Consider the following 56,306-nt stretch of genomic DNA (forward strand, 5'->3'; position numbering starts at 1 on the left):
GGCCCTCGTCGAGACCGCCTGGTGGGACCTGCCGCACGCGGCCGTCACCGGGCTGGTGCCGCTGCTGCAGAGCGGGCGCACGGCCGAGCTGGTGGCGGCGGTGCGGGCCCTCCGGGCCAGCGGCGTTGCAGGCGGGCCTTGAATCCCGTACCGGATTGCCGCGAAAACCTTTCCATCTCAAGGCCGAATGCGATGTCCGACACGCCTCCCGACCGTCTCGCGGTGAACCCCGACAGCCCGTTCTACGACGAGAAGACCCTGGAACGCGGCATCGGCATCCGCTTCAAGGGCGTCGAGAAGACCAATGTCGAGGAATACTGCGTTAGCGAAGGCTGGGTCCGCCTCTCGGCGGGCAAGACCCTCGACCGCGCCGGCAACCCGATGACGGTGAAGCTCAAGGGCGCGGTAGAGCCGTATTTTCGCGATGAGCCGGTGGCGGGCTGAGGCGGCTCAGATCGGCGCCCGTTCCAGCGGGACTGGCGTCGATGTCCAGTCGGGCTCGATCGCCGCGGATCGTGCCGGGGCTGAACGCCAGCCGATCGGTCGGCCCGATCTCCCGATCACGACAGGCCCACTGGAGCGGCTTGCGCCTCCCGGACCCGCCGTTCGCCCGCGAAATTCCGCACCGCCACTGTCACCAGTGCCGCCACGCCCGCCTCCGTCCTGCGGTCGCGGATCACCAGGCTGGCGATCGCATCCGGGTGGTTCTTGCGCTGTTTCGGGGTGCGATCGTGGTTCGAGATCCGGAGCGCGAAGGCGCAGCCTTCCGGCTTGAGGTAGATGCTGTCGCCCCGCGTGTTGCGGGCGACCACCGCGAAGCCCTCCGCCTCGAGCAGCGCCACCGCGTGCGCCAGGGCCTCCGGCACGGTGAGCATCACGCCAGTCCTTCGCGGGCCAGGGCGGTTTGGCCGCGCAGGGCCGCCAGCGCGCCCGCGGCAGAGCCGCCGTAACGCTCCGATTGGCGCGACTGGAAGGCGAGGCGCGCCAGCGCGGCCTTGGGCGCATTGATCGCCAGCGTGACGAGGCTCGGATCGGCGAGGCCGTATTTTCGCGAGACGTAGGCGCGCGACCACGCCTGGTGCCAGCGGGTGCGAAACACCCGGCCGGGCTCCGGCGCCGAGGAGCGGCCCCGCCCGTGCAGCGCCTGCGCGCCGTGGACGTGGACCAGGGCGTGCCCGGCCTGGGCCACGCGGCGGCACAGGTCGTCATCCTCGTAGAACAGGAAGATGTTCGGATCGAAGCCGCCGAGTTCCAGGAACAAGTCGCGCCGGATCATCAGGCAGGCCCCGGACAGGAACGGCGCACAGGCGTCGCCCTCGGGCAGGCTGCGCTTGCCTTTCGGGTTGGTGAGGTAGGGGGCGAGCAGCGAGCGCGGCTGGTAGAAGAAGCGCCCGTCCGGCTCCACGAGGCGCGGGGCCAGCAGCCCCGCATCCGGATAGGCGCGGGCGGCGGCCAGAAGTGCGTCGACGGCGCCGGGCTGCAGGATCAGGTCGGGGTTGAGGATCAGCACCCGCTCGGCCTGGCTTGCGGCGTCTATTCCGAAATTGTTGGCCCGGCCGTAGCCCTCGTTACGGACGTTGCGCAGCACCTCGGCGCCCGCCGCCTCGGCCACCGCCACCGATGCGTCCCGGCTCGCATTGTCGACGACGATGGCGGCCACGTGCTCGGCGGCGAGCGCCGCGAGGCATTCGGGCAGGGCGTGGGCGCTGTCATGGGCGACGACGATGGCGACGAGGCTCGACACGGCTCGCAACGTCTCCCAGGTTCGGTCGCGACCTGCCCCTTCTCGCTAACGCGAGAGGGGGGAGGTCGCGGGTCAGTGCGGAGAGGGCCTCAGGCGCTCTTTTCGGGCAGGTTCAGGCGGATATGGAGTTCGCGCAGCTGCTTCGGGGTCGCCTCGGCGGGCGCGCCCATCATCAGGTCCTCGGCGCGCTGGTTCATCGGGAACAGCACCACCTCGCGCAGGTTCTGCTCGTTGCAGAGCAGCATGACGATGCGATCGATTCCCGGAGCGATGCCGCCGTGCGGCGGGGCGCCGAGCTTCAGCGCGTTGAGCATGCCGCCAAACTTCTCCTCCAGCACTTCCTGGCCGTAGCCGGCGAGGCCGAACGCCTTCTGCATCACCTCGGGGCGATGGTTGCGGATGGCGCCGGACGAGAGCTCGGTGCCGTTGCAGACGATGTCGTACTGGAACGCCTTGATGCCGAGGATCTTTTCGGATTCGCTCGGGTCCAGCGCCAAAAACGCCTCCCGGTCGAAGTTCGGCATCGAGAACGGGTTGTGGGAGAAATCGATCTTCTTGTCGTCCTCGTTCCACTCGTACATCGGGAAGTCGGTGATCCAGCAGAACGCGAACTGGTCCTTGTCGGACAGGTTCAGTTCGTCGCCGATGCGGATGCGGGCCTTGCCGGCCAGAGCCGCGGCCTTGGCCTCGGTGCCGGCGGAGAAGAACACCGCGTCCCCCGCCTTTGTGCTGGTCTTCTCGGCGATCAGCGCCTGGACCTCGGCCGGGATGAACTTGGCGATCGGCCCCTTGCCGGTGAGCACGCCGTCGACATCCTCGAAGATGATGTAGCCGAGACCCGGCGCGCCCTCGGACCGGGCGAAATCGTTGAGCTTGTCGAAGAACGAGCGCGACTGGGAGGCGGCTCCCGTCGCCGGGATCGCCCGGACCTTGCCGCCTGATGCGATCACGCCCTTGAACGCCTTGAAGGCGACGTCCTCGCGGGAAAATTCCGCGGTGACGTCGGCGATGATCAGCGGGTTGCGCAGGTCGGGCTTGTCGACGCCGTATTTCAGCATCGCCTCGGCGTAGGGGATGCGCGGGAAGGTGCCGGTGACGCGCTTGCCGTCGGCGAATTCCTCGAAGACGTTGCGCAGCACGGGCTCCACCGCCTGGAACACGTCCTCCTGCGTGACGAAGCTCATCTCGATGTCGAGCTGGTAGAACTCGCCCGGGGACCGGTCGGCGCGTGCATCCTCATCGCGAAAACACGGCGCGATCTGGAAGTAGCGGTCGAAGCCCGCGATCATGGTCAGCTGCTTGAACTGCTGCGGGGCCTGCGGCAGCGCGTAGAACTTGCCCGGATGCACGCGGGACGGTACCAGATAGTCGCGCGCGCCCTCGGGGCTCGACGCCGTCAGGATCGGTGTCTGGAACTCGAAGAACCCGCCCTCGCGCATGCGGCGGCGCAGCGAATCGATGATCGCACCGCGCTTCATGATGTTGGCGTGCAGCTTCTCGCGGCGCAGGTCGAGGAAGCGGTACTTGAGCCGGGTCTCCTCCGGGTATTCCTGGTCGCCGAAGACCGGCACCGGCAACTCGCCCGCCGGGCCGAGCACTTCGAGATCGTCGATATAGACCTCGATGGTGCCGGTGGGCAGTTCCGGATTCTCGGTGCCGGCGGGCCGGGTGCGGACCCGGCCGTCGATGCGGATCACCCATTCGGAGCGGGCGATGTCGGCCGCCTTGAAGGCTTTCGAATCGGAATCGACCACGCATTGCGTCAGGCCGTAATGGTCGCGCAGATCGATGAACAGCACCCCGCCATGGTCGCGGATGCGGTGGCACCAGCCGGAAAGGCGGATGGTCTCGCCGACGTCGGACGGGCGGAGCGCCCCGCAGGTGTGGGTACGGTAACGGTGCATGACGGGCTCTTGAGAATGAGCCCGGCACCATTCACGCGAGGGGGGGGAAGTCAAGCTGAGGCGGGTGGCGCGGCCGAGCGGCAAGGCTGATTCCACCGCCCGTGCGCCCCGCGCCCTCGCCTCCGGTGTCAACCTTCGATATAGCCGATTTTCATGGACCTGATCGACACCACGGCGGCGCTCGCCGACGCCTGCACCCGCTTCGCCGCGCAATCCTTTGTCACCGTCGACACGGAGTTCATGCGCGAGACGACCTATTACCCCAAGCTCTGCCTGATCCAGATGGCGGCGCCGGACGGGTCCGGGGTCCTGGTCGATCCGCTCGCGCCCGAGCTCGACCTCGCGCCGTTCTTCGCGTTGATGGCCGACGAGGGCGTGGTCAAGGTGTTCCACTCGGCGCGCCAGGACCTCGAGATCATCTGGCTCCTCGGGGGCCTGCTGCCGCAGCCGTTCTTCGACACCCAGGTCGCCGCGATGGTGTGCGGCTACGGCGATTCGGTCTCCTACGAGCAACTCGTCAATGACGTGGCGAAGGCCAAGATCGACAAGTCCTCGCGGTTCACCGACTGGTCGCGCCGGCCGCTCTCCGACGCACAGCTGAGCTATGCGCTGTCCGACGTCACCCATCTGGTGAAGGTCTACGAGGTGCTGGCGGGCCAGCTCCTCTCCACCGATCGGGGCGAGTGGCTCGACGAGGAGATGAGCGTGCTCACCTCGCCCGAGACCTATAAGGCCGATCCGGGCCAGGCCTGGCGCCGGCTCGGGGGCCGGATGCGCAAGCCCCGCGAGATCGCCGTGCTGATGGAGATCGCCGCCTGGCGCGAGCGCGAGGCGCAGAGCCGCAACGTCCCGCGCGGCCGCATCCTCAAGGACGAGGCGGTGATCGACGTCGCGTCTTCCGCGCCGCGCAGTGTCGAGGCGCTCGGGCGGCTGCGGTCGATTCCGGCCGGCTTCGAGCGCTCGCGCACCGGCACCGACATCCTGGCCGCCGTCGAGAGGGGCTTCGCCCGCGATCTCTCCGACATCGCGCTGCCCGAGCGCAGCCGCAGCCGCGGCGGCAACGGGGCGCTGGTCGAACTGCTCAAGGTGCTGCTCAAGGCCGTGTGCGAGACCGAGGGCGTCGCCCCGAAGATCATCGCCACCGTGGACGACCTCGAAGCCATCGCCGAGGACGACCATGCCGACGTGCCGGTGCTGCACGGCTGGCGCCGGGCCCTGTTCGGCGAGAAGGCCCTCGCCCTCAAGAGCGGCCGCCTCGCCCTGTCGGCCGAGCGCGGGCGGGTGGTGGTGCGCGAACTGCCCTGACCCGACGGACGGCCTTCAATTCGCCTTGGCGTCGATGGTCAGACGGTCGAGCACGGCGGCGGGGGTCGGCGCCGCGCCGAATTCCAGCATGCCGATGCCGGTGCCGTTCTTCGGCCTGACGCTGAGCGAGAGCGTGCCGGGCTTGGTCACGAACTGGCCCATGGCCGCGCCGATCGCCTTGGCGCTGGGCGAGTTTCCGAGGATCGCCGGCACGCCGTAGACGCTGGCGGTGACGTATTCCTGCTTCAGCTCCTCGGGCTTGAGGCTGAGCACCTTCGATTGCGCCGCGATGAAGCGCTCGAACAGGCCGGTATTCTCGATGGTGAGATCGAGCGCCTTGGCGGTGGCCGACAGCATGGCGAAGCCCGAGACGCCGGCATCCGGATCGAACACCTCCGGGCCGATGCCGCCGAGCATGCCGTTGATGCGCAAGGTTCCCATGTCCTTGCCCGAGACCGAAATCTCGCTGAGCTTGAGCTCCTTGGCCGTCTCGTCCCAGGCGGTCTCCGCCACGAGGTTCAGGTCGAGGTCGCGATAGCCGTAGAGCCCGAGCGAGCCGAGGCCCGGCACCCCCGCCACCGCCGAGGCCGGCAGGGTCAGCCCCGACAGGCTGACGCGCCCGGCCACCGGCACGCCGTCGCGGGGCGGACCGAAATTCATCGTGCCGTCGCGAAGGGCGAGATGCAGCGGCGCGTTATCGGGCTTGTCCAGGCCGGGCGTGTCCAGACCGGGTTTCGCCAGCGGATCGCGCGGTGCCTCGGCACGGGCGGGCAGGTCGAGGCTCAGATCCGTCAGCGCCAGGGTGCCCAGCGTCGGGGTCAGGCGGCGCAGGTCGTCGTCGGACGGCTCGGCCGGGGCCGCGCCGAGCTTGCGCAGGGTGGCGAGGGTGGGGGCCAGCGAGAAGCCGTTGAGGGCCAGCCGCGCCATCCGGCCCTTGGCCCCATCGGCGCCGGTGAAGGTCACGTTCTCGAGGGCCGCATCGGCGCCGGCCAGACTCATCCGGGCGATCCCGAGGTTGAGGGCGCCGCCCGGCTTGGTCTCCTGAACGCTGAGGCCCGTCGCCTCCAGGCTCCCGATCGAGACCGCCTCGGCGAGGTCGGCGCCGAGGGTCATCAGCCGTGCGCGCTCGGCGGGGGCGAGATGGGCGTAGTCGACGCCCATGAACGCCTGCAGCGCCCCGGTCCAGGTCGCCGGAATCTGGCGCCCGGCCAGGTCGCGCCCCTCGATCCGGGCGATCTTCACGGCGCCGCCGCGGGCGTTCACATAGGCGATGTCGTCGAGCGAGACCGTGCCGTAGATGCGCTGCAAGGCGCCCTTGCCGTCGCCGGCCTCGCCATAGAGGCGACCGAGCACGGTGAGGTCGAGGTCGGTGGCCCGCAGGCGGCCATAGGTGCCGGTGCCCATCTGCCCGGCCCCGTCCACCACGATCGCGGCACCCGCCGCGGTCAGCTCGGCGATCCGGCCGGCGCGCACGTCCTTGGCGACCACGTCGCGATACGTCACCACCGGGGCGGCGGGCATGGCCGTGCGCTCGACCCGCAATTCGGGGATGGCGATGGAGGTCGCGTCGAGGCGGGCGAGGCGCGCCGGCCAGGGCTCGCCGGGGCCGGCCTTGAGCAGGGCGGTGAGGTCGTCCTTCGTCAGGCGGGTGCCGCTCACCGTCACCCGGGGCGCCCGCAGGGCGGTGTCGCCGAACGGAATGGTGACATCGAGCAGGGTCACGTCCTGCACCGCGGAGGCCGCCTCCTGTGCCTGTGCCGGCCCGGACAGGGTGGGTATCCCCGCACCGAGCAGGACGAGGACGCAGGCCGAGGCGCCGGCCGCCCAGGTCAGGAGGGGGCGGCCTTTCGAGCAGGTCATGGGCTTATCCGGAGCGATGACGGAAGGGCGCTTTGGCAGCGGCCAGACAAATCGATGGACGGGGAGGCCGGAGGTCGGGTCTGGCGCGACGCGCCATCCGTGCCGCAGTTTGCGCGGAGAGGCAATCATCGGCCGCCCGGCGTGCCGGCGCAGCCCTCCGGTCCACCGGCCGCCCACACCTTCAAGGCGAGAACGCCTTCAAAGCGAAAAGGACGTGCCGCAGCCACAGGAGGCGGTGGCCAGCGGGTTCTCGATCTTGAACGACTGCCCGATGAGGTCGTTCACGAAGTCGATGGTCGATCCGCTCATGTATTCGAGCGACATCGGATCGACGAGGACGGTGGCTCCGTCGCGCTCGATCGCCACGTCGTCGTCGGCACGCGCCCGCTCGATGTCGAAGGCGTAGGAGAAGCCCGAGCAGCCGCCTCCGTTCACGCTGATCCGCAGGCTCGCGCCCGGAGGCTCGGCCCCCATGATCTCGTTGATGCGCTTGGCGGCGCGGGGGGTCAGGGTGATGTCGGCCATCGTGATGTTCTCGGTCCGTCGACTTGCCTGAGACGCGGGAGCCGTGTGCGCTTGCACGCCAACGGCTCCCTGCGTTTTCGCAATGGTCGCGTTTTCTTCGCGGTGGCCGGGTCCACCCAGCGCGAAAACGCTTTATGGCACTCAAGATATGCGCCAGGGGCGCGCGCTGCAACGCGTGCAATACACGGGGGAATCACGTGCGGCAGAATGGAGAGCGCTGGAGGGCGCCATATGCCAGCGATCCGGGGGCCACGCGCGGGCGGCTGATCCCGGAGGCGGCCTCGCCGACGCGCAGCGACTTCCAGCGCGACCGCGACCGCATCATCCATTCCTCCGCCTTCCGGCGCCTCAAGCACAAGACCCAGGTCTTCGTGCACCACGAGGGCGACCATTACCGCACCCGCCTGACCCACACCCTGGAGGTGAGCCAGATCGCCCGCGCGCTTGCCCGCGCGCTCGGCCTCGACGAGGATCTCGCCGAGGCGCTCGCCCTCTCCCACGATCTCGGCCACACCTGCTTCGGCCATACCGGCGAGGATGCCCTCGATGGACTGATGCGTGCCCATGGCGGCTTCGATCACAACGCCCAGGCCCTGCGCATCGTCACCCGCCTGGAGCGGCGCTATGCCGGCTTCGACGGGCTCAACCTCGCCTGGGAGACGCTGGAGGGTCTGGTCAAGCACAACGGCCCCTTGCTGGAGGCGAACGGGGCGCCGACCCCGCGCTGGGCGGAGCGCGGCATTCCGGCGGCGATCCTCGAATACGATGCCGTGAACGCCCTCGAACTCGCGCGTTTCGCCGGGCCGGAAGCGCAGGCGGCGGCGCTGGCCGATGATATCGCGTATGACAGCCACGACCTCGACGACGGTCTGCGCGCCGGTCTGTTCGACCTCGCCGACCTCGCCGCGGTGCCGTTCCTCGCCGAGATCCTCGCCGAGATCGATGGCCTCCATCCCGACCTCGAACCATCGCGAAAGATTCACGAACTCGCCCGGCGGGTGATCACCCGCTTCGTCGAGGACGTCATCGCCGAGAGCGGGCGCCGCATCGCCGCCCTGGCGCCGCACGACGTCGCCGCCATCCGCGCGGCCTCAGGGGCCGTCGTCGCGTTCTCCCCCGCCATCGCGGCGGCGGATGCGGCGATCAAGACCTTCCTGTTCGCCCGGATGTATCGCCATCCCGGTGTGCTCGCCGTGCGCGCCAAGGCCGACATCATCGTGGCCGACCTGTTCGGGAAGTTCACCGCCGAGCCCGGCGCGATGCCGGAGGAATGGTCGGCCGGGCTCGAGGACGCGAGCGAAGGCCGCATCGCCCGGCGGGTGGCCGATTACATCGCCGGCATGACCGACACCTATGCGGTTCTGGCCCACAAGCGGCTGTTTTCGACCACGCCCGACCTGCATTGGAGCCCGGAGAGCCGGGGGCTGCCGCTCGCCGAGGCGTGAGCCGGGGAGGGGAGTAGCCGTGACACCCGTGCCCCCCCTTGCTATGCCGCCGGCTTGAGACAGCGGCCGTTCCCCGGACGGCCGCCCCCAGCGGATTCGTCAGCGACCATGAACATCTTCGCCACCTTCGAGGCGCGCGTGCGCGCTGCCGTGCAGGGTCTGATCCGGGCCGGGCAGCTGCCCGAGGGGCTCGACTTCTCGCGCGTGGTGGTGGAGCCGCCGCGCGATGCGAGCCATGGCGATCTCGCCACCAACGCCGCCCTGGTGCTGGCCAAGGAGGCCAAGACCAATCCCAAGGCGCTGGGCGAGGCGCTGGCGGCCGAATTGCGCAAGGACGCGGACGTGGTCGAGGCCAGCGTGGCCGGGCCAGGCTTCATCAACCTGCGTCTGGCCCCCGCCAGCTTCCACGCCGTGGTGCGGGCGGCGCTCACCGAGGGCGACGCCTACGGGCGCGGCGCGATGCCGGGGGGTAAGGTCAATATCGAGTACGTCTCGGCCAACCCCACCGGGCCGATGCATGTGGGCCATGGCCGCGGCGCGGTGTTCGGCGATGCCCTCGCCAACCTGCTCGTGGCCTCGGGCCGCGACGTGACGCGCGAATACTACATCAACGATGCCGGCGCGCAGGTGGACGTGCTCGCCCGCTCCGCCTTCCTGCGCTACCGCGAGGCGCTCGGTGAAGCGGTCGGACCGGTGCCCGACGGGCTCTATCCGGGCGACTACCTCGTGCCCGTGGGCAAGGCCCTCGCCGAGGCGCATGGCCGGGCCCTGTTGGATCTGCCGGAATCCGAGTGGCTTGCCCCCGTGCGGGCCTTCGCCATCGCCGCGATGATGGATCTGATCCGGGGCGACCTCGCGCGGCTCGGCATCCATCACGACGTGTTCTTCTCGGAAGCCACCCTGAAGGCGGAGGTGCCCGCCCTGCTGGCGGAACTGCGCGCGAAGGGCCTGGTCTACGAGGGGCGCCTGCCGCCGCCCAAGGGCCAGCTGCCCGAGGATTGGGAGGACCGCGAGCAGACCCTGTTCCGCACGGTGGAGTTCGGCGACGACGTCGATCGGCCCCTCCTGAAATCGGATGGGTCGTTCACATATTTCGCCTCCGATATCGCCTATCACCGGACCAAGATTCAGCGCGGGGCCACCGATCTCATCGACGTGCTCGGCGCCGACCACGGCGGCTACGTCAAGCGGATGCAGGCGGCGGTGAAGGCGGTGAGCGACGGGCACGCCACCCTCGACGTCAAGCTGTGCCAGCTCGTGCGGCTTCTGCGCGCGGGCGAGCCCGTGAAGATGTCCAAACGCTCCGGCGAGTTCATCACCCTGGCCGAGGTGGTCGACGAGGTCGGACGCGACGCGATTCGCTTCATGATGCTCTACCGCAAGAACGACGCGACCCTGGATTTCGACCTCGCCAAGGTGGTCGAGCAGTCCAAGGACAACCCGGTCTTCTACGTGCAATACGCCCATGCGCGCTGCTTCTCGGTGTTCCGCCAGGCCCGGGAGGCGATGCCGGCCGAGGACTTTTCGCGGGACGGCCTGCTCGGCGAGGCCGACCTGTCGCTGCTCACCGATTCCGGCGAGGCCGAGATCATGCGGCTTATCGCCCAGTACCCGCGGGTGATCGAGGCGGCGGCCTCGGCGCATGAACCACACCGGGTCGCCTTCTATCTCTACGAGTTGGCCAGTTCCCTGCATGGTTTCTGGAACAAGGGCAAAGACTTGCCGCAATTACGGTTTGTTAATCAAAACGATCGAAACTCGACACGGGCACGATTGGCCCTCGTCGAGGCATTGCGGGGCGTGATCGCCTCCGGCCTCGCGGTGTTGGGCGTCACCGCGCCGGACGAAATGCGGTGAGGTGATCTCGGCGTGAATGAGGGATGCTGCCATGACGACGAACGCTTCGCGAGCGCCGGTCGATTTCGACGCTTTTGCGCGTGACCTGCAGCAGCCTCAGCCGCAGCCGCACCCCGGCCAGAAGGTCGACCCGCTCGCCGAACTCGCCCGTATCGTCGGACAGGACGATCCCTTCCGGGCCCTCCTCCAGGCGCGGGATTCCCGCGCCGACGCCGCTGCGGCGACTGCGCGCGGCCGGATCGAACCGACCTTCGTCGATGCGTCGGCGGCTCCGGCCCCGATTCGCTCGCAGGTTTCGCATCAGGCTCAGGCGCCGCTGCATCCGGCCGCCACGCCGGCCGACGCCTTCGACCAGTATCTCGCCTCCGTCGAGCAGGGCGACTATCACGCTGCCGAAGGCCCGCCGCCGGACGCGGCGGCCTTCGATGCCAACGATGCGGCCGATCGCGGCCGGCTCCTGGAGCGGCCGCGCCATCGCAGCCGTCTCGTCTCCGTCGGCGCCGGCCTCGGCGTTCTCGCGGTCTGCGTCACCGGTGCGCTGACCTGGCGCGGCCTGCATGGCAGCCACGGCAGCAGCGGCGGCGTGCCGACGATCCTGGCCGACACCGCACCCCTGAAGATCGCGCCGCAGAAGTCCGATGGCGTCGAGATTCCCGATCAGAACAAGCAGATCTACGACCGCACCGCCAAGGACGGCCAGATCCGCATCGTCAACCGCGAGGAGCAGCCCCTCGACGTGGCGCAGGCCGCCCGCGCCGCCGGCCGGACCACCGGCGAGGGCGGGGCGACCCCCGGCAGCGCCAGCGGCGCGACGCCCGGTGCCGCGCCCCAGCAGCAGGGCACCCTCACCGAATCGCTCGGCGAGCCGCGCCGGGTCCGCACGGTCTCGGTCAAGCCCGACACTCCGGTCCCTGCGCCGCAGCGCGAGACGGTGGCGGAGGCCACGTCGCCCCCCTCGGTGATCCCGACCATGACCCTGCCGGGTGCCGGCACCGACGGGTCGGCGACCACGGCGTCCCTGCGCCAGCGCGCCGGCCGCATGCCCCCGTCGACACCGGCGTCGATGGCGGAGGCACCCGCGGCCGAGCCCACCATCCCCGCCCCGGCGCCAACGCCGCGCGTGAAGGCGCCCCAGCGGGTCGCCGCCGTGACCCCGGAGGCGACCTCCGCCCTGCCGGCTCCGGTCGCCACCCGCGCCTCGGCCGCGGCGGCTCCCGCCGGCAGCTTCTCGGTGCAGCTCGGTGTGCGCACCAGCGAGGGCGAGGCCCAGGCCGCGTTCAAGCAGATGCAGGGCAAGTACAGCCAGCTCTCGGGCCAGTCGGCGCTCATCCGTCAGGCCGAGGTCAACGGCAAGACGATCTACCGCGTCCGCGTCGGGCCGCTCGGCAAGGACAAGGCGACGAGCTTGTGCACTGAGCTCCAGGGCGCCGGTGGTCAATGCTTCGTCGCCAAGAACTGAGATCAGACGACAAGAACCGAACGCGTGCGGATCGCCCCTGTTGCCTGCCTGAAGCCGGGCGGCAACAGGGGCGCCGCATCCGCGTCTGAGGCGAGTCTTCGCCCTTGCGGCGGGGCGGCCTCCCATTCGACTCTGTCCGGTACGAGACACCATCGATTCGCCGGAGCTGGACCAAAAGCCTCGGCCAGGCCGTCTGGCCACGTCATCGATTCGCAGGACGCGACCCGCCCATGACCACCCGTGCCCTGATCCTCGGTTGCGCCGGCCGGACCCTGTCGTCGCAGGAGGCTGCGTTCTTCTCCGATGTGGCGCCCTGGGGCTTCATCCTGTTCAAGCGCAACATCGGCACGCCGGACGAGGTCCGGGCGCTCACCGATGCCCTGCGCGCCACGGTCGGCCGCGCCGATGCGCCGATCCTCATCGACCAGGAGGGGGGCCGGGTGCAGCGCCTGGGGCCGCCGCACTGGCCGGCCTATCCGGCGGGCGGCCGCTTCGGGCGCCTCGACGGTTCGGCCGCCGCCATCGCCCATCTCGGTGCCCGGCTGATGGCGCATGACCTCGCCAGCGTCGGCATCAACGTCGATTGCGCCCCTGTCCTCGACGTGCCGGTGGTTGGCGCCCACGACGTGATCGGCGACCGCGCCTACGGCACCAGCCCCGCCACCGTCGCCGAGATCGGCCGGGCGGTGGCCGAGGGGCTGATGGCCGGCGGCGTCCTGCCGGTGATGAAGCACATCCCCGGTCATGGCCGCGCGGGGTGCGACAGCCACAAGGGCCTGCCGGTGGTGGAGGCCGACCTCGCCACGCTGACCGCCCAGGACTTCGCCCCGTTCCGGGCATTGGCCGACCTGCCGCTCGCCATGAGCGCCCATGTGGTCTTCACCGCCCTCGACCCGGAAAACCCCGCCACCCAATCGGCCCTGGTCATCGACCGGGTCATCCGGACCGCCATCGGCTTCGACGGTCTGCTGATGACCGACGATCTCTCGATGGAGGCGCTCCAGGGCTCGTTCCGCGCCCGTACCGAGGCGTGCTTTGCCGCCGGCGTCGATGTCGGCCTCCATTGCAACGGTGACATGGACGAGATGCGCGGCGTCGCAGAAGGCGCACCGGTTCTGGCGGGTGATTCCTTACGCCGGGCGCTCGCCGCCCTGGCCCGCCTGCCGGCGGAAGCCGGTGCCTTCGACGTGCGCGAGGCGCGTGCGCGTTTCGAGGCGGCCCTGTCGCTCGCCGCCTGAGATTCGTTGGCGGATCGGGTGCGGGCCTGATTGTTGCAAGCCCGCGCTGTGGCGCCCTGAAGGGTTCCGGTTCCCGAGGCACTTCTTGTGCTCGGGCCGCCCGATCCTTAGGTTCGCCTTCAATCGATCACACACAACGGCGCCGCGCAGAGTTCCGCTGCGGCGCGGGAGGTTGCCATGGGCAGCATGAGTATCTGGCACTGGATCATCGTGGCCGGCATCGTGATGCTGCTGTTCGGGCGCGGCAAGGTGTCCGACCTGATGGGCGACGTCGCCAAGGGCATCAAGGCCTTCAAGAAGGGTATGGCCGAGGACGAGACCCCCACCGCCGTGCCGCCGCCGAGCGCCGGCGAGCCGGTGCGCACGCTTCCCCACCAGGGTGAGCCGGCTACCGCCAACACCGTCGCCGCCGACCGCAAGGTCGTCTGACGCTTTTCTAGCCTCTGGCTCTTGGTGGACATCCCCTCTCGCAGGTCCCTGGCGGAATACGCCGCGACCTGCGATAGGCAGCCCGCCGTGAGAGGCTTGGCGCGGCCGCGGGACAGTCGACAGCATGTTTGACATGAGTTGGGGCGAGGTGATGCTGATCGGCGGCGTCGCCCTCATCGTCATCGGTCCGAAGGATCTGCCGAAGGCGTTGCGCACCGTCGGCCAGATCACCGGCAAGATGCGCCGCATGGCCGGCGAGTTCCAGTCGCAGTTCAACGAGGCGATCCGCGAGGCGGAGTTCGAAGAGATCCGCCGCGAGGTCGACGGGGTCAAGAAGTCCGCCGGGACGATGGGTCCGGTGTTCAACCCGGTCCAGACCATCCGCGACGAGATCAGAGGCGCGGTCGACGGTCGGCCCGAGACGAAGACCACGCCCTCTCCGACCCAGCCGCTCGCCAATGTCGCCGCGCAACTGGCCGAGCGCGATCCCGTGGCGCCACCCGAGTCCGTTGCCGACCTTTCCGCCGAAACTGCCGCCGAAATCGGCGTGGAGCCTCCGGCCGTGGTCCATCCGTCGGCGCATGATTACGAGGCGACCACCGCCGACGTCGCAGGGCACGGCATTCCCCCCGTCGAGGCGTTGCCGGACCTTCCGCCCAGGCCGAAGCCTGTGCCCTCAGAACCTCTGCCCATCGAGCCGACCCCGTCGAGCGCCGATCCCCTCGCGCCCGCCGTCGCATCCCCCGTCAAGACACAGTCCGAACCCGGCCGATGACCAACACGACGGATGACGCCGACATCGAGGCGTCGCGGGCTCCGCTCCTCGATCACCTGATCGAATTGCGCGCCCGGCTGATCAAGTCGCTGGCCGCCTTCGTGGTGATGTTCTTCGCGTGCTTCTTCGTCTCGCGGCACATCTACAACATCCTGGTCTGGCCCTACGTCTCCGTGGTGGGGGCCGAGAACGCCAAGCTCATCGCCACGCACTTCCTCGAGCAGGTGTTCACCAACATCAAGCTCAGCGTGTTCGGCGCGGCGTTCCTGGCCTTCCCAGTGATCGCGTCGCAGATCTACGCCTTCGTGGCCCCGGGCCTCTACCGCAACGAACGCAAGGCCTTCGTGCCCTATCTCGTGGCGACGCCGATCTTCTTCGTGCTCGGCGCGCTGGTGGTGTTCTTCCTGGCGATGCCGCTGCTGATCCAGTTCTCGGTCTCGCTGCAGCAGATCGGGCAGCCGGGCGAGGCCACCATCGCGCTCCTGCCGAAGGTGGACGAGTACCTCTCGCTCATCATGACGCTGATCTTCGCCTTCGGCATCGCCTTCCAGCTGCCGGTGATCCTGACCCTGCTCGGCCAGATCGGCGTCATCGATACGGCGTTCCTGCGGGAGAAGCGCCGCTACGCCATCGTGCTGGTGTTCGTGGTCGCCGCCGTGCTGACCCCGCCCGACGTGATCTCACAGCTCTCGCTCGCGATCCCGATGATCCTGCTCTACGAGGCGTCGATCTTCTCGGTCGCCCGCGTCGAGCGCCGCCGCAAGGCGCAGCGCAAGGCCGACGGGCTGGACGATTGAGGCGCCGGTACCGGGGTTCGAGGACGGGATAGCGTCCTCGAACCGAAGGGTCGCGCTACTCCGCCGCGAGACGCGACGCGCAGCCGCCGATCCAGCCGGCGAGATCCGCCCGCGCCCGGTCGGTCATGGCGAGCTTCTTGGCGACGGACTTTTCCGGTCCGCGCAGGCGCTTGCCGGCCTCGCCCTTGGGGGCGTGCTCCAGGGGCGGAAACAGCCCGAAATTCACGTTCATCGGCTGGAACGAGCGCGGTGTGCCGGCATCCTCGGCCGCGATGTGGCCGCCGGTGATATGGCCGATGAGGGCACCCAGCGCCGTGGTCGGCGGCAGGGGGGAGAGGATTCGGCCCTCGGCCTCGGCCACCGCGAAGCGGCCGGCCATCAGGCCGATGGCGGCGCTCTCGACATAGCCCTCGCAACCGGTGATCTGGCCGGCGAAGCGCAGGGATGGCCGCGCCTTCAGGCGCAGGCTGGCGTCGAGCAGGCGCGGGCTGTCGAGATAGGTGTTGCGATGCAGGCCGCCGAGGCGTGCGAACTCGGCGTTCTCCAGGCCCGGAATCGTGCGGAACACCCGCACCTGCTCGGAATAGGTCAGCTTCGTCTGGAATCCGACCATGTTGTAGAGGGTCGCCAGCGCGTTGTCCTGGCGCAGCTGGACGATGGCGCAGGCCTTCACGGTGGGGTCGTGCGGATTGGTGAGGCCGACCGGCTTCATCGGCCCGTGGCGCAGGGTCTCGGGGCCGCGCTCGGCCATCACCTCGATCGGCAGGCAGCCGTCGAAATACGGCGTCGAGGCCTCCCACTCCTTGAACCCGATCTTGTCGCCACCGATCAGGGCCTGGATGAAGGCGTCGTATTGCTCGCGGTTCATCGGGCAGTTGATGTAGTCGGCGCCCGTGCCGCCGGGACCGACCTTGTCGTAGCGCGACTGAAACCACGCCTTGTCCATGTCGATGGAGTCGCGATGGACGATGGGCGCGATGGCGTCGAAGAAGGCGAGGGATTCGGCGCCGGTCAGGTCGCGGATCGCCTGTGCCAGCGCCGGGGCGGTGAGCGGGCCGGTGGCGATGATGGTCTGGCCCCAGTCCTCCGGCGGCAGGCCCTCGACCTCCTCGCGGGCGATGGTGACGCGCGGATGCGCTTCCAGCGCCGCGGTGACGGCGGCGGCAAAGCCGTTGCGGTCGACGGCGAGCGCGCCGCCGGCCGGGACCTGGTGTGCGTCGGCCGAGGACAGGATGAGCGAACCCAGAGTCCGCATTTCCTGGTGCAGCAGGCCGACCGCATTGCCGTTGGCATCGTCGGAGCGGAACGAGTTCGAGCAGACCAGCTCGGCCAGATCCTGGCCGTGATGCGCCTCGGTGGCGCGCACCGGTCGCATCTCGTGGAGGATGACGGGATGGCCGGCCTCGGCGATCTGCCAGGCGGCTTCCGAGCCCGCGAGGCCGCCGCCGATGATGTGGATGGGCGAAGGGTGTGCTTGGTCCGTCATCGCCACGGAATACTCTCGGGCGTCGGGCGGATCAACGGGGCCGGCCGAAACGCGAAACGGCGGCCCCGAGGGACCGCCGTTCGTCGTCACGCGTAAAGTGCGGGCGAAATCAGTTGCTGGCGAGGTGCGGCATCGGGTCGACCGGGGTCGCGCCCTTGCGGATCTCGAAGTGGAGCTGGGGCGAGGTCACGTTGCCGGACGCGCCGGACTTGGCGATGGTCTGGCCGCGCTTGACCTTCTCGCCGGGGCGCACGTCGAGTTCGCCGTTATGGGCGTAGGCCGAGACATAGCCGTTGCTGTGGCGCACCAGCACGAGCTTGCCGTAGCCCTTCACGTCCGAGCCGGCATAGGCCACCGTGCCGTCCTCGGCCGCCTTCACCGCCGTGCCCTCGGGCACCGAGATGTTGATGCCTTCGTTGCCGCTGGTGCCATAGCCCGAGATCACCCGGCCCTTGGCGGGCCAGCGGAACGAGGCATCGGCCACCGACGCGGTGGTGGCGGGCTCGGCCTTCGGGGCCTCCACGGCAGCGACCTTCACCGGCGCCTTCGCGGCTTCCTTGGCGGCGGCCTCGGAGGCCTTCGCTTCGGCAACCTGCTTGGCCGCAGCCTTGGCCGCATCGGCCTTGGCCTCGGCCTTCAGCTTGGCGACGTCCGGCTTGGATTCGGCCTTGGCCTCCTTGATCTCGATCTTGCGGACCGGCTTGTCCTCGGTCCTCGCAACGGCCTGGCCTGGCCGGATGTGGGCCTTGGCCTCGGCGGCCTTCTTGGTCTCGGTGCCCTTGCGGGCCTCGACCAGCTTTTTCGCCTCGGCGGCCTTCCTGGCTTCGGCGAGGCGGTTGGTTTCCACCAATTTCTTGGCGTCGGCGAGCTTTTCGGCCTCGGCCTCCTTGCGCGCCTGAGCGGCCTCACGGGCCTCGGTCTCGCGCGCTTTCTTCTCGGCGGCGCGGTCGATGGTCTTCGGGGCCACCGGCACCGTGCGGGTGGTCATGGCCGGGGCGGCGGAGGCCCGGCCCGCATCCGGGTTCATGCCGAGCACCATGCCGGAGGCCGGCTCGGTGGAGGCGAGGCGGCTGGTCCGCACGGGGGCGGCGGTCGGCGCGATCGCCATCGGACGCGGCGACATCTGGGCGTTCGGCGCGCCGAGGGCCTGCGACTGGATGCGGCTGGTGCGCACCACCGGCGCCGGGGCGATCTCCCCGTCGGGCAGGCTCCCCGTGGCCGAGGGCTCGCTCGACATGTTGGAGGCAAATGGATTGCTGAACGGGTCGCCCAACCGCGACGCATCCGACGAACAGGCGGCAGCGCCACCACCGATCACTCCGATGAGAGCGAAGCGCGACAGCGTCTTCATCCCTCGACCAGTCCCGCGAACCCGCATCGACGCACCTGTCTGCCTGACGCAACTTGATGACGTCATTCAAACGGGATTCAGGTTAAGCAACCGTTCCGATTCATTACGTTTCCGATCGCGGTGCAACCATTGGTGCTCTCGCTCACAGCACGCGGGACCGGCCCGGCGTCAGTGGCGCCAGGCGCAGACGGGCCCCGAATCGCTCGTGAAACACCCCTGTCGCGTCGGCCTCGATGACCACGAGGCGGGCGGTCTCCGCGGTGCCGAGCGCCCCGACGAGACGGCCCCCCGGGACCAGCAGGGCGGGCAGATGGGCCGGCATCGCGGCCAGGCTGCCGTTGACGAGAATGCGGTCGAACGGCCCCGTCGGCAGGCGACCTGGGCACAACCCATCGCCGACCAAGACCGTCGCCTGCACCCGGTCCTCGGGCACGAGATTGTCGTACGCATCCTCGGCCAGCAGCGCGTAACGCTCCACGCTGTGGACGTGGCCCGCGCCGAGGCGCAGCAGCAGGGCGGTGGCGTAGCCGGAGCCGGTTCCGATCTCGAGGATCCGGGCACCGGGGCGGACACCGAGGGCCGCCAGCATCGCCGCGACGATGGTGGGCGCCGTCATGGTCTGCCCGCAGGGCAGGGGCAGGGCGAGGTCGCGCCGGGCGAGATCGCGGTGCCGGGCCGGCGCGAAGCGCTCGCGCGGCACCCGCTCCATGGCGCGCAGGGTGTCGGTGTCGCGCACCCCACGGCCGCGCAGGGCCATGACGAAGGCGGCATCCTCGATCGAGCCATCGGTGGTCATGGATCGGCAGTCATGGAATGGCGCGCATCAGGGTCGGGATGCCCGATACCAGGCGGCCTCAGCGAAGGCGCGCATCGACCGACGACCGCATCACTCCGAAAACCGCATCACGTCGAAAAACCCTGTGCGAACCGCGTCAGGCTCGGCTCGTCGGTGAGGTCGAGGCGCAGGGGCGTGACCGAGATACGGTTCTCCGCGATCGCCATGAGATCGGTGCCGTGGCCCGGCTGGAAGGTCGCCTTGGCGAAGGCGAGCCAGAAATACGGGTTGCCGCGCCCGTCCTGCCGCGCGTCGATGGCGAGCAGCGCCTGATTGCGGAACCCCTGCGCCGTCACCGAGGTGCCCTGGACCTCCCCGGGCTCGCAATCGGGAAAGTTCACGTTGACGACGATGCCGGGCTCGATTCCGATCTCCAGGATCTTTCGCACGACGCCCGGCCCGTGCTCGGCGGCGCAGTGCCACTTGATCGCGCCGCGCCCCCCGGCCCCGTAGGCCTGGCTCATGGCGATGGAGCGCACGTTGAGGATCGTCCCCTCCATGGCCGCCGCGATGGTGCCCGAATAGGTCACGTCCTCGGCGACGTTCTGGCCGCGGTTGACCCCGGACAGGACGAGGTCCGGCCCATGGTCCTTGAGGATGTGGCGCACGCCCATGATCACGCAATCGGACGGCGTGCCCTTCACGGCGAAGCGCTTGTCGGCGATCTGGCGCAGCCGCAGCGGATCGTTGAGCGAGAGCGAGTGCGAGACGCCGGACTGGTCGGTCTCGGGGGCGACCACCCAGACGTCGTCGGAGATCGAGCGGGCGATCCCCTCCAGGGTCTCGAGCCCCGGCGCGTGGATGCCGTCGTCGTTGGTGACGAGAATGCGCATCAGACTGTGTGTCCCTCGATCCGGTCGATCCCGCCCATATAGGCCTTGAGCGCCGACGGCACCGTGACGCTGCCATCCGGGTTCTGGTAGTTCTCCATCACGGCGATCAGGGCACGGCCGACCGCGACTCCCGACCCGTTCAGGGTATGGACGAAATTCACCGCCTTGCCGTCCTTGGCGCGGTAGCGCGCGTTCATCCGCCGCGCCTGGAAGTCGCCGCAGACCGAGCAGGACGAGATTTCCCGGAACGTCTCCTGGCCCGGCATCCAGACCTCGATGTCGTAGGTCTTCTGGCTCGCGAACCCCATGTCGCCGGTGCAGAGCGTCATGATCCGGTAGGGCAGGTCGAGCTTCTTCAGCACCGCCTCGGCCGAGCCGAGCATGCGCTCGTGCTCATGGGCCGATTCCGCCGGCGTGGTGATCGAGACGAGCTCGACCTTGTTGAACTGGTGCTGGCGCAGCATCCCGCGCGTATCGCGCCCGGCCGACCCGGCCTCGGCGCGGAAGCACGGGGTGAGGGCGGTGAAGCGCAACGGGAGTTCTTCCTCCGTGAGGATGCTTTCGCGGATGAGGTTGGTGAGCGGAACTTCGGCGGTGGGGATGAGCCAGTGTTCCCGCACCGCGAACTGGTCGTCGCGAAACTTCGGCAGTTGCGCCGTGCCGAACATCGCCTCGTCGCGCACCATCAGGGGTGGCGCCACTTCGGTGTAGCCGTGCTCGCCGGTATGCAGGTCGAGCATGAACTGCCCGAGTGCCCGCTCCAGGCGGGCGAGATGGCCCTTGAGCACCACGAAGCGCGCCCCCGACATCCGCGTGGCGGCCTCGAAATCCATCAGGCCGGAGGCCTCGCCGATCTCGAAATGCTGGCGGCCCGTGGCGAGCTGCGGACGCTTGGCCTCGAACCGGCGATACTCGACGTTGCCGTGCGCGTCGGCGCCCTCCGGCACCTCCGGGTTGGGCCGGTTCGGGATCGCCGCCAGCGTCTCGTCGAGGGCCGTCCCGGCCTGCGTCTGCGCGGTGTCGAGGGCCGGCGCTTCTTCCTTGAGCTGCGCCACCTCGGCCATCAGCGCGCTCGCGCGGGCCTCGTCCTTGGCCTTCTTGGCGCCGCCGATCTCTTTGGCCAGAGCGTTGCGGCGCTCCTGGTTGGCCTGCGCCGCCGAGACCGCGGATTTGCGGGAATCGTCGAGGCCGAGCAGCGTGGCGGCGAGGGGAGGGAGCCCACGCCGGTGCAGGGCCTCATCGAAAGCGTCCGGGTTCTCGCGGATGGCGCGGATGTCGTGCATGGGTCGCTCGGGCCGGGGCGTGTCGAATCAGAGGCAGGCTTTGCAGCATCGGCCGCCGCGCGACAAGGGCGATCCCCCTCGAGGCGGCCAAGGCTCAGACGCCGGGACGATCGGCGAACGCGCCGCGAGACATGCCATCCGCCCGGAATGACGGGGCGTCCGGATTCTCCGCCGTCGGACGCTCAGTCGGTCTTGAGCGTGAAGACGTGGCGTCCCGGCCGCTGGCCTTCGTCGCCGGTATCGCGGAACCCGACCTTGAGCAGGAGGCCGACGGAGGCCGCGTTCTCGGGCCGGCATTCGGCGATGATGAATCGGTGCGGGAAGCGCTTGCGCAGGAGGGTGAGGGCGCCCGCCACCGCCTCGCTGCCGTAGCCCTGCCCGCGATGGGCGCCTCCGACCCAGTAGCCGACCTCCACCGCGTGTTCGCCGCGCAGGTGCAGGCCGATGACGGCCGCGAGATCGCGGGTCTGCGTCCAGGCGCCCAGGAAGCAATCGTTCGTCACCTTGGCGGGGCCGATGATCTGGCGCGCATCCTTGAGGGTGAACGGATCGGGCAGGAATTCCACCGCGCTGGTGATCGCCGGGTCGTCGGTGAGCGCGCGCAGGGCCTCGGCATCGGCCGGGACCAGGGCGGCGAGGCGCAGCCGCGCCGTCTCCACCGGAGGCAGGTTCGCGAGGCTGTAGCGCGAGGCGAGCTTACGAAAGAACATCGTCTTGACGTCGGTCCCAGGTTACCCGCCGACAAGGGGCGTCGCGGGCGGCATTGTCCAGCCCTGGGGCCACCAAAAAACCCGCCCCGGCGTGACCGGGGCGGGCTGTTTCATTCAGGCCGTGCGGCGCACCGCACTGGATGCGGGCGCCGCGGGCTCACGGGTGCTCGCTTACGGGTGAATCACCATCGCGTTGAATGGGTAGACGTAGGCCTGCAGCATCACCAGGCAGCCGACGAGGCAGGCCAGCGCGATGGAGTGCCAGAACACGAAGCGCAGGATCTTGCCCTCCTGGCCGAAATAGCCGGTGGCGGTGGAGGCGACGACGATCGACTGGGCGTCGATCATCTTGCCCATCACGCCGCCCGACGAGTTCGCCGAGGCCATGAGGATGCCCGACAGGCCGAGCTGCTCCGAGGTGATCTTCTGCAATCCGCCGAAGAGGACATTGGAGGCCGTGTCCGACCCTGTCAGCGCCACGCCGAGCCAGCCGAGCAGGGTGCCGAAGAACGGGTAGAGGACGCCGGTGCCGGCGAATGCCAGACCCAGGGTTGCGTCCACGCCCGCGTAGCGGGTGAGCACGCCGAGCGCCAGCATCGCCGAGATGGTGATGAGCGAATAGCGCAGCACCCAGATCGTCTCGAGATATGCGGTGACCAGGCGCAGGGGCGAGAAGCGCATGAGCAGGCCGGAGAGCAACGCGGCGAACAGCACGCCGGTGCCGGTGTAGGACATGTAGGTGAAGGCGAAGACCGCCGCCTCGGGATGCGCCTTGGCCACCACCGGCGGCACCTTCATGATGACGTTGTGGAGGCCCGGCACCTCGTATTTCCAGGTGAAGATCGGGTTGACGATGTTCTTGAACCAGCCCGTGCCCCAGATCGCCACGATCACCGAGAGGATGATCCACGGCACCCAGGCCATGAAGATCTCGGAGGAGGAGGCGGTGCGGGTGCCGGCGGCGGATACCGGCGCCACCTTGGCGCCACCGGCGGCGGTGACGAAGCCGAGCGACGGATCGTTGCCGCGCAGGGCCGGCGACGTCCAGATCACGGCCGGGCGCCAGACCCGCAGGAACATCACCAGGGCGCCCATGGAGATCAGGGCCGCGCCGATATCGACGATCCACGGGTTGACGTAGTTCGAGATGCCGAACTGGGCCAGGGCGAAGGAGCCGCCGCAGACGAGGATCGCCGGCCAGATCTGGATCATGCCGCGGAAGCCCGCGAACACCCAGATCAGCCAGAACGGCACCAGCACCGAGAAGAACGGCAGCTGACGGCCGATCATCGCGCCGAGGATGTAGGGGTCGTAGCCGGTCACCGAGGCGAGGCCCTGGATCGGGGCGCCGAGGGCGCCGTAGGCCACGGGGGCGGTGTTGGCGATGAGCGACAGGCCGGAGGCGGCCAGCGGCGAGAAGCCGAGGCCGATCAGGATGGCGCCGGTGACGGCCACCGGGGTGCCGAAGCCACCGGCGCCTTCGAAGAACGCACCGAAGGCGAAGGCGACGAGCAGCAATTGCAGCCGCCGGTCGGTGGTGATGCCGGCCACCGATTGCTGCAGGGTGGCGAACCAGCCCTTCTCCACCGTGAGCCGGTAGAGGAAGATGACGTTGAGGATGATCCAGCCGATGGGAAACAGGCCGAGCGCCACGCCGTAGCCCGAGGCGCGGGCGGCGAGATCGGCCGGCATCCCGAACAGGAACACGGCGACGCAGAACGCGAGGACCAGCGAGAGCACGGCGGCGATGTGCGCCTTGACCTTGCCGCTGGCGATCATGCCCAGCAGCGCGATGACCGGCAGGGAGGCCGCCAGCGTCGAGAGCCAGGGGCTCCCGAACGGATCGTAGACTTGATTCCAGGTGGTCACGGGCGCCGTCCTCCTCCGGTGGCCCCGATCTCGCGCCGGGGCCTTGCCCCGTTGCTAGCAGAGCACCGGACCCGGCTCAACGCGGGTAATCATGTATTCAGAGGGAGTTGGGAGGGCGTGGCCGAATCGCGTCAGGCGTTCCGGCGCGTCGCCCGCCACAGCCGCCACAGCCGGCGCCAGCGCGGCATCTCGATGACGGTGTTGAGCGGGTCGTAGCCGGGGCGCTCCATCGCGGCGAGATACGGCTCGACGAGCGCGACCGGGAGGAAGGCGCCGCGGGCCGCCGGGGCGATGGTGCCGCGCGCGGCCGCATAGGCTTCGAGGTGGCGCCGCGCCAGCGCCCGCATGTCGGTGGTCGCCCCGATGAGCCCCGGTCCGCCGCGGCCGGTGACGATGTCCTCGCGGGTGACGCCGTAGCGCTGGAGGATGTCGGCCGGCAGGTAGACCTGGCCCTGGCGCGCGTGCCACGGCAGCGCCCGCAACAGGCCGGTGACGCCGTAGGCGACGCCGGCATGCCCGGCCGCCGCCGCGCCGCCGGGCTCGGCGCCATCCGACAGGACGAGGCTGCCGAGGCGAATCAGCGATGCGGCGGTCTCGCCGCAATAGCCCTCCAGATCGTTCACCCGGGGCATCGGATCGTCGTAGAGGTCGAACACCCGCGCATCGATGAGGTCGACGAAGGATTGCCGCCCGAGCTTGCGCTTGACGATGGCGTCGTTGAGGGCGGCGGCCACCGGATTGGCCATCACGTCGCCACGCGCCTCGCCCTGGAGCGCGTCGCGCCACCATTGCAGGCGGATCTCGCCGGCCATCGGGTTCGAGGCGGCCTCGCGGGTGCGGGCGATGGTGAGGCTGAAAGCGGAGAGGGCGAAGAGGTGCGGCCGGAAAGCGGCGGGCGCGAACAGGGTGGCGAAGTAGCGGTCGGGGTCGCCCTCCCGCACCAGGGCCTCGCAATGGGCGAGCGCGAAGGCGAGGCCACCCTCCGTCCCGGCCCTGGTCTCCGTATCCGTCATGACACCGCGATCAGAGCGGCGGCGACCTTGCGGTTCTCCGCCATCAGGATGTTGTAGGTACGCGCCGCCGCCCCCGTCTGCATCACGTCGAGGCCGATGCCGGTATCCTTGAGCCAGCGCCTCAGCGCATCGGGGAAGGGCGCGATGTCGACGCCGGTGCCGATCAGCAGGAGCTCCACCGCCCCGGCCTCCGTGACGACGGGGCGCAAGGCGTTGCGGTCGATGGCCTTCGCCTCGGCGACGTCCCAGGCGCGGACGCCCGAGGGCAGGACCAGGATCGAGCCGCGATGCGACATCTCGGCGAAGCGAAAGCCGCCATTGCCGTAGGCGTCGATGAGGTGGCGGCCCGGAACGTAGCCGTCATGGAGGCTGCCGGAGGACGCCATGGCGCGGGCCTACTCGGCTGCCTGCGGCAGGCGCGCGCCGCCCTTGGCCTGCTGCGCCTTCACCCCCGACAGCATCAGGCCGAGATAGATCAGCACCGGCGTCGAGATGAAGATCGCCGAGTAGGTGCAGATCACCACGCCGGCGAGCATGACGATGGCGAATCCCTTGATCGCCTCGCCGCCGAACAGAACCAGCGCCAACAGCGACAGGAAGGCCGAGGTCGCGGTCATCACCGTCCGCGACATGGTCGAGTTGATCGACAGGTTGAGGAGCTCCACAGTAGGGATGGTCTTGTAGCGACGCATCAATTCGCGGGTCCGGTCGAACACCACCACGGTTTCGTTGAGGGAGTAGCCGACGATGGTGAGGATCGCGGCGATCGAGGTCATGTTGAACTCGATGCGGCTGACGACGAAGATGCCGAGCGTCAGCACGATATCGTGGAGCGTGCCCACGATGGCGCCGAGCGCCAGTTCGCGCTCGAAGCGGAACCACAGGTAGAACAGCACGGCCAGCACCGAGAGCACCACGCCGACGGTGCCCGACTGAACGAGCTCGCCCGAGACGCGCGGACCCACGGTCTCGGTGCGGCGGAACTCGTACTCGCCGTCGAAGGCGCCATGCGCCTTCTGCATCACCGCGGTCTGGCCCTGCTCGCCCGGCTGGAGCGGGAAGCGCACCAGGATGGTGCCCTGGCCGCCGAGCTCCTGCACCTCGGTCTCGCCGAAGCCGAAGCCGTTGGCTGTGTGGCGCACCGTGCCGACATCGGCGGTGCCGGATTTGGCCTGGAGCTCGACCAGGGTGCCGCCCTTGAAATCGATGCCGAAATTCAGGCCGACCGTCAGGAACAGCACCACCGTCGCCACCGACAGCAGCGCCGAGAGCGGGAAGGTGAAGCGCCGGAAGCGCATGAAGTCGACGTGCGACTCGTCGGGCCAGAGGCGGAGCAGGCGCATGATCGGTCTCGAGTTCTTGTCGGGATGGGCGTTGCCGCATCCCGCACGCAAAGGGACGAAAGGGCCGCTTTCAGAACGGCAAGGCTTTCGGCCGAGACGCAGTGTACCACAGAGCGATCATCATGCGGGTCAGCGTCACGGCGGTGATGACCGTGGTGAGGATGCCGAGGATGAACACCACGGCGAAGCCCTTCACCGGGCCCGAACCGAGGAAGAACAGGATCAGGGCGGCGATCGCCATGGTCGAGTTCGAATCGATGATGGTGGCGAACGCCTTGTCGAAGCCGGCCTGAAGCGCCGAGACGATGGAGCGCCCGGCATGAACCTCCTCGCGGACGCGCTCGTAGATCAGCACGTTGGAATCCACCGCCGTACCGATGGTGAGCACGATGCCGGCGATACCCGGCAGCGTCATCGTCGCCTCCAACACCGACATCAGGCCGAGGATCAGGCCGACATGGACGATGAGGGCGATGTTGGCGAAGAAGCCGAACACCCCGTAGGTGGCGAACATGAAGACGATGACGAGGGCGCCGGCGACCAGGGTGGCGAGTTTGCCGGCCTGGATCGAATCGCGCCCGAGGCCGGGGCCGACGACACGACGCTCGACCACGGTGAACTTCGCCGGCAGCGCGCCGGCGCGCAACAGCACCGACAGATCGTTGGCCTGCTGGACCGTGAAGCTGCCGGTGATCTGGCCGGAGCCCCCGGTGATCGGCGTGTTGATGCGGGGCGCCGACACCACCTCGTTGTCGAGCACGATCGCCATGCGGCGTCCGACGTTCTCGGAGGTGGCCTGCCCGAAGCGCTGGGCGCCCTTCAGGTTGAACTTGAAGCTGACCATCGGCTCCTGGGTCTGATGGTCGAAGGCCGGCTGCGCGTCGGTGAGGTCGCCGCCATCGGCCATGATCCGGCGTTCCACCGGGACCTTGGCGCCCTTCTCGTCCTTGGAGGGCAGCAAATCGACATCGCCGGAGGGCGAATCGGCCAGCATGCGGAATTCGAGCTTGGCGGTGGAGCCGAGCAGCTTCTCGAGGCGCTCCGGGTTCTGCTCGCCCGGAACCTGGATCAGGATTCGGTCGGCGCCCTGCTGCTGGATCGAGGGCTCTGTCGTGCCGGTGGAATCGAGGCGGCGGCGGATGACCTCGATGCCCTGGCTCACGGCGCGGCGGGTGCGCTCGGTGATGCCGGTATCGGTGAGCACCATGCGGATCAGCCCGTCGGGCTGGTCGGTGATGTCGAGGGTGCGGCCCGCACCTGCGCCCACCATCGGCGAGGCGATCGGCTGGGCGAGCTCACGCAGCTTCGGCAACACCTTGGCGCGGGCGTCCGCGTCGGCGATGCGGACCTGGACGCCGCGCTGCAGGAGCTGGATGCCGCCCTCGGCCCGTGCGTTTTCCTGCTGAAGGATGCGGCGGACGTCGTCGCGCAGGGTCTTGGCCTGCGAGGCGATCAGCTCGTTCTGGTCGACTTCGAGGAGCAGCTGAGAGCCGCCCTGGAGATCAAGGCCGAGCACGATGGCGCGCTGAGGCACGATCCAGCTCGGGAACCAGCCCGGCAGCGAGGCCATGAAGCCCTTGCGCTGTTCAGGCGAGAAGAAGCTCGGCACGGCCAGACTCAGGCCGATCAGGATGATGGCGAGGGTCGTGACGATCTTGGTTCTCGAAAAGCGCAGCATCCGCCGGGTCCGTTTTCTTGTTGGGAGGCCGAGGGTCGCCTCGGCCTCGAGTCACCCGTCTCAGACGGCCTTGACCGGCGCGCCCTTGACGCGGACTTCCGAGACCATGGTGCGTACGACCTTGACGCGGACGTTGGGCGCGATCTCCACCTCGATCTCGGTGGAATCGTCCGTGACCTTGGTGACGCGGCCGACGATACCGCCGGTGGTGACGATGGTGTCGTCGCGGCGCACGTTCTTGACCATGCCCTGATGCTCCTTCACGCGGCGCTGCTGCGGGCGGAGGATCAGGAAGTACATGATGACGAAGATGAGGACGAACGGCACCACCTGCAAGGCGATGTCCGCTCCGCCAGCAGCCGAGCCGGCCCCTTGCGCAAAGGCGGGGGTGATCAAACGCGTGACTCCTCAAGGATACGGCCCGGACCGCAAGATCCCTCGGGGGAGGGCGCGTCCGGGCATGTCAAAAAGCGCGCGGACTATAGCCACGGCCTAAGTGAAAGCAACGGCGCTCGGTCGCGTCGTCGGGCGAACCTGCCGCCGGCCACGTGATTTCGTGCGCCGATGCCCGTAACACGGCGCGCGTCGCCAGACATCTTCGAGGATATCGCCATGACCCTGCCCGCCCCGACCGATCCGGTGACGCTCGATGCGATCCTGCCCGTGCTGGAGCGGATCGCCGCCGCCCTGGAGCGGGCCGGCCCCGCCCTGCGGCCCCCTGTGGACGTGACGGCCGCGGACGCCTTCCTGTGGGGTCCGGAGCGCCGGCTGGTCCCGGTGCCCCGGGTCAACCGCGTCGAGATCGGCCTTCTCACCGGTATCGACCGGGCCCGCGACACGCTGTCCGAGAATACCGGGCGCTTCGCCGCCGGCCTGCCGGCCAACAACGCCCTGCTGTGGGGCGCGCGCGGCATGGGCAAGTCGTCGCTGGTCAAGGCGGTGCATGCCGAGATCAATGCCCGGCGCGCAGCGGATGCGCTCCCCCTGAAGCTCGTCGAGATTCATCGCGAGGACATCGAGGCGCTTCCCGACCTGATGGCGACCCTGCGGGGGGACGCCCATCGCTGGATCGTCTTCTGCGACGACCTGTCCTTCGACGGCGACGACACCTCGTACAAGTCGCTCAAGACGGCCCTCGACGGCGGCATCGAGGGGCGGCCGGAGAACGTGCTGTTCTACGCGACCTCGAACCGCAGGCACCTCCTCGCCCGCGAAATGGTGGAGAACGAGTGCTCCACCGCCATCAATCCCGGCGAGGCGGTGGAGGAGAAGGTCTCGCTGTCGGACCGGTTCGGCCTCTGGCTCGGCTTCCACAAATGCAGCCAGGACGAGTACCTCGCCATGGTCCGCGCCTATGTGGCCCGCCACGCCCTCGTGGCCGATCCCGACACGGTCCGGGCCGAGGCGCTGGAATGGGCGACCACGCGCGGCTCGCGTTCGGGTCGCACCGCGTTCCAGTACATCCAGGATCTCGCCGGGCGGCTCGGCCAGCGGCTGGGGTAGGGCGCGTCAGTGCAGCTGCGGCGACACCAGAAACCGCTCGCGGTCGCCCGAGGTCACCGCGAGTTTCAGCACCAGCCCGTCGCGATGAATCGTCAGTGGGACCCGAACCCCGGCCTCGCCGAGCGCCCAGACCTGGCGGAAGAACCCCGCCAGATCCGCCACCGGCTCCCCGGCCACGGCTGCGACCACGTCGCCGGGGCGCAGATCCGCGGCCTCGGCCGGCCCGTCATCGGCGAGCCCCATGATCACCACCGCCTCTTCGGCGTCGCTGGCGTAGAGGCCGAGCCAGGGGCGGGCCGGGCGGTCGACCCGGCCGCGCAGGGTCAGGTCTTCGAGGATCGGCGGCAGGAGGTCGATGGGGACGATCATGTTGATCGCCTTGGGCCCCTGTGCCCCGCCCTGCTGCAATTGCAGGGAGCCGATGCCGAGGAGTTCGCCCTTCGGCCCGATCAGCGCGGCGCCGCCCCAGTGCGGATGCGACGGCGCGGTGAAGATCGCCTCGTCGAGGACGTACTCCCAGTAGCCGGCGAATTCCTGGCGGGCGACCACCTCGACGGCGACGCTGCGGTGGCGTCCGCCCACGCCCGCCACCACCGCCCGGTCGCCGATGCTGAGGTCCGCCGAGCGCCCCAGCGGCAGGGCCGGCACGTCGAGGCCCCCGAGCGCCTGGACGAGGCCGAAGCCCGTCACCGCGTCGTAGCCGACCACGTGGCCGGGGACCGAGCGTCCGTCATGGGTGGTGAGCCACACGCTCTCGGCCTCGGTGACGAGGTAACCGATGGTGAGCACGAGGCCGTCGTCGCCGATGACCACGCCGTTGCCGGCCCGCTCCGTCCCCAGGGTCTCGGCGGTGAAGGCCTCGGTGGGAACCCGCGTCGACAGCGCGACGACGGCGGTGAGGGCGCGGTCGAGGTCGTAGGCATAGCCGCCGGCCTTGGGCTGAACGGATGCGGGAATCTTCCAGTCTCCGGGCGAGGCCATGCGAATCGTTTCCTGGCCGTCGTCGCGACGGCGAGTGTTCGACATAGGTCGTCGGCTGGGATTCCAACAGTCCGGGATTCTCCCTTGCGTGCATCCCCATCGATTGCGCGCAACCCTGTGGCGTCTGGCCGCCGTCTCGATTAGGCTCAGGTCCAACGTTCCCGTCAGATCGAACGGCTGAGCCATGTCGCGCAATCCAGACGCCCTTCACGGCTCCTTTGAGGGTGCCGCGATCTTTTTTGAAGGCGCTGCGACACTTGGCTGACGATGCCGTTCTCCTGCGCCTGATCGCAGCGGTCGCCCGCGGTGACGAATCCGCCCTGAAGACGCTCTACGAGCAGACAGCCCCGAAACTTTTGGGCGTCATCCTCCGTATCCAGCGAGATCGCAGCGCGGCCGAAGATGTCCTTCAGGACGCCTATCTCCGCGTCTGGCAGAATGCGGGCTCCTACAGCCCGGAGGCCGGCCGGCCGATCACCTGGCTGTGCGCCATCGCGCGCAACAGGGCGATCGACGTGGTTCGGCGCAAGGCGGAGGTGCAGGGGCCGGTGAGCGAGGACGGGGAGGACTGGGTGGAACGGCTGGTCGATCCCCATGACAGCGAGGGCGCGATCCTCGGACGCGACGCCCTGCGGGCGTGCCTCGGCCGCCTCGACGCGATGCAGCGTGACTGCATCGTGCTGGCCTATTGCGAGGGCCATTCGCGCGAGGAACTCGCGGTGCGCTACGATCGCCCCGTCAACACGATCAAGACCTGGCTGCATCGCGGCCTGTCGGCCCTGCGCGGTTGCCTGGACGCACCGGCATGACCCCCGATCCCGACGAGCGCGACCTGAGAGCGGCCGAATATGTCCTCGGTACACTGACCCTCACCGAGCGGGCGGCGATGGACCTCGAACTCGCCGTCGATCCCGCGGCGCGGGCGGCGGTGGCGGCCTGGGAAAGCCGCCTCGCGCCGCTGACCCTCACTGCGCCCGAGGCCGTGCCGGGAGCGCGGGTCTGGCAAGCCATCGTCGAGGCCCTTCCGGGGACCACATCCCGTACGGGTCCCGCCAATGACAATCGCGTGCTGGCCCTGAGCCGGTCGGTGCGGCACTGGCGTCTGATCGCCGGAGGCGTCGGCGCCCTCGCGGCCGGTCTGGCGCTGTTCATCGCCGTCGGCCTGCGCGGCCCCGGTCCGGGCGATGCGCGCTACGTCGCCGTGGTCAGCAGCGGCGGCGAGGCGCCGGCCCTTCTCGTAAGCATCGACACCGCGGCCGGCACGGTGCGGGTGCGTCCGGTGGGCGCGCAGACCCCGACCGGCCGCAGTCTCGAGCTCTGGTATGTCGGGGCGGGCCAGCCGCCCAAGACCCTCGGCCTCATCGGTAAGGATGCCCAGCGGCTCGCCCTTCCGGCCACCGCCGACGCCCTGGCGGCGGGGACCTTCGCGGTCTCCGTCGAGCCCGCCGGCGGCTCGCCCACCGGCCAGCCCACGGGGCCGGTGGTGTATTCGGGCAAGCTCATCCGGGAGTGACGGGAGACGGTCCGCCGGGCCGCCTCGCGACCAGGGTGGCTCAATGCGCGGCCGCCGCCTGGAACGCGCCTTCGAGACTGGCGGTCACCCCCTCGGGCCGCTGCGCGGTGGCTATGGCTATGGCTTTGGCGCTGCGCCCCACCACCGCCGAACCGTCGGCACCGATCTGGGTGGTGACCCGAGGCGCGCACAGGCTTTCACTGCGGACGAGGGAAGGGCGTCCGCCATCGCGACAGGCACAGACACGGCCGGTTCCGGCATCGGATGGGAACAGCCGCTATGAGCCTGCGCGCCGGACGGCATCAGAACGCTCACCGCCGTGCACGCGACAGACCGGTTTTTCTCGCCTATCCCGATTTCGATGCGTCGCACGGTGACCTAAGGGGCCTGACAGGGTGAGAAAACTCCTCGTGATCGGCATCGGGACCGGAAATCCAGAGCACGTGACGATCCAGGCGATCCGCGCGCTCAACACCGTCGACGTGGTCTTCGCCCTCGACAAGGGTCGGGAGAAGGCCGACCTCGTGGCCCTGCGCCGGGCGATCTGCGACCGCTACATCGAAGGCCGGCCCTACCGCTTCGTCGAGGCGCAGGACCCCGAGCGCGACCGCAACCCGGCCGATTACGGGGCGACGGTGGATTCCTGGCACGCCGCCCGCGCCGTCCTCTACGAGCGGATGATCGAAACCGAACTGTCCGAGGACGGGTGCGGGGCGATCCTGGTCTGGGGCGACCCCTCCCTCTACGACAGCACCCTGCGGATCATCGCGCGCATCATCGCGCGCGGGCGCCTGCCCTTCGAGTACCAGGTGATTCCGGGAATCAGCAGCGTCCAGGCCCTGGCGGCCAGCCACCGGATCGCCCTCAACCGCATTGGCGCGCCGATCCACATCACCACAGGGCGCCAGATCGCCGACGGCCTGCCCGCGGGCGCCGACACCACGGTGGTGATGCTCGACGGGCATCCCCGGTTCGACCATCTCGATCCGGACCTGACGATCTATTGGGGTGCCTATCTCGGCACCCGGGACGAGATCATTTTGTCCGGTCGGCTCGGCGACGTCGCCGACGAAATCGGCCGCCTGCGCGTGGCGGCGCGGGCCCGGCACGGCTGGATCATGGACACCTACCTGCTGCGCAGCCGAGAGGCGCCTGCGACATAAGCGGCGGCTCCTGAAAAGAAAGACCATGTCCCGGCCGTCGTTCTTGGGTCGTCTTCTCTGTGTGTCGGCTCGGAGACATACGGAAAATCTATTGTCGCAAGATGGCGCCCCGGCCGAATAGTGCGGCCGACTGGCAGGGTGTTTGCGTGAGACTGTCGACAGGCCATCATCGGCCGATCCTGTCCGGGCTTAGAGGGTGCCCGGACGCAGTCTTTACGGAGGCGGCCAGATGGCGATCGGTGATCCGCGGCAGGGCAGGCGTGTCGGCCGCCGTTTCGGTGGCCTCTGCCTCCTGGGTTCACTGGCCCTCGCCGGTCTCGCCGGTCTCGCCGCCGGGCGGCCGGGCGCGCTCGGGTCGGCCTACGCGGCCGTCTCGGTGGGCCTGGAAGAGCGGTTCCACACCCGGGTGCCGGCGGGCGACCTGCGCCTCGCCCTCGGGCCCCGCGGTCGCGACGTCCGGGTCGCGGGCGAGATCGGCGAGGGGGCGGCCCAGCGCCTCAAGGTTCTGCTCGACGCCAATCCGCATGTGGCGCGCATCCACCTCACCAGCGATGGCGGCCTCGTCGACGAAGCGGTGGGAATCGGTGCCCTGATCGCGGATCGCGGCTTGTCCACCTACGTGCCGGATTACTGCGTTTCGGCCTGCACCCTCGCCTTCGCCCGCGGCCGCGAGCGCTTCCTCGTGACCGGCGGGCGCCTCGGCTTCCACGCGCCCTACGATCCGGGCCTGTTCGGCCAGGTCTTCCAGGCCGATGCCACGGCCGAGCGCGCGGCCTACCTCGCCGCGGGCATCGAGCCTGGCTTCGTCGGGCAGGCCCTGGCGGTCGCTTCCGCCGACCTCTGGATTCCCGACGCGGCGCGTCTGCTTCAGGCCAACGTCGTGACTCAGGTGGTCGATACCGACCGGTTTCCGGATTCGACCCTCGACGACGATCCGAGCCCCGAAGGCGCCCGCGCGGCCGTCCTGCGCGCCCTGCCGCTGTTGGAGGGCTTCGCTACCCGGCCCAACGTGCTGGCGCGCCTCGCCGGGCGGTATCGCGACGGCTACTTCGCCGGACGCTCCGAGGGCGAGGCCCTCGACCGCCTCCGCCGCGACGCCGCGCGTGAGATCGGCCGGGCCGTGGCCGGCGCCGACGACGCGACGATCCTGGCGCTGGGCCGCTATCTCCACCGGGCGATGCGCGCGGGCGACACGTCCGCCTGCCTCGGTATCGGCACGGCGGGGAACCTGCTTCTGGCGCAAGAGACACTGAACGAGGCCGACGAGGGCCCGGCGCTGCTGGCGCGCGCGGCCGGGCAGGGCGCTCCGGTGGAGAGCGGGCCGGTACGGGCCGAGATCCAGCGGTCGGATTTCGCGCGCGATTGCCCCGGCCTGACCGAGGCCTATGCCCACGCCCTGTCGCGGCCCGATCCGGCCCCCGCCCTCCGCGCCTTGATGTTGCGCAAGGTGCGGCCCGCCGACGAGGCCTTCGCGCGGCCGTAGGAGGTTTTCGCGTGAGGCGGACCCTGACGACTGACGACGGTTTCAGTGCCGGCGGCCGTCATGGGTCTCCGGATGGGCCTCCTGCAGGTGGCGCGCGAGTTCGAAGCCGATCTCGATCATCAGGCTGTCGAGAAGCTTGGTCAGGGCCGGCATCCGCAGGTCGCCGACGAGCGCGCGCAGAGCGATGGCGTGTTCGGCCATCAGGTTCACGGTGTGCTGGCCGTCTCGCCCGGCGCAATCCTCGGTCCGGTCGAGGGCGATGCCGCAGCCACGCGCCGGCCGGCCCGCCGCGTCTCGCTCGATCCGGCCGCGAAGGGCGAGCCAGCACGTGCCTCCGGCCGTGCGGAACGCGACCTCGAAGGCGCCGCCGCGCGCCAGCGCCGCGTGGAAGACGTTCTCGACCCGGTTGCGGTCGGTGTCGTGCGTGCCCGCGAGGACGGCCGCCAGCGGCACGCCACCGCCGGCCTCGCCCGGATCGAGGCCGAGCAACCGCGCGAGGGGCGGCGAGAGTGCGAGGCGGTCGGTCCAGACGTCGTGCGTCCAGACGCCGACGACCCCAGACGCGGCGAGCGCGGCCTGCATCTCGTTGGAATCGGGTAGCGGAAGGGTGAGCCGGGGCATGCGTATCCTGGAAACGGGACCGACTGACGAAAATTACCTAAGGTTGCTGAAATACTCGACCAGACAGGCAAGGGCCGCGTGAGCCTACCGACTTACCGGTTGTAGGGAAAGAGCGGATACGGACTCCTGAGGGAGTAGGGCAACTTTAGATTGCTCCTGAATGGCGGCTCCGCCCGCATCGGCCAAAGCGGCCGCCGACGCGCTTAACCGTTGGTTAACCATGATCGGCGACACCCCGGATCAAGGCATCCTTGGGTCACAGGACGACAGGTCGGACTGTTCCCCCGGGCATGCCGCCGCCGGAACCTCGCCAGGACGGCTCGAAGGTCGCGAAAGGGCGCCAGCATGAAAGCCATCACGTTCGTCACGCAGAAGGGCGGTAGCGGAAAGAGCACGCTGTGCATCTCGCTGGCCGTGGCCGCTCAGGAACAGGGCCTGTCCGTCTGCATTCTCGAGATGGATCGCCAGGCCACGATCAGCGACTGGCTCGACCACCGCACGGCGGAAGGTCCCGAGGTGGCGCAGATCGACGCGACGCAGATCGACGCGGTGATGGCCCAACTGCGCGAGTCGTCCTACGACTACGTCTTCATCGATACGCCCGGCGTCGATTCCACCGGGACCCTCTCGGCGATCCGCGCCGCCGACTTGTGTATCATTCCGTGCCGGCCGACGCCCGCCGATCTGCGCGCGTTCAAGCCGACTCTGGCGGCCGTCTATCGGCTCGAGAAGAAGTTCGCCTTCGTCCTCAACCAGACGCCGCCGCGCTCCTACCGCATCCGCGATGCCGCCGACGGTCTCGCCGTGCTCGGCATCCTGCCCGACGTGAACATCGTCGCCCGCACCGACCATCAGGATGCCATCGGCGTCGGCCAGGGCGTCACCGAGTTCAACCCGAAGGGGCAGGCGGCGGGCGAGGTGCGCAAGCTCTGGAGTTGGATCGAGAAGCGGATGCAGGTGTCGAAGCATGTCAAAGCCGCCTAAGCTGAACCTCGCCTCGATCGTCGCGGCCGCCGTTCCTCCCGCCAAGCCCGCCCCTCCTGCCAAGCCCATGCAGACGGCGGAGATCGTGCAACTCGATGTCGGCCCCGCTTCTCTGCGCCGGCCGGCCCCCGCCACGCTCAAGCAGCGCGCCCGGCAGATGTCGGTCTATCTCGAGCCACCCGTCTACGATCAGCTGCGCGACATCGCCCATGCCGAGCGCACCAAGATGCACGGTCTGATGCTGGAAGCCCTCGACCTTCTGTTCAAGCAGCGCGGCGCCCGCTCCATCGATCATCTCAACGAGCCCGGCTCGCGCTGATCGGACCACCGCCCGCCAGATCCCTTCGGGTCGGCGGGCGGCCTCGCAAAACGCCATTTCTGGAATGCCTTGCGCCGGATTGCTGAGTTCGTCTCTCAGAGAAGACAGAGCGGAGGAGCCTGCGTCCGCGGCATTCCATCCATCCCGGCGATTGCGCCCTGCTATTCGGCATAATTTCGTGTGCATGATCAATGAGATCGCGTGATGATTTCACGTTCGGTCTCAAGAAAAAATCCTGCGAGATCCCCGCACCCACTGGCGCCGCTGCGTTGCGTTCAGGCTTCCTTTACGCAGATCGGACAATTCTCCTGGCTTGCAGCCGCGGCCTGTTCGGTCCGCTGCAAAGGCCATGTGCCGGACCCGCTCCCGTCCGCGTGTGGGGCTGGCGTGGCGTATCCAGGGGCGTGGGTTTTCTGATGGCGCGTTTGACGAAGGCCCAAATGCGGGCGCCGGCCACGCTGCCTGTCTGGCGGCTGATGGCCGTCTCCGCGGTGGCGCTGACCACTGCGAACTGTGCCCAGAACCCGCAGAAGCTCACCGCGGCCTCGTCCGGCTCGTCCTATGATTCCAAATACGGCGTGAAGGCGAGCCCGCGCCTCTACAACGAGGGTGACGTGATCCCCAAGGGCGGCGGACGCCGCTTCTCGGGCAAGCCCTACGTGGTCGCCGGTCGCACCTACGTGCCGCGCGAGGATGCCAAGGGCTACGTCCGCGAGGGGCTCGCCTCCTGGTACGGCGCCGCCTTCCACGGCCGCATGACCGCCAACGGCGAGGTGTTCGACCGCCACTCCATCGCCGCCGCGCACCCGACCCTGCCGCTGCCGAGCTATGTCCGGGTGACCAACGTTTCCAACGGCCACTCGATGATCGTGCGGGTGAACGATCGCGGCCCCTACCACGCCAACCGCCTGATGGACGTCTCCGAGGAGGTGGCCCAGGCCCTCGAATTCCACGGCCGCGGCACCACCAAGGTCCGGGTCGAGTATGTCGGCAAGGCCTCCACCGCCGGCAGCGACGATCGCAAATTGCTCGCGACCCTGCGCACCGACGGCGAACCGGCCTCGGTGCACGGCCGCTCGCCGGTCATGATGGCCGATCTCGGCCCCGATACGGCGCCGGCCGAGCGCCTGTCGCGGGCCGCCAAACCCGCTTTGGCGTTCAAACCGGAGGGCGAGGACGCGCAGCCCGCTCCGGAGCCGACAGAGGAGGCGGCGCCGGCACCGCGTCCCGTGCGCCACTCGCCCATCCTGATGGCGAGTGCGGCCAGCGTTGCGGTTCCGCCCGCGCTGCAGCCGAGTGTGGCCGCACCCGAGGCGTTCCGACCGGTCCGGAATTCGGTGGTGGCCGAGGCGCCGAACCGGGTTACCCTCGCGGCGTCTCGATTGCCGCGCGATGCCGAGCCGCTCGCCCTCGCACCGCCACCGATGCGTCTCGCGAGTGCCGCCTCCGAGCGCGGGGGGGCAGCCAGGGGGTCGAGCGATGTTTCCGGGATGAACCCGGCCACGCTGGGCCGCTCGTCGGTCGCAGCTCATTCGCCTGCGGGCAAGCTGCAGAGCGAGTCCAGGGCGTTCGCTTCGGCCAAGCCCGTGGAGCCTCTCCGGGCCGCGTCGTCCGCACGGATGATGGTGGCGTCCGGCGGGCCGGGTCGATCCGGCGGCGCGGCGACCCTGAAGGGCACTGCGATCAAGGGCACTGCGATCAAGGGCACTGCGATCAAGGACTTGCCGGTCAGGGCGATGGCAATCAAGGGCGCACCGACCCGGATGGCGGCCGCACTTCCGCCCGTCGGCGGCCCCGCGCCGCTGCATACCGGCGGCGTCAAGGGCGCTGCTGCGAGCAAGGCCACCGCCACGACCAGATTCGCCACCGAGACTGCACCCCGCGTCGGCCGGCTGGCCGCTCATCCGGCTCCCGTCACCGCGAAGGCGGTGCCGACGAAGCTCGCGCTCGCGTCGGGGAAGCCGGGCAAGCCCGGCGTGGTCGCCGCCCGGTCCGCCCAGGGTTCCCGACGCGCCCAGGTGGCGGAGGTCAACTGACCCGCGTCACGCGTCGGTCGTGTCGGTGGCTGCGACGCGACCGTCCCCCGCATTCCGGCATATTGGCGTTCGATCTCAACGGGAAATCCCTGTAACGTCACGCTTCGACCGGGTTGCAGGAAAGGCTGGCCGCGAAGGCCGGCCGGTGTGAGGCGATGATGCGTGCGAGACTTGTCCGAGCAATCCTGTCCGGCGTGCTCCTGACCGTCGTTGGCTTGACCGAAACCCGTCCGGCTGCGGCCCAGAGCTTCCAGACCGCGGCGCCGCACGCGATCTTGATCGATGCCGATTCCGGCTCGGTGCTGTTCGAGAAGGGGGCCGACGATCTGTTTTCCCCGGCTAGCATGGCCAAGCTGATGACCACCGAGATCGTGTTCAACGAGATCCGGCAGGGCCGGCTCACCATGGACAGCGAGTTCCAGATCACCGAGGACGCCTGGCGCCGGGGTGGGGCGGGCGGCGGCGGCTCGTCGATGTTCGCCCAGCTCAACAGCCGCATCAAGCTTTCGGACCTGCTGCGCGGCCTCATCGTCCAATCCGGCAACGACGCCGCCATCGCCATCGGCGAGGGTATCGCCGGTTCGGAGGAGAATTTCGGGCGGATGATGACGAACCGGGCCAAGGAACTCGGCCTGACCCGCTCCACCTTCCGAAACGCCACCGGCTACTCGGCCCCCGACCAGAAGGTGACCGCGCGCGATCTCGCCAAGCTCGCCCTGCACCTGATCGAGACCTATCCGGACCTCTACAAGATCTTCGCCGAACGCGAATTCACCTGGAACAAGATCAAGCAGCAGAACCGCAATCCGCTGCTCGCCCTCGATATCGGCGCCGATGGACTCAAGACCGGCTATCTCGAGGAATCCGGCTACGGCCTCACCGGCTCGGCGGTTCAGAACGGCCAGCGCCTGATCATGGTGTTGAGCGGCCTCAAGAACGCCCGCGAGCGCGCCTCGGAATCGCGAAAACTCGTGGAATGGGGGTTTCGCGCGTTCGAGCCACGCCAGATCTTCGCCACCGGCGAGACCGTGGCCGAGGCCTCGGTCTATGGCGGGACGCAAGGCGGCGTGCCACTGGTGGCCAAGAAGGCGGTGCGCGTGCTGCTGCCGCGTGGTTCGGGCGACCGGATCACCGCCAAGGCGATCTACCAGGGCCCGCTCGTGGCCCCGGTCGAGCAGGGCCAGGAGATCGGCCGTTTGCGCATCACCCGCGGCGACATTCAGGCCCTCGATCTGCCGCTCTATGCCGGCGAGGCGGTGGCCTCCGGGACGATCCCGCAACGCGCCCTCGACGCGGCCTGGGAGGTCGGTACCGGCCTGATGCGCCGCGCCTTCGACAAGGCGCTTCCCGATAAAGCGGCCGCGGACAAGGCTGCTGCGGACAAGGCCGGCGCCAAATCGTGACGGGTGCCGCTGTCGGGATGTTCATCACCTTCGAGGGCGGGGAGGGGGCCGGCAAGTCGACGCAGATCGCACGCCTCGCCGCGCATCTGCGTGCCCGCACCGGCCGCAGCGTCGTCACCACGCGGGAGCCCGGCGGTTCGGCCAAGGCCGAGGAAATTCGCGCGGCCCTGCTGTCGGGCCTCGCCAAGCCGCACGGGCCCTTCGCCGAGGCGCTGCTGTTCTCAGCCGCGCGCATCGACCATCTCGATACGCTGATCCGCCCGGCTCTGGCGCGGGGCGAGACGGTCCTGTGCGACCGCTTCAGTGACTCGACCCGCGCCTACCAGGGCGCGGCCGGGGGGCTCGACCCCGACATCCTCATGCGCCTGGAGCACGTCGTGGTCGGTGAGACGCGGCCCGACCTGACCCTGATCCTCGACCTCGACCCCGCCGCCGGCCTGGCGCGGGCCGCCGCGCGTGCAAAGGACGCGCAGGCCGAAGGCATCGACCGCTTCGAGGCCGAGGCTCTCGAGTTCCACACCCGGCTGCGGGCGGCCTTCCGCACCATCGCCGAGGCCGAGCCGGTGCGCTGTGCCGTCATCGATGCCGGGCAGGCGCCGGACGCGGTCGAGGCCGCGATCCGCGCCACCGTCGCGGCGCGCCTGCCCGCACTGTTCGCCGATGCGCGCCCGGAGGCATCCGGCGATGCGGCCTGAACGCCTTCCCGAGGATGTCGAGCCCGGCGACCTGCCGCACATCCCCCGCCCCCGTGAGCAGACGAGTCTCGTCGGCCATGCCGAGGCCGAGGCCGCGCTCATCGAAGGCATCGCTTCGGGGCGCCTGCACCATGCCTGGCTCATCGGTGGGCCGCGCGGCATCGGCAAGGCGACCCTGGCCTACCGGATGGCGCGCTGGCTGATCGCCAATCCGGCGGGCGGGACCCCGAAAACCCTCGACGTCGATCCGGGGCATCCGGCGGCGCGTCAGGTCGCGGCCCTGTCGCACCCCAACCTCGTCGCCTTGCGGCGGACACGGCCGCCCACCGCCAAAACCCTGGCGACGAAGATCTCGGTGGATGCCGCCCGCAACGCCCTCGACCTGTTCGGCTCCACCGCCGGCAATGCCGGCTACCGCATCTGCATCGTCGACAGCGCCGAGGATCTCAACGCCAACAGCGCCAATGCGCTGCTCAAGATGGTCGAGGAGCCGCCGCCGCGCTGCCTGTTCCTGATCGTCAGCCATGCGCCGGGACGGCTGCTGCCCACCATCCGCTCGCGCTGCCGGGCGCTGACCCTGCGCCCGCTGGCCGAAGCCGAGGTCGCCCGGGTGGTGGCGGGTTTCCCGCCGCCCTTCGTCCAACCCGATGCCGAGGCCCTGGCCCGCGCCGCCGCCCTGTCGGAAGGGTCGGTGGCTCAGGGCATGGCGATGCTCGATGCCAACACGGCCAACCTCGTGACCGAGGTCGAGACCCTGCTGACCCGCCTCGATCATCCGGACTGGCGCCGCATCCTGGCGCTCGCCGAAAAGCTCTCGGGGCGCGAATCCGACGAGATGTTCGCGGCCAGTCTCGACACGGTGTTCCGCTTCGTCTCGGCCGAGCTCGACCGGCGGCAGCACGAAGGTCCGGCTCGCCTTGCGGCCCTTGTCGAGGTGTGTGACAAGATCGCCCGCGCCGCGCGGGAGGCCGCGATCTACAATCTCGACCGCCGGCCGCTGGTCCTGTCCCTGTTCGGCGATCTCGCAGGGGCGTTGCGCCCGGCAGCCTGAGTCGGATTGCGGCTCCGCACGGGACCTTTCCTGTGATCCAATGAACCGCGTATCCGGGGATACTCCGACGTGACCGACCCGGCCTCCGACAAGACCTTCGGCCTGACCACCGCGATCTCCTACCCCAATGGCGCGCCGCATATCGGCCACGCTTACGAGGTGATCGCCACCGATGCGCTCGCGCGTTTCAAGCGCCTCGACGGCTACGACGTGCTGTTCTCCACCGGCACCGACGAGCACGGGCTCAAGATCCAGCAGACCGCCGCCAAGGCCGGGATCAGCCCGCGGGCGCTCGTCGACGACATGGCCGTGCGGTTCGAAGCCATGGCCGAGGCGCTGGATTGCAGCCACGACCGCTTCATCCGCACCACCGAGCCCGCCCATTATGCCGCCGCCCAGGAGCTCTGGCGGCGCATGGAGGCCAACGGCGACATCTACCTGTCGAAATATGCCGGCTGGTACTCGGTGCGCGACGAGGCCTACTACAACGCGGACGAGACCGAGATCGGCCCCGACGGCGAGCGGCGCTCGACGGAGACCGGCACCGCCGTGACCTGGATGGAGGAGGAGAACTTCCTGTTCCGTCTGTCCGCCTATCAGGACCGCCTGCTGGCGCTCTATGCGGCGCAGCCCGACTTCATCGGCCCCGAGACCCGGCGCAACGAGGTGGCGAGCTTCGTGCGCTCCGGCCTCAAGGACCTGTCGGTGAGCCGCACCACCTTCGACTGGGGCGTCCCAGTGCCGGGTCATCCCGACCACGTCATGTACGTCTGGGTCGATGCGCTGACCAACTATCTCACGGTCACGGGCTTCCCCGACGATGCGGACCCGCGCAAGAAGTTCTGGCCGATGGACCTGCACGTCATCGGCAAGGACATCGTCCGCTTCCATGCGGTGTACTGGCCGGCTTTCCTGATGTCGGCGGGGCTGCCGCTGCCCAAGCGCGTCTTCGGCCACGGCTTTCTGCTGTCGCGCGGCGAGAAGATGTCGAAGTCGCTCGGCAACGTCGTCGACCCGATGGACCTGATCGCCACCTACGGGGTCGACGCTGTGCGCCACTTCGTCCTGCGCGAGGTGCCCTTCGGCGGCGACGGCAATTACAGCCACGAGGCGATCATCGCACGCTACACTGCCGATCTCTCGAACGGTCTCGGCAATCTCGCCCAGCGCTCGCTCTCGATGATCGCCAAGAATCTGTCCGGAGCGGTCCCGGAGCACGGCGACTTCACCGATGACGACCGCGCGTTGCTGGCGCTGGCCGACGCCCTGCCAGGGATTGTGCGGACCGCCATGGACAAGCTCGCGCCCCACACCGCGCTGAGCGAGATCTGGGCCGTGGTGACGGCCTCCGACCGCTACTTCGACGCGCAGAAGCCCTGGGTGCTGCGCAAGACCGACCCGGCGCGGATGGCCGCCTCGCTCTACGTGGTGGCCGAGACCCTGCGGGCCATCGCCATCCTGGTGCAGCCGTTCATGCCGGGCTCCGGGTCCAAGCTCCTCGACCTGCTGGCGATCCCGGCCGAGCGCCGGACGCTCGCCAATGTGGGGGAGGGCGGCCGCCTAGTCCCCGGCACGGCTTTGCCGGCGCCGAGCGGGCTGTTCCCGCGCTTCGTCGAGCCGGACGCGCCCGCCGCCTGAGGCGACGTGGGAATCTCTGAATCACCTTGAGTGGAACCATGCTGGTCGACAGCCATTGCCATCTCGATTTCGCAAACTTCTCGGAAGACCTCCCCGGCACCCTCGCCCGCGCCAGGGCGGCGGGCGTCACCCGGATGGTGACGATTTCGACGCGGGTCGCCAAGGCGAAGACCTACGAGGCCCTGTCCGAGGCGAATCCCGAGATCTGGCACACCATCGGCACCCATCCCGACGGGGCGGGCGACGAGCCCGACGTGCCCACCGCGACCATCGTCGCGCTCTCGGCCCATCCGCGCTGCATCGGCATCGGCGAGGCCGGGCTCGACTTCCACTACGAGAACGCCGCGCCGGAGGCGGTGCAGGAGCGGGTGTTCCGCCGCCACATCGCGGCGGCCCGCGCGACCGGCCTCCCCCTCGTCATCCATTCGCGCGACGCCGACGCGGCGATGGAGGCGATCCTGGTGGATGAGATGAAGGGCGGCGCCTTCACGGCGGTGCTGCATTGTTTCTCGTCCGGGGCACGGCTGGCGCAGGTCGGCGTCGAACTCGGCCTGTACGTCTCGTTCTCCGGCATCGTCACCTTCCGGCGCTCGCACGACCTGCGCACCATCGCGCTCGGCGTCCCGCGCGACCGTCTCCTGGTGGAGACCGATGCGCCGTTCCTGGCGCCCGAGCCTCATCGCGGCCGCACCAACGAACCGGCCTACACCGCCGATACGGCGCGTGCGCTGGCCAAGGCCCTCGACATGCCCTTCGCGGACTTCGCCGCGCTCACCACGGCCAATTTCCACCGCCTGTTCCTTAAGGCCGCGGCCTGAACGGGCGAGGGGGCGTGACAGGCCCCTCACCCCTCCGATACCAACGAGGCCGGAGGTGGCGATGGGCTCATTGACGTTGACGATCCTCGGCTGCGGTTCGTCGGGTGGCGTGCCCCGCGTCGCCTATGGCTGGGGCGCCTGCGATCCGACCGAGCCGAGGAACCGGCGGCGGCGCTGTTCTCTCCTGGTCGAGCGCCATGGGGAGGCCGGGGCCACCCGCATCCTCGTCGACACCTCGCCGGATCTGCGCGACCAGCTGATCGGTGCGCAGGTGAAGCGCCTCGATGCGGTGCTGTTCACCCATGCGCATGCCGACCACACCCACGGCATCGACGACGTCCGGCCCCTCGTCATCCACATGCGCCAGCGCATCCCGGTCTTTGCCGACGCGCGCACCCGCGCGCTGCTGGAGCTGCGCTTCGGCTACTGCTTCGCGACGCCGCCCGGCAGCGAGTATCCGCCGATCCTCGACATGAACGATCTGATCGAGGGCGAGATGATGGCGATCGCAGGCGAGGGCGGCACGGTGACGGCCCTGCCCTTCGGCATGGAGCACGGCAACGAGCCGGCCCTCGGCTTCCGGTTCGGGGCGGCGGCCTACGCGCCGGATGTGAGCCTGATGCCAGAGGCCGCGAAGGCCTGCCTCGGCGGCCTCGATCTCCTCATCATCGACGCCCTGCGGGAGACGCCGCACCCGACCCACTATTCGGTCTCGGACGCCCTCGCGCTGATCGAGACGGTGCGGCCGCGCCGCGCCATCCTGACCAATCTGCACACCGACCTCGACTACGCGACGCTCGCCAGGAAGCTCCCGGACAACGTCGTGCCGGCCCATGACGGGCTGAGCGTCACGCTCGATCTGTGATGGTGCTGTAAGGGTAAGGGGAGGGTGCCGCGCTCAGTTCTGCGCGGGTGTCTCTTCGGGCAGGCCCGCATTGACCAGGATCTGTGCGGTGGCGGCCTTGGCGAGGCGGTCATAGCCCGCATCGGTCATGTGGAGGCCGTCGGGGCCGATCATCTGCGTCGGGGTGAGCAGGCCCTTGGCGGCCCAGGCCCGCATCATCGCGTTGCGGCGGATCACCGGCACGCCGAATTCAGAGGCGATCTCATGCAGGGCAACGCCGTAGCGCTCGGCACCCGCGGTGGTAGAGAGGCGCTTGCACCATTGCTGGTCCATCAGCACCACGTCGGCGCCGGTGGCGCGGATCGCCGCGATACCGGTGCGGGTCAATTCGGCGAAGCGCTCGACGCTGACGCCGTTCATGGGATCGTTGCTACCTGTCTGCCAGATCACGAGGTCGGGCTTGTCGGCGAGCACGTCGCGGTCGAGGCGCCGGGCCATGGCTTCGGAATCGTCGCCACCCTTGCCGCGGTTGAGCACCGTGACGGACGGATGTCCCGATCCCTTGTGGCGCAGGCGCTCTTCGAGATCGTGCTGGAGCTGGGCCGGATAGGCCGAGGCCGGCGATGACGCGCCGGCGCCCTCCGTGGAGGACGACCCGAACGCGACGATGCGGATTTCGCCACCATTGGCGACGAGCGCGGCGACCCGGGGCAGGCGTGCCATCGCCCGGGCGGGGATCGTCACACGCGTCATCGCATGCTTCTGCGGTTCGGGATCCGCCCGAACGGGAAGGCCGGTGCCGAACGCCAACAGGGCGAGGCCGAGGATCGAGACGGCGGTGGGGCGCGCTGAAGCAGGGATCGGCATCGCATTCGCTTTGGTGGATTGTGTCCGACCCCGACGGGCCAGCGATTCTGTATAATCTATCATGGGTCGGAATTGTGACGATTGCGAGGGGACTTGCGCGTGATTGTGACACTGTGGCGGCCGTGTTTCGGGTTATGCCCGCAACGCAGATGTCTTCGGGGTCGCACAGGGTGAATGAGGGGTTGATCCGACACGGATCCGAAGCCCCTGCCCCCGGTTTCAACGCGCTAAGGTTCCATAATATATCTTATGCGAACGGAGTTTCCGGGTTTGGAGACCCGTCTCTGCGACCCATCACGGTCCACTTGGCGGTCCACAGGCTTGGGCTGAAACCGTTGGATTCGCAGTGTCGATCGCTCTGCCCGCGCAGGCCATCAGAGGACGATCCAAGAGCGATGTCTCGATGAGCGCCGTCTTCCGGCTTCCCTACACGGCCCCCTACGACTGGCCGGCGATCCGGGACTACCTCGCCCTGCGCGCCATCCCCGGCGTCGAAGCGGTCGCCGGACAGGTCTACGCCCGGACCATCGCGCCGGGCGGCCGGCACGGCCTCGTCACGGTCCGGCCGGGCGAGGGCGATGCGCTTCGGGTGACCATTCGGTACGGCGACCGAGAGACTGTCGATCCGGAGGTGGTGCCAGCCGCCCTCGCCCGCCTGCGGCGGATGTTCGACCTCGATGCCGACCCGGCTGCGATCCTGGCTGGCCTTTCTCGCGATCCGTATCTGGCGGCACTGGTGGCGGCCCGGCCGGGCCTGCGGGTGCCGGGGGCCTGGGACGGGTTCGAACTCGGCGTGCGCGCCATCCTCGGCCAGCAGGTCTCCGTGGCGGCCGCCACCCGTCTGGCCGGCAGGCTGGTCGCCGCCTTCGGCGCTCCGCTGAAGATTATCGATCCTGCAGTCGGCGCGGGGCTCACCGATGTGTCTCTGACCCATGTCTTTCCGACGCCCGAAGCGTTGGCGCAGGCCGACATCGCCGCGGCACTCGGCATGCCGCGCGCCCGTGGCGCCGCCATCGCCTCCCTGGCGGAGGCCGTGGCGGCCGACCCGGCCCTGTTCGCACCCGGACGAGACCCCGCGACGGCCGTCGCCGCCTTGACGCGCCTGCGCGGCATCGGCGACTGGACGGCGCAGTACATCGCCATGCGGGCCTTGCGCGCGCCAGACGCTTTGCCCGCCGGCGATATCGGCCTGTTGCGCGCCCTCGATGTCGGCGCCGGCCGGCCGACGCCGAAGGTGTTGCTGGAACGGTCGCAGGCCTGGCGGCCTTGGCGGGCCTACGCCGTCCTGCATCTGTGGGCGAGCGATGCCGACGGGAGCCAGGCAATTCGACAGCAAGCGCCGGGATGCGCGGGACCTGGGAAGGCGTCAGGGTAGGGACATGACGGACCACCAACGTCGCGACCCGAAACACCCACGGGAGCCCTCCCCCATGTCGATCCGGCAACCGGACCTCATCACCGCCGACCCGCGCTGGACGGCCCTGGCCGTCCGTGATCCGGTCGCCGATGGCCGCTTCGTCTATGGGGTGCGCAGCACAGGTGTGTATTGCCGGCCGAGTTGCGCCGCCCGCACCCCGCGGCCGGAGAACGTCAGCTTCCATGCCAGCTGTGCGGCGGCCGAGCAGGCCGGATTCCGCGCCTGCCTGCGTTGCCGGCCGGGCGAGCCCTCGCAGGCCGAGCGGCATGGGCAGGCCATCGCCCGCGCCTGCCGCCTGATCACCGCGTCTTCGACGCCCCCCGCTCTCGCGGCACTCGCCGAGGCCGCGGCCTTGAGCCCGTTCCACTTCCACCGGGTGTTCAAGCGCGTCACCGGAATCACCCCGAAGGCCTATGCCGAAGCGCACAGGGCCGGGCGCCTCGCCGCTGACCTGCAAGCGGCGGGATCGGTGACGGACGCCCTCTACGGCGCCGGTTACAACGCCGCGAGCCGGTTCTACGCCTCCGCCGAGGCGCGGCTCGGGATGACGCCCGGGGCCTATCGCAAGGGCGGCGCCGGCATCGCGATCCGCTTTGCCGTGGGGGAATGCTCGCTGGGGTCGATCCTGGTCGCCGCGACGATACGGGGCGTCTGCGCCATCCTGCTCGGCGATGATCCCGACGCCCTCGCCCGCGACCTCCAGGACCGGTTTCCCCGGGCCGAGATCACCGGCGGCGATGCGGGATTCGAGGAAACGGTCGCCCGGGTGGTCGGCCTCGTCGAGGCCCCGGGCCTGGGCCTCGACCTGCCCCTCGACATCGGCGGCACCGCCTTCCAGCAGCGGGTCTGGGAGGCCCTGCGCACCATCCCGGCGGGGGAGACCGCCACCTATGCGCGGGTCGCGGCGATGATCGGCCGGCCCGCTGCGGTGCGGGCGGTGGCCGGCGCCTGCGGGGCCAATGCGCATGCGATCGCGATTCCCTGCCACCGGGTCGTGCGCACCGACGGCGCCCTTTCCGGCTATCGCTGGGGCGTCGCCCGCAAGGCCACCCTCCTCGCCCGTGAAGGAGCCCGATGAGTTCGCCAGAGACGCGCCCCGTGCCGGTGATCGGGATCGCCCCGCCCGAGGCTCCGGCCCATGCGCCCACCCTCGAAGCCCAGCCGGCGGCGGCCCTCGCCTATCCGCTTCTGCTCTTCACGATGCTCCTGTGGGGCGGCAACGTGGTGGCCGCCAAATGGGCGGTGGGCGAGGTCTCGCCGCAGGTGCTGACCTGCCTGCGCTGGGCGTTCGCCTGCCTCGTCCTGGCGCCGGTGGCGTGGCGCCGGTTCGCCGGTGAATGGGGCCGCCTGCGCCGCCACTGGCCCTACGTGCTCGCCATCGGCACCTTCGGCTACACGATCTACGCGAGCCTGTTCTACGCCGCCGGCCTCTACACCAGCGGCGTCAACGTGGCGCTGTTCCAGGGGGCGATCCCGGTCCTGGTGATCCTGATCAATTATGTGGTCCGGCGCGTGCCGGTGGGGGGCGCCCAGGTGGTCGGCGTCTGCGTCACGCTGGCGGGCGCCGTCGTGGCGGCCAGCCATGGCGATTGGCGCGTGCTCGCCACCCTCGCCTTCAACCGCGGCGACGTGCTGATGCTGGTCGCCTGCCTGGTCTATGCCGGCTACACCGTCGCGCTGCCGGCCCGGCCGAAGGTCTCCGGCCTGAGCTTCTTCATGGCCATCGCGTTGGTGGGGTTCGTCACCTCCCTGCCGCCGCTCGCCGTCGAATGGGCCCTCGACCGCACGATCTGGCCGAGTCCGCGCGGCTGGGCCATCGTCGCGTTCGTGGCGCTCGGGCCGTCGCTCGCCGCGCAACTGTCGTTCCTGCGCAGCGTCGAACTGATCGGCCCCAACCGGGCGGGCCTGTTCATCAACCTGGTGCCGATCTTCGGGGCAGGGCTCTCCATCCTGGTGGTGGGCGAGCCGTTCCGCTGGCACGACGCCCTGGCGCTCGGGCTGGTTCTGGGCGGCATCGTCATCGCCGAGCGCTTCGGGCGGTCCACGCGCCGCCGTTCAGGGTGAGGGCGTGCGGGCGCCCGTGACGGCCTCGGTCAGCCTCGCCAGCAGATCGCCCTCGAACAGCAGGGCGGAGCCATAGTGGAACTCGATGTCGAAGGGCTTGCGCGCGTTCATCGAGAGCGATGCGCTCTGCATCGCGATGAGATGGCCCGCCTCGTCGAACAGTCCCGAGCCGGAGCCGCCGAAGCCGTCGTTGCAATCGTGGCGGATCCGCCGGACGCCGCCCTCGCTGGGCGGGTCGACCTGCCGGATGGTGCAGGCTTCGAGGCTGCTCGGGCCGCGGTAGTTCTCGTGGCCGCCGGGTGAGACCATGACGACAGGCAGAGTCGCTGCCCCCTCCCCCAGATCCGGCGGGCGCGGCAGCGGTTGGGCTGCGACGCCCTGCACCGGCTGCGTCAGGCGCAGGATCGCCCAATCGTCGGTGATGTGCAGGGCCTGCGCCCCCGGGGCGACGCCGAGGCGCAGGCTGTCGGCCAGGAAGTCGTAGTTGCGTCCGCCGATCTGGAAGAAGCAATCCGCCACCACGCGGGTGGTCTCGAGGTGCCGGTTGCGGAAATTGTGCGCGTTCAACACCACGACGGACGGGTCGCCGATCAGCCAGGCCGCCGCCGCCTTGTGCGGAATGCCGTCCGGACCCTGGCAGTACAGCACGCCGGCCCCCGGATAGCGCGCGATGTCGGCGCCGGTGAGGTCGCGGCGCGCGTCGCGGGGATAGAGCGCTGCCAGATCCTGCGCGGCCGCGGGCCCATGTCCGGCCATGAACAGGCTCATGGCCAGCAACGGGGCGGCGAGGCGCGCGCCTGACCTCCCCTTGTGCAGGGCGCCTTCGTGCAGGGCGCCTTCGCGGGATCGCCCACGGCCTCGCGGCGCGACCGACCGGGCTTCGTCCGAAACACCGCGCGACCGCCCATCTCCTGGCGCCATCGGCCCCCTCTCCCGTCATCTGCCGAGCGCGTGGGCCGATCGCTTGTGCGCCACCCATTTCTCTATTCCTGCGCCGGCCGTCGAGGGTGGTCAAGACACGCGGCAATACTGCGCAATCGGCATATTCAAATTGCCGATCTATCCCGAGTAGAAATGTCGGATCGTCTAAAGACTTTATCGACAGAAGAAGTCTAGAAATAAGGGCTGAAGGAACAGTAATAAGTTTCTTATAAGACCAAACAAGTCTTATGAAACTTTAAGAACTCGAGGAGTCTTCGTGAGATTTCAGGGTTTGTGTTCCGAAACGGCGGGAGAAACAGCCACGCACGACCGAACGGTCGACAGACGGGGCGGCAGCTGAGGAGACGCTACGATGAGCAGGTTACTGAGTTCGGTGTCGGTGCTGGCCGTGATGGCCCTGGCGCCGATCGGACTGTCGAGCATTGCGGCAGCCAATGACAAACTCGTCGATCTCTCGAAGAACGACGACAACTGGATCATGCCGGGCAAGAACTACGACTCGGACAATTACAGCAAGCTCAAGCAGATCAACCGCGACAACGTCAAGCAGCTCAAGCCGGCGTGGACCTTCTCCACCGGCCTGCTCAACGGGCACGAGGGCGCTCCGGTCGTCGTCGACGGCAAGATGTACATCCACACCTCGTTCCCGAACAACACCTTCGCCCTCGGCCTCGACGATCCCGGCCTGATCCTGTGGCAGGACAAGCCCAAGCAGAACCCGGCCGCCCGTGCGGTCGCCTGCTGCGATCTCGTCAATCGCGGCCTCGCCTACTGGCCCGGCGATGGCAAGACCCCGTCCCTCATCCTGAAGACGCAGCTCGACGGCAACGTCGCTGCGCTCAACGCCGAGACCGGCGAGACGGTGTGGAAGGTCGAAAACTCCGACATCAAGATGGGCTCGACCCTGACCATCGCTCCCTACGTGGTGAAGGACAAGGTCATCATCGGATCGTCCGGCGCCGAACTCGGCGTGCGCGGCTATCTCACCGCCTACGACGTGAAGACCGGTGCCCAGGTCTGGCGCGCCTATGCCACCGGCCCCGACAAGGACCTGTTGCTGGCCCCCGACTTCAACATCAAGAACGCCCATTACGGCCAGAAGGGCCTCGGCACCTCCACCTGGGAGGGCGACGCCTGGAAGATCGGCGGCGGCACCAACTGGGGCTGGTACGCCTACGACCCGGGCACCAACCTGATCTACTTCGGCACCGGCAACCCGGCGCCGTGGAACGAGACCATGCGTCCCGGCGACAACAAATGGACCATGACCATCTTCGGCCGCGATGCCGACACCGGTGAAGCCAAGTTCGGCTACCAGAAGACCCCGCACGACGAGTGGGATTACGCCGGCGTCAACGTGATGATGCTGTCGAACCAGAAGGACAAGGACGGCAAGGACCGCAAGCTCCTGACCCATCCGGACCGCAACGGCATCGTCTACACGCTCGACCGGACCGACGGCTCGCTGGTCTCGGCCAACAAGATCGACGACACGGTCAACGTGTTCAAGTCGGTGGATCTCAAGACCGGCCAGCCGGTGCGCGATCCGGAATACGGCACCCGGATGGATCACCTGGCCAAGGACGTCTGTCCCTCGGCGATGGGCTACCACAACCAGGGCCACGATTCCTACGATCCGGAGCGCAAGGCCTTCTTCATGGGCATCAACCACATCTGCATGGATTGGGAGCCCTTCATGCTGCCCTACCGCGCGGGTCAGTTCTTCGTGGGCGCCACGCTGAACATGTATCCGGGCCCGAAGGGTGACCGGCAGAACTTCGAAGGCCTCGGTCAGATCAAGAGCTACAACGCGATCACCGGCGCCTTCCAATGGGAGAAGATGGAGCGCTTCGCGGTGTGGGGCGGGACGATGGCGACAGCCGGCGATCTCGTGTTCTACGGAACCCTCGACGGCTACATCAAGGCCCGCAACTCGGACAACGGCGACCTCCTCTGGAAGTTCAAGCTGCCGTCCGGCGCCATCGGCTACCCGATCACCTACACGCACAAGGGTGATCAGTTCGTCGCCATCTATTACGGCGTCGGCGGCTGGCCGGGCGTCGGCCTGGTGTTCGATCTGCAGGATCCGACCGCCGGCCTCGGCGCGGTGGGCGCCTTCAAGAAGCTCGCCAACTACACCCAGATGGGTGGCGGCGTGGTGGTGTTCTCGCTGAACGGCAAGGGCCCGTACGACGATCCGAACGTCGGCGAGTACCAGACCGCTGCCAAGTAAGACCCACTTCCAAGTAAAAACTTCTGAGACGAAAGACGAACCTCGCCGGCCGATGGCCGGCGGGGTTCCCGCAAGGACGTCTTCCTTCGAAAGACATGCCGCGCGGATTCTTCCTCATGCGTGAGCGAAACGGGACACGCCATGTCCTGCCGCCGCGCACCCCAAGACACACCATAAGAAACGGATCCGATCCCATGTCGTTCGTCATTGGACGCCGCCGTGCGGCGACCTCGGCCGCGTCCCTGCTGGCCCTCGCCTGCTGCCTCGTCACCGCCCGCGCCGCCGCCCCCGAGGCGCCCGCCGACGACAAGACCCTGCGCGTCTGCGCGGCGGTCCAGCCGCCGCTGTCGATGAAGGACGGCTCGGGCCTGGAGAACCGCATCGCCGGCGCGGTCGCCGAGGCGATGGGGCGCAAGGCGCAGTTCGTCTGGGTGGAGAAGCCGGCGATCTACCTGGTGCGCGATGGGCTCGACAAGAAGCTCTGCGACGTGGTGGTCGGGCTCGACAGCGACGACCCGCGCGTGCTGGTCACCAAGCCGTACTATCGCAGCGGCTACGTCTTCATCACCCGTGCGGACAAGGACCTCGACGTGAAGTCCTGGGCCGACCCGCGCCTCAAAAGCGTCGACCACATGGTCGTCGGCTTCGGCACGCCCGGCGAGGCGATGCTCAAGGATATCGGCCGCTACGAGGAGGACATGGCCTACCTCTATTCGCTGGTGAATTTCCGCGCCCCGCGCAACCAGTACACCCAGATCGATCCCGCCCGGATGATCAGTGAAGTCGCGGCCGGCAAGGCCGACGTGGCGGTGGCCTTCGGCCCGGACGTCGCCCGCTACGTCAAGGATTCGAGCACGCCCCTGCGGGTGACGGCGGTGCCCGACGACACGGTGCGCAGCGACGGCCAGAAGATGCCGCAGAGCTTCGACCAGTCCATGGGCGTGCGCCGGGACGACGCCGCCCTAAAGGCCGCCCTCGATGCCGGCATCGCCAAGGCCAAGCCGCAGATCGAGGCGATCCTGAAGCAGGAAGGCGTGCCGCTCGTCCCCTCCAACTGAGGGCCGCCCCTCCCCGATTGGTCCGACGGCACGGGCCCGCGCCCGGCCTCTCGTCAAAAGTAATCAGAGCACCTCGATGATTCAGAAGAATACCGTGATCGCCGCATTCCTCGGCCTCGCCGCCGCGTCGGCTGGGATCGCCGCCCTCGCTCAGCCCGCCGCCGGCCCGCAGAGCGGCTTCGTCTTCCGCAACACCGTCACCGGCGAGCAGCTCAACATTGCGGAGGGCAAGGAGGGCGGCCGCGATACGGCGGCGGTGAAGGAGTTCTTCCAGACCGGCAAGAACATCTACATCGACGACAAGTCATGCCTGCGCAACGGCGAGTCCCTGTTCTCGACGTCGTGCTCGGGCTGCCACGGCCACCTCGCCGAGGGCAAGCTCGGCCCCGGCCTCAACGACAATTACTGGACCTACCCGTCCAACACCGAGGATTCGGGCCTGTTCTCGACCATCTTCGGCGGTGCCAACGGCATGATGGGTCCGCACAACGAGAACCTGACCCCCGACGAGATGCTGCAGGTCATCACCTGGGTTCGGCACCTCTATACAGGCCCGGTCAAGGATGCCGTCTGGCTCAACGACGCGCAGAAGAAGACTTACACGCCCTACAAGCAGGGCGAGACCTTCCCCACGGACGTGAAGGGCCAGTGCAAGCCACTGGAATAGCGGCCGCGGGAAGTCACACCGCGTCACCAAACGCGCGGTGAACGATGAGCGGCACGCGCCGCGCCAACGACAACGGAGGAGACGATCATGCGGACGTTCATTTACGCGATGGCGCTTGGTGCGGGCGCGATGCTGGCCATGCCGGTGCTGAACATGCCGGCGCAGGCCTATGACGGCACCAAGTGCAAGGCCGCCGGCAATTGCTGGGAGCCCAAGCCCGGCTTCCCGGAGAAGATCGCCGGCTCGAAGTACGACCCCAAGCACGACCCGAAAGAGCTCAACAAGCAGTCGGAGTCGATCAAGGGCATGGAAGAGCGCAACGCCAAGCGCATCGAAGCCGCCAAGAAGTCCGGCAAGTTCGAATACGACGTCACCAAGCTGTCGGCGAACTGAGGACGGCTCGGCCGCGATCCCGCTGAGGCTTGGACCGCTCTCCAGCAGGTATCGCGGCCGTTCCTACCACATGAGTCGATGAGAGTGCGGCGGCTGCCGTCGGTCCGGACCCGAACGGCCGCACCCCCGAGCGTGCGATCCAGAATGACCGCCCCTTTTCGAGTCTGCGCTCCCTGAGGCTCCGGATGACGAGCGACGGCACATCCCAAGGTACCCCGTGATGAACGAAACCCGCCCCGGCGACGCGATGCTCACCGATTGGCGCGAAGCCGCCGGCCGGTTCGAGCGGGCGGTGGCCTCGGCCGTGATCGGGCAGGACCGGGCGATCCGGCTCATCACCATCGCGATCTTCGCCCGCGGCCACGTGTTGCTGGAGGGCGATGTCGGGGTCGGCAAGACCACCCTCCTGCGGGCGGTCGCGCGTGCGCTCGGCGGCGCCTACGAGCGTGTCGAGGGCACCGTCGACATGATGCCGACCGATCTGGTCTACCACACCTACCTCGCCGAGGACGGGCGCCCCCGCGTCGAGCCCGGCCCGGTGCTGCGGCGCGCCGAAGATCTGTCGATCTTCTTCTTCAACGAGATCAACCGCGCCCGGCCCCAGGTCCATTCGCTGCTGCTGCGCCTGATGGCCGAGCGCAGCCTGACCGCGTTCAACCGCGAGTACCACTTCCCCAATCTCCAGGTCTTCGCCGACCGCAACCGGGTCGAACGCGAGGAGACTTTCGAGTTGCCGGCGGCCGCCCGCGACCGCTTCCTGATGGAGATCGGCATGGAGGCGCCGCGCGATGCCGAGAGTCGCCGCGCCCTGGTGTTCGATCCGCGCTTCCACGACACCGACGCCCTGATCGCCGGGATCGACGCCGACATCCTCGACCATGCGGCGATCGCCGGGATCGGCCGCGCGATCCAGCACGGTATCCAGGCGAGCCCGGCCATCGAGGCCTACGTCATCGGTCTGTGGGAGGCGCTGGTGCGACCCGCCGGTGCCGGCATCCGCCTGTCCGGCGTCGACATGGAGGCCCTGGTGCAGGGCGGAGCCTCGCCGCGCGGCGTCGCTTTCCTGGTGCGCGCCGCCAAGGTCCGTGCCTGGCTCGAGGGCCGGGACTGGCTGGTGCCGGAGGACATCCGGGCGATCTTCCCCGAGGTGATGGCGCACCGCGTATTCCTCGAACCGGTCTACGAGATGCGGCGCAGCGCCATCGTGCCCGAGCTGTGCCGCGCCGTGTTCGACACGGTGCCGGCCCCGTGATGGAACCCGACATCGTCTACCGGCCACGCGGTCGCCTGCCCGGCACCGCCCTCGGCGCGCATCGCGGACGCGATGCCGGCGGGCTCGGGACGTTTCGCGATCAGGTCCCGTTCCTGCGCATGCCGGATGCGCGGCGCATCGACGTGCGCGCCACCCTGCGCGATCCGTTCGAGGGCACCCATGTCCGGCGCTTCGAGAGCCGTACCGCCATCGAGGTCTGGGCGCTCGTCGATCTCACCGCCTCCATGCGCTTCCGGGGCGCGGCCGACCGGATGGACTTGGTCGCCGCCCTCTGCGGCGCGCTGGCCGCGTCGGCCACCCGCATCGGCGATGCGTTCGGTCTGATCGGCTGCGATGCCGAGATCCGCGCGGACGTGACCCTCCCGGCGAGCCGCCGGCGCGGGATCGGCGCCGCCGTTGCTGCCCGCCTGCGCGATGTCCGCTGCCGGGGCGCTCACGCCGACGGAATGGCGCAGGCCGGCCGCCACCTCGTCGGCCGCCCCAAGATCGTGTTCGTGGTCTCGGATTTCCGCTGGCCCGAAGCCCTGATCGGACAGGTCTTCGCGGGGCTCGCCCGCCACGACATCGTTCCGGTGATGCTCGCCGACCCCGCCGAGGACGC

General features: G+C 69.2%; 54 protein-coding genes (2 of these 54 running past the window's edge). 33 read left to right on the forward strand and 21 right to left on the reverse strand.

Features of this window, described 5'->3' with window-relative positions; genetic code table 11:
- Together G3T14_RS04105 and G3T14_RS04110 are read left to right on the forward strand one after the other, a co-directional pair.
- Positions 1–142 carry the 3' end of a CatB-related O-acetyltransferase gene (locus tag G3T14_RS04105; RefSeq protein WP_163640490.1) on the forward strand. Its footprint begins 482 nt before the window's first position, so 142 of the gene's 624 nt are visible here — the last part of the coding sequence; its start codon lies off the left edge, out of view; it ends in the stop codon at positions 140–142.
- Between the two features lie 50 nt (positions 143–192).
- The gene (locus G3T14_RS04110; protein WP_163640312.1) at positions 193–444 is read left to right on the forward strand and encodes a DUF3297 family protein; all 252 of its coding nucleotides are present in this window, start codon (positions 193–195) and stop codon (positions 442–444) included.
- 116 nt (positions 445–560) lie between these two features.
- Here the strand turns inward: G3T14_RS04110 and G3T14_RS04115 are convergent, their stop codons facing one another.
- The 3 genes from G3T14_RS04115 to aspS all read right to left on the reverse strand — a co-directional run bounded on the left by G3T14_RS04115 (position 561) and on the right by aspS (position 3,648).
- Positions 561–875: a hypothetical protein gene (locus G3T14_RS04115; RefSeq protein ID WP_163640314.1), complete on the reverse strand. Its 315-nt coding sequence runs from the start codon at positions 873–875 to the stop codon at positions 561–563.
- Positions 875–1,744, reverse strand: coding sequence for a glycosyltransferase family 2 protein (locus tag G3T14_RS04120; protein ID WP_163640316.1), 870 nt, complete (start codon positions 1,742–1,744; stop codon positions 875–877). Before G3T14_RS04120 ends, G3T14_RS04115 begins: the two co-directional genes overlap by 1 nt.
- 89 nt (positions 1,745–1,833) lie before the next feature.
- The gene (gene aspS / locus G3T14_RS04125) at positions 1,834–3,648 is read right to left on the reverse strand and encodes an aspartate--tRNA ligase (RefSeq protein ID WP_163640318.1); all 1,815 of its coding nucleotides are present in this window, start codon (positions 3,646–3,648) and stop codon (positions 1,834–1,836) included.
- Positions 3,649–3,801: 153 nt separating this feature from the next.
- Here aspS and rnd point away from each other — a divergent pair, with 153 nt between their 5' ends.
- Entirely contained in the window at positions 3,802–4,953 is a 1,152-nt protein-coding gene (gene rnd, locus G3T14_RS04130) for a ribonuclease D (protein ID WP_163640320.1), read from the forward strand.
- Between the two features lie 15 nt (positions 4,954–4,968).
- On the opposite strand, the gene G3T14_RS04135 is transcribed toward rnd, so the two are convergent.
- Both G3T14_RS04135 and erpA read right to left on the reverse strand, forming a co-directional pair.
- Positions 4,969–6,813 (reverse strand): hypothetical protein, encoded by a 1,845-nt coding sequence (locus tag G3T14_RS04135; protein WP_163640322.1) that lies wholly within the window; start codon positions 6,811–6,813, stop codon positions 4,969–4,971.
- A 198-nt stretch (positions 6,814–7,011) separates the two neighbouring features.
- Positions 7,012–7,338: an iron-sulfur cluster insertion protein ErpA gene (gene erpA, locus G3T14_RS04140; protein ID WP_163640324.1), complete on the reverse strand. Its 327-nt coding sequence runs from the start codon at positions 7,336–7,338 to the stop codon at positions 7,012–7,014.
- A gap of 197 nt (positions 7,339–7,535) precedes the next feature.
- Between erpA and G3T14_RS04145 the strand changes: the two genes are divergently transcribed.
- The 7 genes from G3T14_RS04145 to tatC all read left to right on the forward strand — a co-directional run bounded on the left by G3T14_RS04145 (position 7,536) and on the right by tatC (position 15,338).
- Positions 7,536–8,783, forward strand: a complete 1,248-nt coding sequence (locus G3T14_RS04145; RefSeq protein WP_348645206.1) for a deoxyguanosinetriphosphate triphosphohydrolase — start codon at positions 7,536–7,538, stop codon at positions 8,781–8,783.
- Between the two features lie 108 nt (positions 8,784–8,891).
- Positions 8,892–10,640, forward strand: coding sequence for an arginine--tRNA ligase (gene argS, locus G3T14_RS04150; RefSeq protein WP_163640327.1), 1,749 nt, complete (start codon positions 8,892–8,894; stop codon positions 10,638–10,640).
- A gap of 31 nt (positions 10,641–10,671) precedes the next feature.
- Entirely contained in the window at positions 10,672–12,099 is a 1,428-nt protein-coding gene (locus G3T14_RS04155) for an SPOR domain-containing protein (protein WP_163640329.1), read from the forward strand.
- Positions 12,100–12,329: 230 nt separating this feature from the next.
- Entirely contained in the window at positions 12,330–13,337 is a 1,008-nt protein-coding gene (gene nagZ, locus G3T14_RS04160; RefSeq protein WP_163640331.1) for a beta-N-acetylhexosaminidase, read from the forward strand.
- A gap of 177 nt (positions 13,338–13,514) precedes the next feature.
- Positions 13,515–13,766 (forward strand): twin-arginine translocase TatA/TatE family subunit, encoded by a 252-nt coding sequence (locus G3T14_RS04165; protein WP_163640333.1) that lies wholly within the window; start codon positions 13,515–13,517, stop codon positions 13,764–13,766.
- Positions 13,767–13,890: 124 nt separating this feature from the next.
- On the forward strand, positions 13,891–14,541 hold the full coding sequence (gene tatB, locus G3T14_RS04170) for a Sec-independent protein translocase protein TatB (protein ID WP_163640335.1): 651 nt from the start codon (positions 13,891–13,893) through the stop codon (positions 14,539–14,541).
- Positions 14,538–15,338, forward strand: a complete 801-nt coding sequence (tatC, locus tag G3T14_RS04175) for a twin-arginine translocase subunit TatC (RefSeq protein WP_163640336.1) — start codon at positions 14,538–14,540, stop codon at positions 15,336–15,338. Before tatB ends, tatC begins: the two co-directional genes overlap by 4 nt.
- A 55-nt stretch (positions 15,339–15,393) precedes the next feature.
- Here the strand turns inward: tatC and trmFO are convergent, their stop codons facing one another.
- From trmFO to yajC, 12 genes are all read right to left on the reverse strand, one after another.
- On the reverse strand, positions 15,394–16,824 hold the full coding sequence (gene trmFO / locus G3T14_RS04180; RefSeq protein ID WP_163640338.1) for a methylenetetrahydrofolate--tRNA-(uracil(54)-C(5))-methyltransferase (FADH(2)-oxidizing) TrmFO: 1,431 nt from the start codon (positions 16,822–16,824) through the stop codon (positions 15,394–15,396).
- 109 nt (positions 16,825–16,933) lie between these two features.
- Positions 16,934–18,175, reverse strand: a complete 1,242-nt coding sequence (locus G3T14_RS04185) for a M23 family metallopeptidase (RefSeq protein ID WP_163640340.1) — start codon at positions 18,173–18,175, stop codon at positions 16,934–16,936.
- Between the two features lie 142 nt (positions 18,176–18,317).
- On the reverse strand, positions 18,318–18,971 hold the full coding sequence (locus tag G3T14_RS04190; protein ID WP_163640342.1) for a protein-L-isoaspartate O-methyltransferase: 654 nt from the start codon (positions 18,969–18,971) through the stop codon (positions 18,318–18,320).
- Positions 18,972–19,078: 107 nt separating this feature from the next.
- Positions 19,079–19,843: a 5'/3'-nucleotidase SurE gene (surE, locus tag G3T14_RS04195; RefSeq protein ID WP_163640344.1), complete on the reverse strand. Its 765-nt coding sequence runs from the start codon at positions 19,841–19,843 to the stop codon at positions 19,079–19,081.
- On the reverse strand, positions 19,843–21,126 hold the full coding sequence (gene serS, locus G3T14_RS04200) for a serine--tRNA ligase (RefSeq protein ID WP_163640346.1): 1,284 nt from the start codon (positions 21,124–21,126) through the stop codon (positions 19,843–19,845). The genes surE and serS overlap by 1 nt, the downstream gene beginning before the upstream one ends.
- 182 nt (positions 21,127–21,308) lie before the next feature.
- Positions 21,309–21,836 carry a GNAT family N-acetyltransferase gene (locus tag G3T14_RS04205; RefSeq protein ID WP_163640348.1) on the reverse strand — a complete coding sequence of 176 codons (528 nt, stop codon included), beginning with the start codon at positions 21,834–21,836 and terminating at the stop codon, positions 21,309–21,311.
- Positions 21,837–22,007: 171 nt separating this feature from the next.
- Positions 22,008–23,705: an L-lactate permease gene (locus G3T14_RS04210; protein ID WP_163640350.1), complete on the reverse strand. Its 1,698-nt coding sequence runs from the start codon at positions 23,703–23,705 to the stop codon at positions 22,008–22,010.
- A 131-nt stretch (positions 23,706–23,836) separates the two neighbouring features.
- Positions 23,837–24,718: a phytoene/squalene synthase family protein gene (locus G3T14_RS04215; RefSeq protein WP_163640352.1), complete on the reverse strand. Its 882-nt coding sequence runs from the start codon at positions 24,716–24,718 to the stop codon at positions 23,837–23,839.
- Positions 24,715–25,104, reverse strand: a complete 390-nt coding sequence (locus tag G3T14_RS04220) for an MTH938/NDUFAF3 family protein (RefSeq protein WP_163640354.1) — start codon at positions 25,102–25,104, stop codon at positions 24,715–24,717. The genes G3T14_RS04215 and G3T14_RS04220 overlap by 4 nt, the downstream gene beginning before the upstream one ends.
- A 9-nt stretch (positions 25,105–25,113) precedes the next feature.
- Positions 25,114–26,061, reverse strand: coding sequence for a protein translocase subunit SecF (secF, locus tag G3T14_RS04225; RefSeq protein WP_163640356.1), 948 nt, complete (start codon positions 26,059–26,061; stop codon positions 25,114–25,116).
- Positions 26,062–26,131: 70 nt separating this feature from the next.
- Positions 26,132–27,739: a protein translocase subunit SecD gene (gene secD, locus G3T14_RS04230; RefSeq protein WP_163640358.1), complete on the reverse strand. Its 1,608-nt coding sequence runs from the start codon at positions 27,737–27,739 to the stop codon at positions 26,132–26,134.
- 60 nt (positions 27,740–27,799) lie between these two features.
- A complete protein-coding gene (gene yajC / locus G3T14_RS04235; RefSeq protein WP_163640360.1) occupies positions 27,800–28,135 on the reverse strand; it encodes a preprotein translocase subunit YajC in 336 nt (111 codons plus the stop codon).
- 216 nt (positions 28,136–28,351) lie between these two features.
- Between yajC and G3T14_RS04240 the strand changes: the two genes are divergently transcribed.
- Positions 28,352–29,242, forward strand: a complete 891-nt coding sequence (locus G3T14_RS04240; RefSeq protein ID WP_163640363.1) for an ATP-binding protein — start codon at positions 28,352–28,354, stop codon at positions 29,240–29,242.
- 6 nt (positions 29,243–29,248) lie between these two features.
- Here G3T14_RS04240 and G3T14_RS04245 read toward each other — a convergent pair whose 3' ends face one another.
- The gene (locus tag G3T14_RS04245) at positions 29,249–30,223 is read right to left on the reverse strand and encodes a S1C family serine protease (RefSeq protein WP_163640365.1); all 975 of its coding nucleotides are present in this window, start codon (positions 30,221–30,223) and stop codon (positions 29,249–29,251) included.
- A 257-nt stretch (positions 30,224–30,480) separates the two neighbouring features.
- On the opposite strand from G3T14_RS04245, the gene G3T14_RS04250 reads away from it, so the two are divergent.
- The 4 genes from G3T14_RS04250 to G3T14_RS04265 all read left to right on the forward strand — a co-directional run bounded on the left by G3T14_RS04250 (position 30,481) and on the right by G3T14_RS04265 (position 34,382).
- Positions 30,481–31,032 (forward strand): sigma-70 family RNA polymerase sigma factor, encoded by a 552-nt coding sequence (locus G3T14_RS04250; RefSeq protein ID WP_163640367.1) that lies wholly within the window; start codon positions 30,481–30,483, stop codon positions 31,030–31,032.
- Entirely contained in the window at positions 31,029–31,736 is a 708-nt protein-coding gene (locus tag G3T14_RS04255; protein ID WP_204262622.1) for an anti-sigma factor, read from the forward strand. Before G3T14_RS04250 ends, G3T14_RS04255 begins: the two co-directional genes overlap by 4 nt.
- Before the next feature lie 395 nt (positions 31,737–32,131).
- Positions 32,132–32,899, forward strand: a complete 768-nt coding sequence (gene cobF, locus G3T14_RS04260; protein WP_163640371.1) for a precorrin-6A synthase (deacetylating) — start codon at positions 32,132–32,134, stop codon at positions 32,897–32,899.
- A 229-nt stretch (positions 32,900–33,128) separates the two neighbouring features.
- Complete coding sequence (locus tag G3T14_RS04265) at positions 33,129–34,382, forward strand: hypothetical protein (RefSeq protein ID WP_163640373.1); 1,254 nt, start codon at positions 33,129–33,131, stop codon at positions 34,380–34,382.
- A 42-nt stretch (positions 34,383–34,424) separates the two neighbouring features.
- On the opposite strand, the gene G3T14_RS04270 is transcribed toward G3T14_RS04265, so the two are convergent.
- On the reverse strand, positions 34,425–35,003 hold the full coding sequence (locus tag G3T14_RS04270) for a PAS domain-containing protein (RefSeq protein ID WP_163640375.1): 579 nt from the start codon (positions 35,001–35,003) through the stop codon (positions 34,425–34,427).
- Positions 35,004–35,348: 345 nt separating this feature from the next.
- On the opposite strand from G3T14_RS04270, the gene G3T14_RS04275 reads away from it, so the two are divergent.
- The 9 genes from G3T14_RS04275 to G3T14_RS04315 all read left to right on the forward strand — a co-directional run bounded on the left by G3T14_RS04275 (position 35,349) and on the right by G3T14_RS04315 (position 44,812).
- A complete protein-coding gene (locus G3T14_RS04275; RefSeq protein WP_163640377.1) occupies positions 35,349–35,987 on the forward strand; it encodes a ParA family protein in 639 nt (212 codons plus the stop codon).
- Complete coding sequence (locus tag G3T14_RS04280) at positions 35,971–36,306, forward strand: ribbon-helix-helix domain-containing protein (protein ID WP_163640378.1); 336 nt, start codon at positions 35,971–35,973, stop codon at positions 36,304–36,306. Before G3T14_RS04275 ends, G3T14_RS04280 begins: the two co-directional genes overlap by 17 nt.
- Positions 36,307–36,722: 416 nt before the next feature.
- Complete coding sequence (locus tag G3T14_RS24925; protein WP_246732899.1) at positions 36,723–38,342, forward strand: septal ring lytic transglycosylase RlpA family protein; 1,620 nt, start codon at positions 36,723–36,725, stop codon at positions 38,340–38,342.
- A 158-nt stretch (positions 38,343–38,500) separates the two neighbouring features.
- A complete protein-coding gene (locus G3T14_RS04290; protein ID WP_204262632.1) occupies positions 38,501–39,745 on the forward strand; it encodes a D-alanyl-D-alanine carboxypeptidase family protein in 1,245 nt (414 codons plus the stop codon).
- 17 nt (positions 39,746–39,762) lie between these two features.
- A complete protein-coding gene (gene tmk / locus G3T14_RS04295) occupies positions 39,763–40,440 on the forward strand; it encodes a dTMP kinase (protein WP_204262631.1) in 678 nt (225 codons plus the stop codon).
- Positions 40,430–41,491: a DNA polymerase III subunit delta' gene (locus tag G3T14_RS04300; protein ID WP_163640382.1), complete on the forward strand. Its 1,062-nt coding sequence runs from the start codon at positions 40,430–40,432 to the stop codon at positions 41,489–41,491. Before tmk ends, G3T14_RS04300 begins: the two co-directional genes overlap by 11 nt.
- Before the next feature lie 69 nt (positions 41,492–41,560).
- Positions 41,561–43,129 carry a methionine--tRNA ligase gene (gene metG, locus G3T14_RS04305; protein WP_163640384.1) on the forward strand — a complete coding sequence of 523 codons (1,569 nt, stop codon included), beginning with the start codon at positions 41,561–41,563 and terminating at the stop codon, positions 43,127–43,129.
- Positions 43,130–43,167: 38 nt separating this feature from the next.
- Complete coding sequence (locus G3T14_RS04310; protein WP_163640386.1) at positions 43,168–43,947, forward strand: TatD family hydrolase; 780 nt, start codon at positions 43,168–43,170, stop codon at positions 43,945–43,947.
- A 61-nt stretch (positions 43,948–44,008) separates the two neighbouring features.
- Positions 44,009–44,812: an MBL fold metallo-hydrolase gene (locus G3T14_RS04315; RefSeq protein WP_163640388.1), complete on the forward strand. Its 804-nt coding sequence runs from the start codon at positions 44,009–44,011 to the stop codon at positions 44,810–44,812.
- A 33-nt stretch (positions 44,813–44,845) separates the two neighbouring features.
- Here G3T14_RS04315 and G3T14_RS04320 read toward each other — a convergent pair whose 3' ends face one another.
- Positions 44,846–45,658, reverse strand: a complete 813-nt coding sequence (locus G3T14_RS04320) for an SGNH/GDSL hydrolase family protein (protein WP_163640390.1) — start codon at positions 45,656–45,658, stop codon at positions 44,846–44,848.
- Between the two features lie 403 nt (positions 45,659–46,061).
- Between G3T14_RS04320 and G3T14_RS04325 the strand changes: the two genes are divergently transcribed.
- From G3T14_RS04325 to G3T14_RS04335, 3 genes are read left to right on the forward strand one after another with little or no spacing between them, the layout of a single operon-like run.
- The gene (locus G3T14_RS04325; protein WP_163640392.1) at positions 46,062–47,033 is read left to right on the forward strand and encodes a DNA-3-methyladenine glycosylase; all 972 of its coding nucleotides are present in this window, start codon (positions 46,062–46,064) and stop codon (positions 47,031–47,033) included.
- Positions 47,034–47,088: 55 nt separating this feature from the next.
- Positions 47,089–48,153, forward strand: a complete 1,065-nt coding sequence (gene ada, locus G3T14_RS04330) for a bifunctional DNA-binding transcriptional regulator/O6-methylguanine-DNA methyltransferase Ada (protein WP_163640394.1) — start codon at positions 47,089–47,091, stop codon at positions 48,151–48,153.
- Complete coding sequence (locus G3T14_RS04335) at positions 48,150–49,139, forward strand: DMT family transporter (RefSeq protein WP_163640396.1); 990 nt, start codon at positions 48,150–48,152, stop codon at positions 49,137–49,139. Before ada ends, G3T14_RS04335 begins: the two co-directional genes overlap by 4 nt.
- Here G3T14_RS04335 and G3T14_RS04340 read toward each other — a convergent pair.
- The gene (locus tag G3T14_RS04340; protein WP_163640494.1) at positions 49,131–49,895 is read right to left on the reverse strand and encodes a trypsin-like peptidase domain-containing protein; all 765 of its coding nucleotides are present in this window, start codon (positions 49,893–49,895) and stop codon (positions 49,131–49,133) included. The genes G3T14_RS04335 and G3T14_RS04340 overlap by 9 nt on opposite strands.
- A gap of 538 nt (positions 49,896–50,433) precedes the next feature.
- Here G3T14_RS04340 and G3T14_RS04345 point away from each other — a divergent pair.
- The 6 genes from G3T14_RS04345 to G3T14_RS04370 form a co-directional block, all read left to right on the forward strand.
- Positions 50,434–52,314 carry a methanol/ethanol family PQQ-dependent dehydrogenase gene (locus tag G3T14_RS04345; protein ID WP_163640398.1) on the forward strand — a complete coding sequence of 627 codons (1,881 nt, stop codon included), beginning with the start codon at positions 50,434–50,436 and terminating at the stop codon, positions 52,312–52,314.
- Positions 52,315–52,508: 194 nt separating this feature from the next.
- Positions 52,509–53,372, forward strand: coding sequence for a methanol oxidation system protein MoxJ (gene moxJ, locus G3T14_RS04350; protein ID WP_163640400.1), 864 nt, complete (start codon positions 52,509–52,511; stop codon positions 53,370–53,372).
- Positions 53,373–53,448: 76 nt separating this feature from the next.
- Positions 53,449–54,039, forward strand: coding sequence for a cytochrome c(L), periplasmic (moxG, locus tag G3T14_RS04355; RefSeq protein ID WP_163640402.1), 591 nt, complete (start codon positions 53,449–53,451; stop codon positions 54,037–54,039).
- Between the two features lie 87 nt (positions 54,040–54,126).
- Positions 54,127–54,432, forward strand: a complete 306-nt coding sequence (locus G3T14_RS04360) for a methanol dehydrogenase [cytochrome c] subunit (protein ID WP_163640404.1) — start codon at positions 54,127–54,129, stop codon at positions 54,430–54,432.
- A 220-nt stretch (positions 54,433–54,652) separates the two neighbouring features.
- A complete protein-coding gene (locus G3T14_RS04365) occupies positions 54,653–55,684 on the forward strand; it encodes a MoxR family ATPase (protein WP_163640406.1) in 1,032 nt (343 codons plus the stop codon).
- Positions 55,684–56,306, forward strand: the 5' portion of a protein-coding gene (locus tag G3T14_RS04370; RefSeq protein WP_163640496.1) for a DUF58 domain-containing protein. It continues 220 nt past the right edge of the window; the window shows 623 of its 843 coding nt (coding positions 1–623); its start codon is at positions 55,684–55,686; its stop codon lies off the right edge, out of view. Before G3T14_RS04365 ends, G3T14_RS04370 begins: the two co-directional genes overlap by 1 nt.

It is taken from the genome of Methylobacterium sp. BTF04 (genome assembly GCF_010692745.1).
Taxonomy (GTDB): Bacteria; Pseudomonadota; Alphaproteobacteria; order Rhizobiales; family Beijerinckiaceae; genus Methylobacterium.

Coding starts and splice junctions, on each gene's coding strand:
- moxJ (WP_163640400.1), top strand. CDS start 52,509: ATGTCGTTCGTCATTGGACGCCGCCGTGCGGCGACCTCGGCCGCGTCC.
- G3T14_RS04110 (WP_163640312.1), top strand. CDS start 193: ATGTCCGACACGCCTCCCGACCGTCTCGCGGTGAACCCCGACAGCCCG.
- G3T14_RS24925 (WP_246732899.1), top strand. CDS start 36,723: ATGGCGCGTTTGACGAAGGCCCAAATGCGGGCGCCGGCCACGCTGCCT.
- moxG (WP_163640402.1), top strand. CDS start 53,449: ATGATTCAGAAGAATACCGTGATCGCCGCATTCCTCGGCCTCGCCGCC.
- nagZ (WP_163640331.1), top strand. CDS start 12,330: ATGACCACCCGTGCCCTGATCCTCGGTTGCGCCGGCCGGACCCTGTCG.
- G3T14_RS04320 (WP_163640390.1), bottom strand. CDS start 45,658: ATGCCGATCCCTGCTTCAGCGCGCCCCACCGCCGTCTCGATCCTCGGC.
- G3T14_RS04115 (WP_163640314.1), bottom strand. CDS start 875: ATGCTCACCGTGCCGGAGGCCCTGGCGCACGCGGTGGCGCTGCTCGAG.
- surE (WP_163640344.1), bottom strand. CDS start 19,843: ATGCGCATTCTCGTCACCAACGACGACGGCATCCACGCGCCGGGGCTC.
- G3T14_RS04340 (WP_163640494.1), bottom strand. CDS start 49,895: ATGGCCGGACATGGGCCCGCGGCCGCGCAGGATCTGGCAGCGCTCTAT.
- G3T14_RS04240 (WP_163640363.1), top strand. CDS start 28,352: ATGACCCTGCCCGCCCCGACCGATCCGGTGACGCTCGATGCGATCCTG.
- G3T14_RS04155 (WP_163640329.1), top strand. CDS start 10,672: ATGACGACGAACGCTTCGCGAGCGCCGGTCGATTTCGACGCTTTTGCG.
- erpA (WP_163640324.1), bottom strand. CDS start 7,338: ATGGCCGACATCACCCTGACCCCCCGCGCCGCCAAGCGCATCAACGAG.
- tatC (WP_163640336.1), top strand. CDS start 14,538: ATGACCAACACGACGGATGACGCCGACATCGAGGCGTCGCGGGCTCCG.
- G3T14_RS04360 (WP_163640404.1), top strand. CDS start 54,127: ATGCGGACGTTCATTTACGCGATGGCGCTTGGTGCGGGCGCGATGCTG.
- tatB (WP_163640335.1), top strand. CDS start 13,891: ATGTTTGACATGAGTTGGGGCGAGGTGATGCTGATCGGCGGCGTCGCC.
- G3T14_RS04310 (WP_163640386.1), top strand. CDS start 43,168: ATGCTGGTCGACAGCCATTGCCATCTCGATTTCGCAAACTTCTCGGAA.
- G3T14_RS04280 (WP_163640378.1), top strand. CDS start 35,971: ATGTCAAAGCCGCCTAAGCTGAACCTCGCCTCGATCGTCGCGGCCGCC.
- G3T14_RS04220 (WP_163640354.1), bottom strand. CDS start 25,104: ATGGCGTCCTCCGGCAGCCTCCATGACGGCTACGTTCCGGGCCGCCAC.
- G3T14_RS04190 (WP_163640342.1), bottom strand. CDS start 18,971: ATGACCACCGATGGCTCGATCGAGGATGCCGCCTTCGTCATGGCCCTG.
- G3T14_RS04205 (WP_163640348.1), bottom strand. CDS start 21,836: ATGTTCTTTCGTAAGCTCGCCTCGCGCTACAGCCTCGCGAACCTGCCT.
- G3T14_RS04265 (WP_163640373.1), top strand. CDS start 33,129: ATGGCGATCGGTGATCCGCGGCAGGGCAGGCGTGTCGGCCGCCGTTTC.
- secD (WP_163640358.1), bottom strand. CDS start 27,739: ATGCTGCGCTTTTCGAGAACCAAGATCGTCACGACCCTCGCCATCATC.
- trmFO (WP_163640338.1), bottom strand. CDS start 16,824: ATGACGGACCAAGCACACCCTTCGCCCATCCACATCATCGGCGGCGGC.
- G3T14_RS04300 (WP_163640382.1), top strand. CDS start 40,430: ATGCGGCCTGAACGCCTTCCCGAGGATGTCGAGCCCGGCGACCTGCCG.
- G3T14_RS04135 (WP_163640322.1), bottom strand. CDS start 6,813: ATGACCTGCTCGAAAGGCCGCCCCCTCCTGACCTGGGCGGCCGGCGCC.
- G3T14_RS04255 (WP_204262622.1), top strand. CDS start 31,029: ATGACCCCCGATCCCGACGAGCGCGACCTGAGAGCGGCCGAATATGTC.
- tmk (WP_204262631.1), top strand. CDS start 39,763: ATGTTCATCACCTTCGAGGGCGGGGAGGGGGCCGGCAAGTCGACGCAG.
- serS (WP_163640346.1), bottom strand. CDS start 21,126: ATGCACGACATCCGCGCCATCCGCGAGAACCCGGACGCTTTCGATGAG.
- G3T14_RS04215 (WP_163640352.1), bottom strand. CDS start 24,718: ATGACGGATACGGAGACCAGGGCCGGGACGGAGGGTGGCCTCGCCTTC.
- G3T14_RS04325 (WP_163640392.1), top strand. CDS start 46,062: ATGAGCGCCGTCTTCCGGCTTCCCTACACGGCCCCCTACGACTGGCCG.
- rnd (WP_163640320.1), top strand. CDS start 3,802: ATGGACCTGATCGACACCACGGCGGCGCTCGCCGACGCCTGCACCCGC.
- secF (WP_163640356.1), bottom strand. CDS start 26,061: ATGCGCCTGCTCCGCCTCTGGCCCGACGAGTCGCACGTCGACTTCATG.
- G3T14_RS04345 (WP_163640398.1), top strand. CDS start 50,434: ATGAGCAGGTTACTGAGTTCGGTGTCGGTGCTGGCCGTGATGGCCCTG.
- argS (WP_163640327.1), top strand. CDS start 8,892: ATGAACATCTTCGCCACCTTCGAGGCGCGCGTGCGCGCTGCCGTGCAG.
- G3T14_RS04365 (WP_163640406.1), top strand. CDS start 54,653: ATGAACGAAACCCGCCCCGGCGACGCGATGCTCACCGATTGGCGCGAA.
- G3T14_RS04315 (WP_163640388.1), top strand. CDS start 44,009: ATGGGCTCATTGACGTTGACGATCCTCGGCTGCGGTTCGTCGGGTGGC.
- G3T14_RS04275 (WP_163640377.1), top strand. CDS start 35,349: ATGAAAGCCATCACGTTCGTCACGCAGAAGGGCGGTAGCGGAAAGAGC.
- G3T14_RS04245 (WP_163640365.1), bottom strand. CDS start 30,223: ATGGCCTCGCCCGGAGACTGGAAGATTCCCGCATCCGTTCAGCCCAAG.
- ada (WP_163640394.1), top strand. CDS start 47,089: ATGTCGATCCGGCAACCGGACCTCATCACCGCCGACCCGCGCTGGACG.
- G3T14_RS04335 (WP_163640396.1), top strand. CDS start 48,150: ATGAGTTCGCCAGAGACGCGCCCCGTGCCGGTGATCGGGATCGCCCCG.
- G3T14_RS04185 (WP_163640340.1), bottom strand. CDS start 18,175: ATGAAGACGCTGTCGCGCTTCGCTCTCATCGGAGTGATCGGTGGTGGC.
- G3T14_RS04165 (WP_163640333.1), top strand. CDS start 13,515: ATGGGCAGCATGAGTATCTGGCACTGGATCATCGTGGCCGGCATCGTG.
- aspS (WP_163640318.1), bottom strand. CDS start 3,648: ATGCACCGTTACCGTACCCACACCTGCGGGGCGCTCCGCCCGTCCGAC.
- G3T14_RS04290 (WP_204262632.1), top strand. CDS start 38,501: ATGCGTGCGAGACTTGTCCGAGCAATCCTGTCCGGCGTGCTCCTGACC.
- G3T14_RS04270 (WP_163640375.1), bottom strand. CDS start 35,003: ATGCCCCGGCTCACCCTTCCGCTACCCGATTCCAACGAGATGCAGGCC.